Origin of the sequence: Micromonospora sp. NPDC023966, assembly GCF_040639095.1 — a bacterium.
Taxonomy (GTDB): domain Bacteria; phylum Actinomycetota; class Actinomycetes; order Mycobacteriales; family Micromonosporaceae; genus Micromonospora.
This window is the reverse complement of record NZ_JBEZZJ010000033.1, coordinates 1-56411: the sequence shown is the minus strand read 5'-3', so window position 1 is coordinate 56411 and position 56411 is coordinate 1. Positions and strand designations below refer to the sequence as shown.

55 protein-coding genes and 1 pseudogene (1 of these 56 running past the window's edge) are annotated in these 56411 nt (G+C 72.6%); 32 read left to right on the top strand and 24 right to left on the bottom strand.

Features of this window, described 5'->3' with window-relative positions:
* The 3 genes from AB0F68_RS28725 to tkt form a co-directional block, all read right to left on the bottom strand.
* On the bottom strand, window positions 1-1055 hold the 5' portion of the coding sequence (locus AB0F68_RS28725; protein ID WP_357343838.1) for a glucose-6-phosphate isomerase. The gene continues 586 nt to the left of window position 1, outside the view; only the first 1055 of its 1641 coding nucleotides appear in the window; the start codon lies at window positions 1053-1055; its stop codon lies beyond the left edge, outside the window.
* Between the two features lie 69 nt (window positions 1056-1124).
* Window positions 1125-2303 (bottom strand): transaldolase, encoded by a 1179-nt coding sequence (tal, locus tag AB0F68_RS28720; protein ID WP_357343835.1) that lies wholly within the window; start codon window positions 2301-2303, stop codon window positions 1125-1127.
* Between the two features lie 16 nt (window positions 2304-2319).
* Window positions 2320-4458, bottom strand: a complete 2139-nt coding sequence (gene tkt / locus AB0F68_RS28715) for a transketolase (RefSeq protein ID WP_357343834.1) — start codon at window positions 4456-4458, stop codon at window positions 2320-2322.
* Between the two features lie 265 nt (window positions 4459-4723).
* On the opposite strand from tkt, the gene AB0F68_RS28710 reads away from it, so the two are divergent.
* From AB0F68_RS28710 to AB0F68_RS28700, 3 genes are all read left to right on the top strand, one after another.
* Entirely contained in the window at window positions 4724-5683 is a 960-nt protein-coding gene (locus tag AB0F68_RS28710; RefSeq protein WP_357343832.1) for a heme o synthase, read from the top strand.
* Window positions 5684-5934: 251 nt separating this feature from the next.
* Window positions 5935-6267 carry a hypothetical protein gene (locus AB0F68_RS28705; protein WP_357343830.1) on the top strand — a complete coding sequence of 111 codons (333 nt, stop codon included), beginning with the start codon at window positions 5935-5937 and terminating at the stop codon, window positions 6265-6267.
* A gap of 6 nt (window positions 6268-6273) precedes the next feature.
* Complete coding sequence (locus AB0F68_RS28700; protein ID WP_357343828.1) at window positions 6274-7194, top strand: hypothetical protein; 921 nt, start codon at window positions 6274-6276, stop codon at window positions 7192-7194.
* Between the two features lie 37 nt (window positions 7195-7231).
* Here the strand turns inward: AB0F68_RS28700 and AB0F68_RS28695 are convergent, their stop codons facing one another.
* Both AB0F68_RS28695 and AB0F68_RS28690 read right to left on the bottom strand, forming a co-directional pair.
* Window positions 7232-8899: a right-handed parallel beta-helix repeat-containing protein gene (locus AB0F68_RS28695; RefSeq protein ID WP_357343826.1), complete on the bottom strand. Its 1668-nt coding sequence runs from the start codon at window positions 8897-8899 to the stop codon at window positions 7232-7234.
* Window positions 8900-8982: 83 nt separating this feature from the next.
* The gene (locus AB0F68_RS28690; protein WP_357343824.1) at window positions 8983-9954 is read right to left on the bottom strand and encodes a COX15/CtaA family protein; all 972 of its coding nucleotides are present in this window, start codon (window positions 9952-9954) and stop codon (window positions 8983-8985) included.
* Between the two features lie 200 nt (window positions 9955-10154).
* On the opposite strand from AB0F68_RS28690, the gene AB0F68_RS28685 reads away from it, so the two are divergent.
* The 10 genes from AB0F68_RS28685 to AB0F68_RS28640 all read left to right on the top strand — a co-directional run bounded on the left by AB0F68_RS28685 (window position 10155) and on the right by AB0F68_RS28640 (window position 18673).
* Window positions 10155-10805, top strand: a complete 651-nt coding sequence (locus AB0F68_RS28685) for a transcriptional regulator (RefSeq protein ID WP_357343865.1) — start codon at window positions 10155-10157, stop codon at window positions 10803-10805.
* Window positions 10802-12232 (top strand): Fe-S cluster assembly protein SufB, encoded by a 1431-nt coding sequence (gene sufB / locus AB0F68_RS28680; protein WP_357343823.1) that lies wholly within the window; start codon window positions 10802-10804, stop codon window positions 12230-12232. Before AB0F68_RS28685 ends, sufB begins: the two co-directional genes overlap by 4 nt.
* 93 nt (window positions 12233-12325) lie before the next feature.
* Window positions 12326-13468, top strand: a complete 1143-nt coding sequence (gene sufD / locus AB0F68_RS28675; RefSeq protein ID WP_357343821.1) for a Fe-S cluster assembly protein SufD — start codon at window positions 12326-12328, stop codon at window positions 13466-13468.
* On the top strand, window positions 13468-13794 hold the full coding sequence (locus AB0F68_RS28670; RefSeq protein WP_091320789.1) for a non-heme iron oxygenase ferredoxin subunit: 327 nt from the start codon (window positions 13468-13470) through the stop codon (window positions 13792-13794). Before sufD ends, AB0F68_RS28670 begins: the two co-directional genes overlap by 1 nt.
* Window positions 13794-14567, top strand: coding sequence for a Fe-S cluster assembly ATPase SufC (gene sufC, locus AB0F68_RS28665; protein WP_357343819.1), 774 nt, complete (start codon window positions 13794-13796; stop codon window positions 14565-14567). Before AB0F68_RS28670 ends, sufC begins: the two co-directional genes overlap by 1 nt.
* A gap of 5 nt (window positions 14568-14572) precedes the next feature.
* Window positions 14573-15877, top strand: coding sequence for a cysteine desulfurase (locus AB0F68_RS28660; RefSeq protein WP_357343817.1), 1305 nt, complete (start codon window positions 14573-14575; stop codon window positions 15875-15877).
* The gene (gene sufU, locus AB0F68_RS28655) at window positions 15877-16350 is read left to right on the top strand and encodes a Fe-S cluster assembly sulfur transfer protein SufU (protein ID WP_357343815.1); all 474 of its coding nucleotides are present in this window, start codon (window positions 15877-15879) and stop codon (window positions 16348-16350) included. Before AB0F68_RS28660 ends, sufU begins: the two co-directional genes overlap by 1 nt.
* Window positions 16347-16775: a metal-sulfur cluster assembly factor gene (locus AB0F68_RS28650; RefSeq protein WP_357343813.1), complete on the top strand. Its 429-nt coding sequence runs from the start codon at window positions 16347-16349 to the stop codon at window positions 16773-16775. Before sufU ends, AB0F68_RS28650 begins: the two co-directional genes overlap by 4 nt.
* A gap of 441 nt (window positions 16776-17216) precedes the next feature.
* Window positions 17217-17849, top strand: a complete 633-nt coding sequence (locus AB0F68_RS28645; protein ID WP_357343811.1) for a LysE family transporter — start codon at window positions 17217-17219, stop codon at window positions 17847-17849.
* 164 nt (window positions 17850-18013) lie between these two features.
* Window positions 18014-18673 (top strand): acVLRF1 family peptidyl-tRNA hydrolase, encoded by a 660-nt coding sequence (locus AB0F68_RS28640; protein WP_357343809.1) that lies wholly within the window; start codon window positions 18014-18016, stop codon window positions 18671-18673.
* 106 nt (window positions 18674-18779) lie between these two features.
* On the opposite strand, the gene AB0F68_RS28635 is transcribed toward AB0F68_RS28640, so the two are convergent.
* Complete coding sequence (locus AB0F68_RS28635; protein ID WP_357343863.1) at window positions 18780-19694, bottom strand: neutral zinc metallopeptidase; 915 nt, start codon at window positions 19692-19694, stop codon at window positions 18780-18782.
* Between the two features lie 249 nt (window positions 19695-19943).
* On the opposite strand from AB0F68_RS28635, the gene AB0F68_RS28630 reads away from it, so the two are divergent.
* Complete coding sequence (locus AB0F68_RS28630) at window positions 19944-21551, top strand: ABC-F family ATP-binding cassette domain-containing protein (protein ID WP_357343807.1); 1608 nt, start codon at window positions 19944-19946, stop codon at window positions 21549-21551.
* Window positions 21552-21660: 109 nt separating this feature from the next.
* On the opposite strand, the gene AB0F68_RS28625 is transcribed toward AB0F68_RS28630, so the two are convergent.
* Window positions 21661-22263 carry a cadmium resistance transporter gene (locus AB0F68_RS28625; protein WP_357343805.1) on the bottom strand — a complete coding sequence of 201 codons (603 nt, stop codon included), beginning with the start codon at window positions 22261-22263 and terminating at the stop codon, window positions 21661-21663.
* A gap of 213 nt (window positions 22264-22476) precedes the next feature.
* Here AB0F68_RS28625 and AB0F68_RS28620 point away from each other — a divergent pair, with 213 nt between their 5' ends.
* The 3 genes from AB0F68_RS28620 to AB0F68_RS28610 all read left to right on the top strand — a co-directional run bounded on the left by AB0F68_RS28620 (window position 22477) and on the right by AB0F68_RS28610 (window position 25615).
* Window positions 22477-22704 (top strand): helix-turn-helix domain-containing protein, encoded by a 228-nt coding sequence (locus tag AB0F68_RS28620; protein ID WP_007462679.1) that lies wholly within the window; start codon window positions 22477-22479, stop codon window positions 22702-22704.
* Between the two features lie 46 nt (window positions 22705-22750).
* The gene (locus tag AB0F68_RS28615; protein WP_357343803.1) at window positions 22751-23518 is read left to right on the top strand and encodes an enoyl-CoA hydratase/isomerase family protein; all 768 of its coding nucleotides are present in this window, start codon (window positions 22751-22753) and stop codon (window positions 23516-23518) included.
* A gap of 114 nt (window positions 23519-23632) precedes the next feature.
* Window positions 23633-25615: an ABC transporter ATP-binding protein gene (locus AB0F68_RS28610; RefSeq protein ID WP_357343862.1), complete on the top strand. Its 1983-nt coding sequence runs from the start codon at window positions 23633-23635 to the stop codon at window positions 25613-25615.
* Here the strand turns inward: AB0F68_RS28610 and mug are convergent.
* The 6 genes from mug to AB0F68_RS28580 form a co-directional block, all read right to left on the bottom strand.
* Entirely contained in the window at window positions 25612-26223 is a 612-nt protein-coding gene (gene mug, locus AB0F68_RS28605) for a G/U mismatch-specific DNA glycosylase (protein WP_357343801.1), read from the bottom strand. The two genes, AB0F68_RS28610 and mug, sit on opposite strands and share 4 nt — an antisense overlap.
* Window positions 26224-26233: 10 nt before the next feature.
* Complete coding sequence (locus tag AB0F68_RS28600) at window positions 26234-26995, bottom strand: SDR family oxidoreductase (RefSeq protein WP_357343799.1); 762 nt, start codon at window positions 26993-26995, stop codon at window positions 26234-26236.
* A 42-nt stretch (window positions 26996-27037) separates the two neighbouring features.
* Window positions 27038-27487, bottom strand: a complete 450-nt coding sequence (locus AB0F68_RS28595) for a hypothetical protein (RefSeq protein WP_357343797.1) — start codon at window positions 27485-27487, stop codon at window positions 27038-27040.
* Window positions 27484-28305, bottom strand: a complete 822-nt coding sequence (locus AB0F68_RS28590) for a DUF692 domain-containing protein (protein ID WP_357343795.1) — start codon at window positions 28303-28305, stop codon at window positions 27484-27486. The genes AB0F68_RS28595 and AB0F68_RS28590 overlap by 4 nt, the downstream gene beginning before the upstream one ends.
* A complete protein-coding gene (locus tag AB0F68_RS28585; protein WP_357343793.1) occupies window positions 28302-29204 on the bottom strand; it encodes a TIGR04222 domain-containing membrane protein in 903 nt (300 codons plus the stop codon). The genes AB0F68_RS28590 and AB0F68_RS28585 overlap by 4 nt, the downstream gene beginning before the upstream one ends.
* 101 nt (window positions 29205-29305) lie before the next feature.
* Complete coding sequence (locus AB0F68_RS28580; protein ID WP_357343791.1) at window positions 29306-29878, bottom strand: helix-turn-helix domain-containing protein; 573 nt, start codon at window positions 29876-29878, stop codon at window positions 29306-29308.
* Between the two features lie 105 nt (window positions 29879-29983).
* Here AB0F68_RS28580 and AB0F68_RS28575 point away from each other — a divergent pair, with 105 nt between their 5' ends.
* The 3 genes from AB0F68_RS28575 (at window position 29984) to AB0F68_RS28565 (ending at window position 32635) form a co-directional block, all read left to right on the top strand.
* A complete protein-coding gene (locus AB0F68_RS28575; protein WP_357343789.1) occupies window positions 29984-30838 on the top strand; it encodes a carbon-nitrogen hydrolase family protein in 855 nt (284 codons plus the stop codon).
* A gap of 60 nt (window positions 30839-30898) precedes the next feature.
* The gene (locus AB0F68_RS28570; protein ID WP_357343787.1) at window positions 30899-31543 is read left to right on the top strand and encodes an HAD family hydrolase; all 645 of its coding nucleotides are present in this window, start codon (window positions 30899-30901) and stop codon (window positions 31541-31543) included.
* 162 nt (window positions 31544-31705) lie between these two features.
* The gene (locus AB0F68_RS28565; RefSeq protein WP_357343785.1) at window positions 31706-32635 is read left to right on the top strand and encodes an RIO1 family regulatory kinase/ATPase; all 930 of its coding nucleotides are present in this window, start codon (window positions 31706-31708) and stop codon (window positions 32633-32635) included.
* 67 nt (window positions 32636-32702) lie between these two features.
* On the opposite strand, the gene AB0F68_RS28560 is transcribed toward AB0F68_RS28565, so the two are convergent.
* Window positions 32703-32951 carry a DUF2630 family protein gene (locus tag AB0F68_RS28560; protein ID WP_357343783.1) on the bottom strand — a complete coding sequence of 83 codons (249 nt, stop codon included), beginning with the start codon at window positions 32949-32951 and terminating at the stop codon, window positions 32703-32705.
* Window positions 32952-33311: 360 nt separating this feature from the next.
* On the opposite strand from AB0F68_RS28560, the gene AB0F68_RS28555 reads away from it, so the two are divergent.
* From AB0F68_RS28555 to AB0F68_RS28525, 7 genes are all read left to right on the top strand, one after another.
* Complete coding sequence (locus tag AB0F68_RS28555; RefSeq protein WP_357343781.1) at window positions 33312-34700, top strand: cytochrome P450; 1389 nt, start codon at window positions 33312-33314, stop codon at window positions 34698-34700.
* Window positions 34697-35572 carry a terpene synthase family protein gene (locus tag AB0F68_RS28550; RefSeq protein ID WP_357343779.1) on the top strand — a complete coding sequence of 292 codons (876 nt, stop codon included), beginning with the start codon at window positions 34697-34699 and terminating at the stop codon, window positions 35570-35572. The genes AB0F68_RS28555 and AB0F68_RS28550 overlap by 4 nt, the downstream gene beginning before the upstream one ends.
* Window positions 35569-37134 (top strand): prenyltransferase/squalene oxidase repeat-containing protein, encoded by a 1566-nt coding sequence (locus AB0F68_RS28545; protein ID WP_357343777.1) that lies wholly within the window; start codon window positions 35569-35571, stop codon window positions 37132-37134. Before AB0F68_RS28550 ends, AB0F68_RS28545 begins: the two co-directional genes overlap by 4 nt.
* 80 nt (window positions 37135-37214) lie before the next feature.
* The gene (locus AB0F68_RS28540; protein WP_357343775.1) at window positions 37215-39689 is read left to right on the top strand and encodes a nitrate- and nitrite sensing domain-containing protein; all 2475 of its coding nucleotides are present in this window, start codon (window positions 37215-37217) and stop codon (window positions 39687-39689) included.
* 63 nt (window positions 39690-39752) lie between these two features.
* The gene (locus AB0F68_RS28535; protein ID WP_107078620.1) at window positions 39753-40178 is read left to right on the top strand and encodes a roadblock/LC7 domain-containing protein; all 426 of its coding nucleotides are present in this window, start codon (window positions 39753-39755) and stop codon (window positions 40176-40178) included.
* Window positions 40175-40564: a DUF742 domain-containing protein gene (locus AB0F68_RS28530; RefSeq protein ID WP_357343773.1), complete on the top strand. Its 390-nt coding sequence runs from the start codon at window positions 40175-40177 to the stop codon at window positions 40562-40564. The genes AB0F68_RS28535 and AB0F68_RS28530 overlap by 4 nt, the downstream gene beginning before the upstream one ends.
* Entirely contained in the window at window positions 40545-41153 is a 609-nt protein-coding gene (locus AB0F68_RS28525; protein ID WP_357343771.1) for an ATP/GTP-binding protein, read from the top strand. Before AB0F68_RS28530 ends, AB0F68_RS28525 begins: the two co-directional genes overlap by 20 nt.
* A gap of 56 nt (window positions 41154-41209) precedes the next feature.
* Here AB0F68_RS28525 and AB0F68_RS28520 read toward each other — a convergent pair whose 3' ends face one another.
* The 5 genes from AB0F68_RS28520 to AB0F68_RS28500 form a co-directional block, all read right to left on the bottom strand.
* A complete protein-coding gene (locus AB0F68_RS28520; RefSeq protein WP_357343769.1) occupies window positions 41210-42001 on the bottom strand; it encodes an aminoglycoside phosphotransferase family protein in 792 nt (263 codons plus the stop codon).
* A gap of 194 nt (window positions 42002-42195) precedes the next feature.
* On the bottom strand, window positions 42196-43131 hold the full coding sequence (locus tag AB0F68_RS28515) for an Imm1 family immunity protein (protein ID WP_357343767.1): 936 nt from the start codon (window positions 43129-43131) through the stop codon (window positions 42196-42198).
* Window positions 43132-43161: 30 nt separating this feature from the next.
* Entirely contained in the window at window positions 43162-43674 is a 513-nt protein-coding gene (locus AB0F68_RS28510) for a putative immunity protein (protein WP_357343765.1), read from the bottom strand.
* 123 nt (window positions 43675-43797) lie between these two features.
* Complete coding sequence (locus AB0F68_RS28505) at window positions 43798-44310, bottom strand: tetratricopeptide repeat protein (protein ID WP_357343763.1); 513 nt, start codon at window positions 44308-44310, stop codon at window positions 43798-43800.
* Window positions 44311-44415: 105 nt separating this feature from the next.
* Window positions 44416-45393, bottom strand: a complete 978-nt coding sequence (locus AB0F68_RS28500) for a HEAT repeat domain-containing protein (RefSeq protein WP_357343761.1) — start codon at window positions 45391-45393, stop codon at window positions 44416-44418.
* Window positions 45394-45777: 384 nt separating this feature from the next.
* Between AB0F68_RS28500 and AB0F68_RS28495 the strand changes: the two genes are divergently transcribed.
* On the top strand, window positions 45778-46998 hold the full coding sequence (locus AB0F68_RS28495; protein WP_357343759.1) for an IS110 family transposase: 1221 nt from the start codon (window positions 45778-45780) through the stop codon (window positions 46996-46998).
* A 48-nt stretch (window positions 46999-47046) separates the two neighbouring features.
* On the opposite strand, the gene AB0F68_RS28490 is transcribed toward AB0F68_RS28495, so the two are convergent.
* A complete protein-coding gene (locus AB0F68_RS28490) occupies window positions 47047-48237 on the bottom strand; it encodes a serine hydrolase domain-containing protein (protein WP_357343757.1) in 1191 nt (396 codons plus the stop codon).
* 194 nt (window positions 48238-48431) lie between these two features.
* Between AB0F68_RS28490 and AB0F68_RS28485 the strand changes: the two genes are divergently transcribed.
* Window positions 48432-49313 carry a fructosamine kinase family protein gene (locus AB0F68_RS28485; RefSeq protein ID WP_357343860.1) on the top strand — a complete coding sequence of 294 codons (882 nt, stop codon included), beginning with the start codon at window positions 48432-48434 and terminating at the stop codon, window positions 49311-49313.
* A gap of 30 nt (window positions 49314-49343) precedes the next feature.
* On the opposite strand, the gene AB0F68_RS28480 is transcribed toward AB0F68_RS28485, so the two are convergent.
* On the bottom strand, window positions 49344-49640 hold the full coding sequence (locus AB0F68_RS28480; protein ID WP_357343754.1) for a GNAT family N-acetyltransferase: 297 nt from the start codon (window positions 49638-49640) through the stop codon (window positions 49344-49346).
* Between the two features lie 312 nt (window positions 49641-49952).
* Complete coding sequence (locus AB0F68_RS28475) at window positions 49953-50579, bottom strand: CGNR zinc finger domain-containing protein (RefSeq protein ID WP_357343752.1); 627 nt, start codon at window positions 50577-50579, stop codon at window positions 49953-49955.
* Between the two features lie 85 nt (window positions 50580-50664).
* Here AB0F68_RS28475 and AB0F68_RS28470 point away from each other — a divergent pair, with 85 nt between their 5' ends.
* Window positions 50665-52083 (top strand): MFS transporter, encoded by a 1419-nt coding sequence (locus AB0F68_RS28470; protein ID WP_357343750.1) that lies wholly within the window; start codon window positions 50665-50667, stop codon window positions 52081-52083.
* A 120-nt stretch (window positions 52084-52203) separates the two neighbouring features.
* Here AB0F68_RS28470 and AB0F68_RS28465 read toward each other — a convergent pair whose 3' ends face one another.
* Entirely contained in the window at window positions 52204-55056 is a 2853-nt protein-coding gene (locus AB0F68_RS28465) for an aconitate hydratase (RefSeq protein WP_357343748.1), read from the bottom strand.
* A 156-nt stretch (window positions 55057-55212) separates the two neighbouring features.
* Between AB0F68_RS28465 and AB0F68_RS28460 the strand changes: the two genes are divergently transcribed.
* Window positions 55213-55569, top strand: coding sequence for a VOC family protein (locus AB0F68_RS28460; RefSeq protein WP_357343746.1), 357 nt, complete (start codon window positions 55213-55215; stop codon window positions 55567-55569).
* Window positions 55570-55592: 23 nt separating this feature from the next.
* Complete coding sequence (locus tag AB0F68_RS28455; RefSeq protein ID WP_357343744.1) at window positions 55593-56249, top strand: DedA family protein; 657 nt, start codon at window positions 55593-55595, stop codon at window positions 56247-56249.
* A gap of 70 nt (window positions 56250-56319) precedes the next feature.
* Here AB0F68_RS28455 and AB0F68_RS28450 read toward each other — a convergent pair.
* Window positions 56320-56411 (bottom strand): annotated as a pseudogene (locus AB0F68_RS28450) (phytochelatin synthase); the annotation flags it as partial.

Below are 56411 nucleotides of genomic sequence, written 5' to 3'. Positions count from 1 at the left end.
GCGTACTCCCAGGTGAGGAACTGCGCGCCGAGCGGGCCGTTGACCGCCACGTCGGCGGGGCCGGGCGCGACACCCGGCCCGAGGGAGCCGCCGTAGCCCACGGTCAGCACGTCCGGGCCGGTGGCGCCGGGGGCGTCCGGAGACTCCACCACCACCGGCAGGATGCCCCGGCCGGCCTTGCCGGTGGACTCGGCGAGCAGGTGCTCGGCCCAGTCGCCCAGCCCGTCGAGCCCGGTGCCGTCGGACACCAGCGCGACCGTTGGCCGGCCGGTGGTGGCCGCCGCGCCGAGCGCCGCCCCGAGGGCCAGGCCCGGGTTGTCCCGGTCCCGGCCGAGCGCGCCGGCGAGGGCCTCGGCGTCGTCCAGCAGGTCGGCGACGGGCACCCCGGCCAGCGCCGCGGGGACCAGCCCGAACGCGGTGAGCGCCGAGTATCGCCCGCCCACCTCGGGGTCGGACTGGATGACCACCACGCCCAACTCGTCGGCGACCGCCTCGAGCGGGGAGCCGGGGTCGGTGACCACGACGAAGTGCCGGGCGGCCTCCGCCTCGGTCAGCCCGGCGTCCAGGAACGCCTGCCGGTACGCCCGCCGGACGCTGTCGGTCTCCACCGTGCCGTCGGACTTGCCGGCGACCACCACCACGGTGCGCTCCAGCCGGTCGGCCAGGGCCGCCCGGACCTGGCCCGGGTCGGTGGTGTCCAGCACGGTCAGCGGCCGGCCGAGGGTCCGGGCGAGCACCTCCGGGGCGAGCGCGGAGCCGCCCGTCCCGGCGAGCACCACGTGGTCCAGGTCGGCCAGCTCCTCGGTCAGCTCGGCGAGCTGGGGGAGGAGTTCCCGGCTGCGCGCGTGGGTGTCCAGCCAGCCCAGCCGGATCCGGGCCGTCGCCTCGGCGTCCGGCCCCCAGAGGGTCGGGTCCTTCGCGGCGAGCCGGGCGGGGAGGTCCGCGGCGACCAGCGCGGCCCGCACGGACGCGGGCGCGGACCCGTCGACCGCGTCCGCGCCGTGCACGGCCAGCCCGGCGGCGATGTCCGCCCGGCCGGCCAGCAGGTCGCTCACCTCACCACCCCGTCCTCGTGGCGTGACGCGTCCCGGGGTGGCCCCCCGGGACGCGTCCGGCGCCGTCCGTCACGCGTCGCCCCCGGCCTTTTCGGCGGCCTTCGCGTTGCCCTTGGCGGCCCGGCCCGGCTGACCGATGCCCTTGGCCGCCTCGGCCAGGGACTTCTTGACCCCGTCGATCAGCTCGAGCCAGCTCGTCTCGAACTTTTCCACGCCCTCCCGCTCGAGGGTGGCGATCACGTCGGTCATGTCCACGCCGGCCGCCTCGAGGTCGGTGAAGACCTTGCGGGCCTCGTCGTACGAGCCGGTGATGGTGTCGCCGCGGGTCTCGCCGTGGTCGGCGTAGGCGTGGATGACCGATTCCGGCATGGTGTTGACCGTGCCGGGAGCGATCAGCTCCTCCACGTAGATGACGTCCCGGTAGTCGGGATTCTTGGTCGACGTGGAGGCCCACAGCGGGCGCTGCGGGTGGGCGCCCGCGTCGGCCAGCTTCTTCCACCGGTCGGAGCCGAAGACCTTGCCGTAGCGCTCGTACGCCAGCTGGGCGTTGGCGATGGCCGCCTTCCCGCGCAGCGCCTTGGCATCGTCGGAGCCGATCTTCTCCAGCCGCTTGTCCACCTCGGTGTCGACCCGGGAGACGAAGAACGAGGCCACCGAGCCGATCTTCGACAGGTCGTGACCGTTAGCCTTCGCCTGCTCGAGACCGGCCAGGAACGCCTCCATGACCTCCGAGTACCGGTCCAGGCCGAAGATCAGCGTGACGTTCACGCTGACCCCCTCGGCCAGGGTCGCGGTGATCGCCGGCAGGCCCGCCTCGGTGGCCGGGATCTTGATGAACAGGTTCGGCCGGTCGACCAGCCACCAGAGCGCCTTGGCCTCGGCGACGGTCCGGTCGGAGTCGTGGGCCAGCCGCGGGTCGACCTCGATCGACACCCGGCCGTCCACCCCGGCGCTCTTGTCGTAGGACGGGCGCATCACGTCGCAGGCCCACCGCACGTCGTACGTGGTGAGCATGCGGACCGCCTCCTCGACCTCGATGCCGCGGGTGGCGAGGTCGTGCAGCTGCCAGTTGTACTCGTCGGCGTCGCTGAGCGCCTTGGCGAAGATGGTCGGATTGGTGGTGACCCCGGCCACGTGCGACTCGCGGCGGAGCTTGTCCAGCCCGCCGGAGCTGAGTCGTACCCGGGAAAGATCGTCGAGCCAGATCGCCACACCAGCGGCCTGGAGCTCACTCAGCCTGTCCGTCATGCCGTCCACGCTCCCCTCAGTTGCCGGTCGTGAAACCGGTGATGTCGCCCACCCGGGTCAGCGCCGCGTGCGCGGCGGCCACGATCCGGTCGGGGGTGAACCCGAACTGCTCGAAGAGCACGGTGTGCGGCGCGCTCGCCCCGTAGTGCTCCAGGCTCACGCTCTCGCCGCTGTCCCCGACGATCCCCCGCCAGGACATGGCGATGCCCGCCTCCACGCTCACCCGTGCCTTTACCCCGCGCGGCAGCACCGACTCCCGGTAGGCCTCATCCTGCGCGAAGAACCACTCCTGGCAGGGCATCGAGACCACCCGGGTGGGGGTGCCGTCGGCCTCCAGCCGCTCCCGGGCGGTGAGGCAGAGCTGCACCTCGGAGCCGGTGCCCACGATGATCACCTGCGGCTTGCCGGTGGACGCCTCGGCCAGCACGTAGCCGCCCTTGGCGACGCCCTCGGCGCCGGCCAGCTCGGTGCGGTCCAGCGTCGGCAGCGCCTGCCGGCTGAGCGCCAGCGCGGTGGGCCGGTCGGTGTGCTCCAGGGCCTGCCGCCAGGCCCAGACGGTCTCGTTGGCGTCGGCCGGACGAACCACGTCCAGGCCGGGGATGGCGCGCAGCGCGGTCAGGTGCTCCACCGGCTGGTGGGTCGGGCCGTCCTCGCCGAGGCCGATCGAGTCGTGTGTCCAGACGTAGGTCACCGGCAGCTTCATCAGCGCGGCGAGCCGCACGGAGGGGCGCATGTAGTCGCTGAACACCAGGAAGGTGCCGCCGTACGGGCGGGTGCCCCCGTGCAGAGCGATGCCGTTGAGGATCGCGCCCATGGCGTGCTCACGGATGCCGAAGTGCAGGGTGCGGCCGTACTCGTCGCCCGGGAAGTCCTTGGTCGCGTGCTCGGCGGGGATGAAGGAGGGCTCGCCCTTCATGGTGGTGTTGTTGCTCTCCGCCAAGTCCGCGGAGCCGCCCCACAGCTCGGGCAGCACCGGGGCGAGGGCCTCCAGGACCTTGCCGGAGGCGGCCCGGGTGGCGATGCCCTTGGCGTCGGCCGGGAAGGTGGGCAGCGCGTCGGCCCAGCCCTGCGGGAGCGTCCGGGTGGACATCCGCTCCCGGAGCGCCTTGCGCTCCGGGTTGGCCTTCGCCCAGGCGTCGAACCGGGTGGTCCACGCCGCCTGCGCCTCGGCGCCCCGCTCCAGCACCTGGCGGGCGTGCTTGAGCACCTCGTCGTCGACCTCGAAGGTGCGCTGCGGGTCGAAGCCGAGGATCTCCTTCGTGGCCTTCACCTCGTCGGCGCCGAGCGCCGAGCCGTGGATCTTGCCGGTGTTCTGCTTGTTGGGGGCGGGCCAGCCGATGATGGTGCGCAACGCGATGAAGGAGGGACGGCCGGTCTCGGCCTTCGCGGCGAGCAGCGCCTGGTGGAGCGCCTCGACGTCCTCGTGGTAGTCGCCCTGATCGGCGTCGCCGCGCCGCCAGTCGACCGTCTGCACGTGCCAGCCGTACGCCGCGTAGCGGGCGGCCACGTCCTCGCTCTTGGCGATCCGGGTGTCGTCCTCGATCGAGATCTCGTTGTCGTCGTAGATCACGCAGAGGTTGCCGAGCTGCTGGTGGCCGGCGAGGGCGCTCACCTCGTGGCTGATGCCCTCCTCGATGTCACCGTCCGAGGCGATGCACCAGATGTCGTGGTCGAAGGGGGAGTCGCCGCGGTCGGACTCCGGGTCGAACAGGCCGCGCTCGCGGCGCGCCGCCATCGCCATGCCGACCGCGTTGCCGAGGCCCTGGCCGAGCGGGCCGGTGGTGGTCTCCACGCCCGGAGTGTGGCCGTGCTCCGGGTGGCCCGGGGTGAGCGAGGCCCACTGGCGCAGCGCCTTGAGGTCGTCGAGGGCCAGCGGGTAGCCGGAGAGGAAGAGCTGGATGTAGAGGGTCAGGCTGGAGTGCCCGGCGGACAGCACGAACCGGTCCCGGCCGGGCCAGTTCGGGTCGGCCGGGTTGTGGCGCATGACCCGGTTGAAGAGCAGGTACGCCGCGGGGGCGAGGCTCATGGCCGTGCCCGGGTGGCCGTTGCCGGATTTCTCCACGGCGTCCATGGCCAGCACGCGGACCGTGTCGACGGCCCTGCGGTCGAGGTCGGACCAGTTGAGAGCGGGAAGCTCGGGTCGGTTGGCAGCCACGATGGTTGTGCTCCTCGGCAGATGGGCGGAACCCTCACTGATGACCCTATCGAGCGGCCCTAAACGTCCGCCCGGGGATCTCTGCATGCTGGTCTGTACGTCTCCGACCGGATCCACCGTTCAACTCGGAATGTGACGGCCCGCACCGTTGCCGGGTCTCCGGGGCAGCCAAAACGACGCCGCGTAGTGTGTGGGGCGGTGTGTGGGCCCGGAGGGGTCCGAGCCGACCCCGACCTCCCCCGCCAAAGCCGGAAGGTGGCAATCCGTGAGCATGATCACCGAGCGCCCCGTCAGCGACTCTGCCGGGCAGCCGCCGGTGCGCACGGTGGCGGAGGTGGCGGCGACCGGGCGGCGGGACGTGCGGGCCGTGGTGGCCGCGTACGTGGCGCTCACCAAGCCGCGGATCGTCGAGCTGCTGCTGGTCACCACCGTGCCGGCGATGATGCTGGCCGACGGGGGCATGCCGGCGCTCTGGCTGGTCGCCGTGGTGCTGGTCGGCGGCTCGCTCGCCGCGGGGGCGGCCAGCGTGCTCAACTGCTACATCGACCGGGACATCGACCAGTTGATGCGGCGCACCAAGCGCCGGCCGCTGCCGGCGCACACAGTGTCGCCGCGCAACGCGCTGATCTTCGGCCTGGTGCTGGCGGTGGTCTCGGTGGCGCTGATGGCCGCCGCCACCAACTGGCTGGCCGCCGGGCTGACGCTGGCCGCGATCGCCTACTACGACCTGGTCTACACGCTCTGGCTGAAGCGCACCACGGCCGCCAACACCTTCTGGGGTGGCGCCTGCGGGGCCGCGCCGGTGCTGATCGGCTGGGCGGCGGTCACCGGTTCGCTGTCCCCGGCCGCCTGGGGCCTGTTCGCGGTGGTCTTCTTCTGGCAGATGCCGCACTTCTACGCGCTGGCCATCAAGTACAAGGCCGACTACGCCCGGGCCGGCATCCCGATGCTGCCGGTGGTGGCCTCGGTCCGCCGGGTCAACGCGGAGATCATCCTCTTCTCCTGGCTGACCCTGCTCTCCTCGCTGGCCGTCTGGCCGCTCGGGATGAGCCCGATCTACGGCGTCACCGCGCTGGTGGTCGGCGGGATCTTCGTGGTCGAGGCGCACAAGCTGTGCCGGCGGGCGGCCCGCGGCGAGGCGGTCAAGCCCATGCGGCTGTTCCACTGGTCCACCACCTACCTCACGATTCTGTTCGCGGCCGTCGCCCTCGACGCCCTGCTCTGATCTGTCGCCCGCGCTGACCGGGGTGGATGCTTTCCCCTTGGTGGCGGAATTCATCAGAATTTTTTTCGACCTGAGTTGGACGGGGTTAACCCGGACAGACTGTGACGATCCAGGCCGCCCGATTCGCCCAGGCATAGGCGACATGTACGGGCGAATTACCTGTGGTCTTCCTTAAACCAGTAGGTAATTGGCATCACATTCAGTTCATCGTTCTCGCACATCCGGGTGCATGTCTGCTTAGGCTTCGCGTCATGGCAGATGGTTCCGATACGACGCTGACGGCTGACAAGATCGCCGAGCAGGCCCCCAACGGCCTGGTCGCGGGAATCAAGTCGTTCGCCGCCGGACACGGCGGGGCGAAGGCGGTCATCGAGTACGTCGGCAAGCGCGGCGCACGGATCGTCCTCGTGGGTGAGGACGGGGTGTGGGCCGACCAGTTCGCCGACGGCACCGACATCGCGCGGCAGGCCTGCGCCAAGGCAGGGGTCACCGTCGAGAACGCCTGGGAGCGTGAGCTGATGGACCAGATGCGTCCGAGCAACGACCTCTGGCGGTCGATGGCCCGGCGCACGATGGCCCGTTGACATAAATTGACCAACCACTACCAGCCGACCCGGGGGAAACCCCGGGTCGCTCTCGTCACCTGCACCGCCCTGCCCGACCTCGACCCGGACGACCGGCTCGTGCTCGCCCCGCTCGCCGCCCGCGGCGTCGCCGCCGAGGCGGTGGTCTGGGACGACCCGGCCGTGGACTGGTCCGGCTACGACCTGGTCGTGCTCCGCTCGCCCTGGGACTACGCGCTGCGCCGCGACGAGTTCGTCGCCTGGGCGCGCACGGTGCCGGCCCTGGTCAACCCGGCCGACGTGGTCGCCTGGAACACCGACAAGCGCTATCTGGCCGAGCTGTCGGCGGCCGGGGTGCCCACCGTGCCGACCGCCTGGGTCGAGCCGGGCGAGGAGTGGGTCCCGTCGGCCGGCACCGGGGAGTACGTGATCAAGCCGGCGGTCAGCGCCGGCAGCCAGGACACCGGCCGGTACGACCTGGCCGACCCGGAGCACCGGGAGCTGGCCGTGGCTCACGTACGGCGGCTCTCCGCCGCCGGCCGGGTGACCATGGTCCAGCCGTACCTGGCGGCGGTGGACACCGCCGGGGAGACCGCGCTGCTCTTCCTGGCCGGGCCGGACGGCCTGGCGTTCAGCCACGCGATCCGCAAGGGGCCGATGCTGACCGGCCCCGACCGCGGCGTGGCCGAGCTCTACAAGGAGGAGCGGATCGACGCCCGCACGGCCACCCCGGAGCAGCTCGACACGGCCGAGAAGACCCTGGCCGTCGTGCCCGGCGGCACCGACCGGCTGCTCTACGCCCGAGTGGACCTGATCCCCGGCCCGGACGGGGCGCCCGTCCTGGTCGAGCTGGAGCTGACCGAGCCGAGCCTGTTCATCGGCCACGCCGACGGCGCCTCGGACCGGCTCGCCGCGGCGATCGCCACCCACCTGGCCCGGCGGCCCTGACCCGCGCTCCGGCCCGCTCCGGTGGGCCGGAGCCGCCTCACTCCCCGTCGGAGTGGTTGCGGTCCCAGCGCCCGCCGATCGGCGGGGTGTCCAGCCGGACGGCGGCCTCGTGCCCGGCGAAGTCGTTGTCCTCCACCCGGCACGAGACGCAACTGCCCGCCCCGGTGATCCAGAACCCGTAGGTGTGGCTGTGCTCATCCCGGTGCCAGATCCGGTTGTCCCGCACGGTGGCCGAATCGAACGGGGCGTTGACCGCGATCCCGGCACGCTCCGGCGGGCCGGCGGGCAGCTCGTACGGCGTGCCGGGCGCCGGGGTGGTCTCGTTCCAGCCGGTGGCCCCGTCGGGCCGCACCTCGGCCAGGGACAGCTCCGTGCCGGTGTTGTCGGCCACCACCGCGGTCCGCGAGTCGACCCGGACGATCTTGCCCCGGTGCCCGCCGGCCGGCCAGTCCGCCGACCCGTCGGTGACCCGGCGCGGGGCGTACCGCACGCTGTCGCCCGAGCCGCGGCACGCCGGCGCGGACCGGCGCCCGTTGTCCCGGATCCGGTTGCCGACCACCGCGGCGTCGACCATCGGCCGGTCGATCCGGATCCCGTCCAGCGCGTTGTCCCAGATCTCGTTGCCCTCGATCACCACGTCCGCCGCGGCGCCCCGGTACCCGTGGCCCAGGTCGTGCTCGTGGTAGCCGTAGCCGCCGTTGCGGCTGATCCGGTTGCCCCGGACCGCGTACGGGCCGGGGGTGTTGCCCATGCTGATCCCGTCGCCGACGTTGCGGTCGATCACGCAGTCGGTGAGCAGTCCGCCCCGGCCGGCGATCCCGGCCGTGCCGTTGGCCGAGACGTCGAAGCCCGCCTCCAGGTTGTTCGTCAGCGTGCAGGCCGAGACGATCAGCCCGTCGGCGCCCCAGTCCGAGATGCCGAACCGGTTCGCCTGGCTGTGGCACCCGACGATGCGGAAGCCGCGCGGCGGCGGCCAGTAGTCCTTCTGCAGCTCGAGGAAGATCCCGTTGGTCCCGTTGCCGAGGGTGGTGCAGTTGGCGATGGTGAGCCGCTCCACGTCGCCCCAGCCGCCGATGCCGACGCCGATGCCCGCGCCGCCCATCTGCTCGCCGCTGTCCAGCCGGCCGCAGCCCACCACGACCACCCCGTCGATCAGGCTGTCCTGGAGGAAGTCGCAGCCCAGACCGGTCGCCCCGGTGTGGTGGATGTAGAGGTTGCGGAACACTCCGCGCACCACGTACTGGAGGCCCAGGCCCTTGGCGAGGTAGTTGTACTGGGTCATGCCGACCCCGGAGCCGTCGATCTCGAAGTCGGCGAACGTGCAGTCGGCGATGTGCCGGTCCCGGTCCGCGCCGTGCTGGACGGTGGTCCAGAAGGCCAGCGGGACGGGATCGCTCCGGTTGCCCTCGTTGCTGAGCAGGAACCGGGTGGCCGCCGACCCGGCGCCGACCAGCGACACCCCGCTGCGCCAGACGGTGCCGGCGTTCCGGATCGAGTAGATGCCCGGCGGGCAGTAGATCACCCGGGCCCGTCCGTCGGCGTCGTACCCCTCGCCCAGCCGGTCCACCAGGGCGGCCAGCGCCGGCTGGTCGTTGGTCACGCCGTCGCCGGTGAGCCCGAAGTCGTGGGCGTCGCACCACAGCGGCGCCCCGGCCACCGGCGTCAGGCGCTGCGGGACGGTCGTGGACAGGCCCTTGCGCGACACCGGCGGCTCCCCTCGGGCGGACGGTCCGTGACGCGGACCGCATTCCCGCTGCCGCCGGGCGGTAACGCCGGGGAAGGCGTGTCTCAGGCGGCGGCGGTGACCGGCTGGTCGGCCGGGGTGGCCGGCACGGCCGGGGCCGGCGGGGCGGCCGGACGCCGCTCCCGGGTGGCCCAGAGCACGCCCAGGGTGGCCAGCAGCACTAGGCAGGAGCCGAGCATGTGGGCGGCGACCAGCACCGCCGGCAGGTGGGTGAAGTACTGCACGAAGCCGATCAGGCCCTGGCCCAGCTCGACCGCGACCAGCACCCCGGCGGCCCGGGCGGCCCGGTCGGCGCCCACCGCGCGCAACGCGAAGAGCAGCGCCACCGAGAGGCCGATCAGCAGGAACACCCCGTCGGCGTGCACCTGGGAGATCGCCTCCGGGTCCAGGCCGTTTCGGGCCGCGCCCTGGTCGCCCGCGTGCGGGCCGCTGCCGGTCACCCAGGTGCCGATCACCAGCACTGCCGCGCTCACCACCGTGGTGAGCCCGGCGAGGGTACGCAGCGGCGCCGGCACGGTCGGGCTGACCGGCCCGTCCGGCTCGACGGTGCGCCGCCAGAGCGCGTACGCGGCGGCGATCACCACCATCGAGGCGAGGAAGTGCAGGCCCACCACCCACGGGTTGAGGTTGGTGAGCACGGTGATGCCGCCGATCACCGCCTGGGCGGGGATGCCGAATAGCACGCCGATGGCCAGCGCCAGCAGCCCGCGCGGGCGGGTCCGCTGGGCCAGCACGGCGAGCACCACGGCCAGCGCGATGACGCCCACCGCGAAGGTGAGCAGCCGGTTGCCGAACTCGATCGCCCCGTTCACGCCCATCTCCGGGGTGGCGATGTACGACTCGTCGGTGCAGCGGGGCCACGTGGGGCAGCCGAGCCCGGAGCGGGTGAGCCGGACACCCCCGCCGGTGACCACGATCGCCACGTTCGCGATGATCGAGGTGTACGCGAGGCGGCGCAGCAGCGTGGGGGAGACCGGGAACCGGACGGAAGCCTTCACGGAGCGAATCCTACGCACCGTAGTTGATCCCGATCGGGTGACTCCGCCGCACCGGTGGTCGGGATCACCGGACCCCGGGTTTGCGGGCCCTCGGCGAATTACGTAACGTTGGCGTTGTGAAAAACGCGGCGGCGCTCTCCGGGCACCTCCAGGCGACCGCTCCGGTCGCCAGCACTGCCGCGTCCACCGATCTTTCCACCCGCGACCGGGTCACCCAGCTGCTGCTGGAGCAGGGCGCGACCACCGCGGCCCAGCTCGGCTCGGCGCTCGGGCTCAGCCCGGCCGCGATCCGCCGGCACCTCGACGCGATGCTCGCCGACGGCGACGTGGAGGCCCGCGAGCAGGTCGTGCGGGGCAGCCGGGGCCGGGGCCGACCGGCCAAGGTCTTCGTGCTGACCGAGGCGGCCCGGGTGCGCTGCGGCACCCACCACTACGACAACATCGCCACCGCCGCGCTGCGCTGGATCGCCCGCACGGGCGGCTCGCACGCGGTCGAGGCGTTCGCCGCCGAGCAGGTGACCGCGCTCGAGGAGCGCTGCCGCGCCGCCATGGAGGACGCCGGCGACGAGCCGCTGGCCCGGGCGGAGGCGCTCGCCGGGGCGCTGACCGCCGAGGGTTACGCTGCCAACGCGTCCACGATCGCCTCCGGCGGCCAGCTGTGCCAGCACCACTGTCCGGTGGCGCACGTGGCCGCCGAGTTCCCCCAGCTGTGCGAGGCCGAGACCGCGGTGATCTCCCGTCTGGTCGGCACCCACGTGCAGCGCCTGGCCACCATCGCGCACGGCGACGGGGTGTGCACCACGCACATTCCCACCCAGCCGCGCGCCCAGTCCGGTAACACCGTCACCACTGTGAGGACAGATAGATGACCGAGCAGATCGTTCAGCCCCTGACCCAGGAGGAGCAGCTCGCCGCCCTCGGTCGCTACGAGTACGGCTGGGCCGACCCCGACGTCGCCGGGGCGGCCGCCCAGCGCGGCCTCAACGAGGCGGTGGTGCGGGACATCTCGGCCAAGAAGAACGAGCCGGCCTGGATGCTCGACCTGCGCCTGAAGGGCCTGCGGCTGTTCGGCCGCAAGCCGATGCCGGCCTGGGGCGCGGATCTCACCGGGATCGACTTCGACAACATCAAGTACTTCGTGCGGTCCACTGAGAAGCAGGCCACCAGCTGGGAGGACCTGCCCGAGGACATCAAGAACACCTACGACCGGCTGGGCATCCCCGAGGCGGAGAAGCAGCGGCTGGTCGCCGGTGTCGCGGCGCAGTACGAGTCCGAGGTCGTCTACCACAAGATCCGTGAGGACCTCGAGGAGCAGGGTGTCATCTTCCTGGACACCGACACCGCGCTGCGCGAGCACGAGGACATCTTCAAGGAGTACTTCGGCACGGTGATCCCGGTCGGCGACAACAAGTTCGCCGCCCTGAACACCTCCGTCTGGTCCGGTGGCTCGTTCATCTACGTGCCGAAGGGCGTGCACGTGGAGATCCCGCTGCAGGCCTACTTCCGGATCAACACGGAGAACATGGGCCAGTTCGAGCGGACGCTGATCATCGTCGACGAGGGTGCGTACGTGCACTACGTCGAGGGCTGCACCGCGCCGCTCTACTCCTCCGACTCGCTGCACAGCGCGGTCGTGGAGATCATCGTCAAGAAGAACGGCCGGTGCCGTTACACGACCATCCAGAACTGGTCGAACAACGTCTACAACCTGGTCACCAAGCGCGCCGTCTGCCACGAGGGCGCGACCATGGAGTGGGTCGACGGCAACATCGGCTCCAAGGTCACCATGAAGTACCCGGCGGTCTACATGACCGGCGAGCACGCCAAGGGCGAGGTGCTCTCGGTGGCCATGGCCGGCGAGGGCCAGCACCAGGACGCGGGCGCCAAGATGGTGCACGCCGCGCCGCACACCTCCTCGACCATCGTGTCGAAGTCGATCGCCCGGGGCGGCGGCCGCACCTCCTACCGCGGCCTGGTCCAGGTGCTGGAGGGCTCGCACAGCAGCCGGAGCACGGTCAAGTGCGACGCCCTGCTGGTCGACACCATCTCCCGCTCCGACACCTACCCCTACGTCGACATCCGCGAGGACGACGTGTCGATGGGGCACGAGGCGACCGTCTCCAAGATCAGCGATGACCAGCTCTTCTACCTGATGAGCCGGGGCCTGAGCGAGGACGAGGCGATGGCGATGATCGTGCGCGGCTTCATCGAGCCGATCGCGAAGGAGCTTCCGATGGAGTACGCCCTGGAGCTCAACCGCCTGATCGAGCTCCAGATGGAGGGCGCGGTCGGCTGACTCCCGCGGCCCGGCCCGTCGGGCCGGGCCGTGCGGGCCCCGACCCACCCTCCGATCAATGACACCGTCGTCGCAGAACAGACCAAGGAAGAGATGACTACCCAGGCTTCCGCGCCGCCCGCGACCAAGTCGCAGGCGCTCCGCTCGTACGACGTCGCCGACTTCCCGGCCCTCACCGGCCTGGAGGAGGAGTGGCGCTTCACCCCGCTCAAGCGCCTGCGCGGCCTGGCCGGTGAGGCGCAGGCCGCCACCGGCACGGTCCGCCACGAGCACGGCGACCTGCCCGAGGGCGTCACCGTCGGCCGCATCGGCAGGGACGACCCGCGGGTGGGCAGCGTGCTCACCCCGTTCGACCGGGTCAGCGCGCTGGCGTACGGCGGGGCCGACGGGGCGCTGCTGGTGCAGGTCGCCCGGGACGCCGTGGTCGAGGCGCCGGTGAGCCTGCGGGTGGTCGGCGGGGGCGCCGACGCGCTCGCCCTCGGCCACACCTTCGTCGAGGTGGGCCGGTTCGCCGAGGTGACCCTGGTGCTGGAGCACGTCGGGTCCGCCACCCTGGCCGACAACGTCGAGGTGGCCGTGGCCGACGGCGCCAAGCTCACCCTGGTCACCGTCGCCGACTGGGCCGACGACGCGGTGCACGCGCAGCACCTCAGGGTGAAGCTGGGCCGCGACGCCAAGGTCGTGCACGTCCAGGTGAGCCTCGGCGGCGACCTGGTCCGGCAGTACACCTCGGTGGACTACACCCAGCGCGGCGGCGAGGCCGAACTCTACGGCGTCTACTTCGCCGACTCCGGCCAGCACCTGGAGCACCGGCAGCTGGTCGACCACACCGTGCCGGACTGCCGCAGCTACGTCGGCTACCGGGGCGCCCTGCAGGGCGAGAGCGCGCACACCGTCTGGGTCGGTGACGTGCTGATCCGGGCCGAGGCGACCGGCACCGACACCTACGAGATCAACCGGAACCTGCTGCTCACCGACGGCGCCCGGGCGGACTCGGTGCCCAACCTGGAGATCGAGACCGGCGAGATCGCCGGCGCCGGGCACGCCAGCGCGACCGGCCGCTTCGACGACGAGCAGCTCTTCTACCTGATGGCCCGCGGCATCCCCGAGGGCGAGGCCCGCCGCCTGGTGGTCCGCGGCTTCTTCGCCGAGCTGATCAACAAGATCCCGGTCGAGGAGCTGCGCGAGCGGCTCGGCGACGCGATCGAGGCCCGCCTCGCCAAGGCCGGCGCCTGATGATCAAGATCTGCTCGACCGAGGACGTGCCCAAGGGCACCGCGATCAGCGCCGACGTTGACGGCACGCAGATCGCCGTCGTGCACGGCGAGGACGACAACTTCTACGCCGTGTACGACGAGTGCTCGCACGCCGCCGTGGCCCTCTCCGAGGGCGAGGTCGACGGGTGCACGCTGGAATGTTGGCTGCACGGATCCCGTTTCGACCTACGGACCGGCGAGCCCACCGGGCTGCCCGCGACCGAACCCGTTCCCGTCTATCCCGTCGAAGTCCGCGACGGCGACATCTACGTCAGCCTGACGCCGAGCAATGGAGTGACCCGATAATGAGCACCCTGGAGATCCGCGACCTGAAGGTGTCGGTCAAGCTGCCCGAGGGTGAGCTCAAGCCGATCCTGCATGGGGTAGACCTGGCGGTCAGTTCGGGTCAGACCCACGCGATCATGGGCCCGAACGGCTCCGGCAAGTCGACCCTGGCGTACTCGATCGCCGGCCACCCGAAGTACGAGATCACCGGCGGCTCGGTGACCCTCGACGGCGAGGACGTGCTGGCCATGTCCGTCGACGAGCGGGCCCGCGCCGGCCTCTTCCTGGCCATGCAGTACCCGGTCGAGGTCCCCGGCGTCTCGGTGGCCAACTTCCTGCGTACCGCCAAGACCGCGATCGACGGCGAGGCGCCGAAGCTGCGCACCTGGGCCGGCGAGCTGCGCGGCGCCATGGAGAAGCTCCAGATGGACCCGGCGTTCGCCCAGCGCAACGTCAACGAGGGCTTCTCCGGCGGTGAGAAGAAGCGGCACGAGATCATGCAGCTGGAGCTGCTCAAGCCGCGGATCGCCATCCTCGACGAGACCGACTCCGGCCTCGACGTGGACGCGCTGCGCGTGGTTAGCGAGGGCGTCAACCGGGTGCGCGACACCGGCGACACCGGCCTGCTGCTGATCACCCACTACACGCGGATCCTGCGCTACATCAAGCCCGACTTCGTGCACGTCTTCGTGGCCGGCCGGATCGTCGAGCAGGGCGGCCCGGAGCTGGCCGACAAGCTCGAGGAAGAGGGCTACGAGCGGTACGTCGCCGGGGCCGGTTCGGCGCGGGCCTGAGCACGATGACCTCCATCGCGATCCCGTCGGGCATGCCGCAGTACGACGACGTGCCCCGCTTCGACGTGGCGCGGGTGCGGGCCGACTTCCCGATCCTGGACCGGGAGGTCAACGGGCACCCGCTGGTCTACCTCGACAGCGCCAACACCTCGCACAAGCCGCGGCAGGTGCTCGACGTGCTCGCCGAGCACTACGCGCGGCACAACGCCAACGTCTCGCGCTCGGTGCACACGCTGGGCACCGAGGCGACCGAGGCGTACGAGGAGGCCCGGGCGAAGATCGCCGCGTTCATCAACGCGCCCAGCGCGGACGAGGTGGTCTTCACCAAGAACTCCACCGAGGCCATCAACCTGGTGGCGTACGCCTTCTCCAACGCCTCGCTGCGGCCGGACGCCGACCCGAGGTTCCGGATCGGGCCCGGTGACGAGATCGTCATCTCCGAGATGGAGCACCACTCGAACATCGTCCCGTGGCAGCTCCTCGCGGAGCGGACCGGCGCGACCCTGCGCTGGTTCCCGGTCACCGACCACGGGCGGCTCGACGAGTCCGGGCTGGACGACCTGGTCACCGAGCGGACGAAGATCGTCTCGCTGGTGCACATGTCCAACATCCTCGGCACGGTCAACGCCACCTCGCGGATCACCCAGCGGGTCCGCGAGGTGGGCGCGCTGCTGCTGCTCGACTGCTCGCAGTCGGTGCCGCACCTGCCGATGGACGTGGTCGACTACGACGCCGACTTCATCGTCTTCACCGGACACAAGATGTGCGGCCCGACCGGCATCGGCGTGCTCTGGGGCCGGGGCGAACTGCTCGCCGCGATGCCGCCGGTGTTCGGCGGCGGCTCGATGATCGAGACCGTGACGATGGCGCGCTCCACGTTCGCCGCGCCGCCGGCCCGGTTCGAGGCCGGCACCCCGCCGATCGCCGAGGCGGTCGCGCTCGGCGCGGCGGTCGACTACCTCACCGGGATCGGGATGCGGGCCATCCAGTGGCACGAGAAGGAGCTGACGGCGTACGCGCTGGACGCCCTCGCCACCGTGCCGGGGCTGCGCGTCTTCGGCCCGAACGTGCCGGTCGGCCGGGGCGGGACGATCTCCTTCGCGCTCGGCGACGTGCACCCGCACGACGTCGGGCAGGTGCTCGACTCGCTCGGCGTGCAGGTCCGGGTGGGGCATCACTGCGCCAAGCCGGTGTGCACCCGGTTCGGCGTGCCGGCCATGACCCGGGCGTCGTTCTACCTGTACACCACGACCGAGGAGATCGACGCGCTGGTGGCCGGTCTCGAGCAGGTGCGGAAGGTGTTCGACTGATGCAGCTCGACCAGCTCTACCAGGAGATCATCCTGGACCACTACAAGCACCCGCACGGCCGCGGCCTGCGGGACGCGACGGACCGGGCCGCCGCGGTCGGCGAGGCGCACCACGTCAACCCGACCTGCGGCGACGAGATCACCGTGCGGGTGGCGACCGACGGCAAGGTGTTCACCGACATCTCGTACGACGGGATGGGCTGCTCGATCAGCCAGGCGTCGGCCAGCGTGCTGCACGAGCTGCTGCGCGGCCGGGCCGCCGACGACGCCGCCGTGGTGCACGAGGCGTTCGTCGAGTTGATGTCCGGACGTGGCCAGGTCACGCCGGACGAGGAGGTACTCGGAGACGGGGTGGCGTTCGCGGGTGTCGCGCGCTACCCGGCCCGGGTGAAGTGTGCGCTGCTGTCGTGGATGGCGTTCAAGGACGCCGCGGCACGCGCCGGGGTGGGCGTGAGCCCGGAGGTGAAGGCATGAGCAGCGAAGAGACCGCCTCGACGCCGGAGACCGGCGCGGTGGCGACCGACGGCGCGGCCCCGGCCGGTGCGGCTCCGGCCAACGGCGCCGCGGCGGCCGGCAAGCCGGCCATCGACGACATCGAGGAGGCGATGAAGGACGTCGTCGACCCCGAGCTGGGCATCAACGTGGTCGACCTCGGCCTCGTGTACGGCATCCACGTCGACGATCAGAACGTGGCCACCCTGGACATGACGCTGACCTCGGCGGCCTGCCCGCTCACCGACGTCATCGAGGACCAGGCCCGGCAGGCGCTGACCACCGGCCCGGGCGGCGGCCTGGTGAACGACATCCGGATCAACTGGGTCTGGCTGCCGCCGTGGGGCCCCGACAAGATCACCGACGAGGGCCGGGACCAGCTCCGCTCCCTCGGCTTCAACGTCTGACCGTTCCCGGTCCCCGTCGAGGGGGGGGCCCCCCCCCCCGGGGGGGCGGCCGCCCCGCCCGCCCCCCCCCCCCCCGGCCCCCCCCCCCCCCCCCCGTCCCGGCCCCCCGCCACCTCCCCGCCACACCCCCGAACACCCAGCAGATCTTGGTAGGAATCGGCCCCTGTAGGGGCCGTTTCCGTCCAAGATCTCCGACGGGCTACCGCTCCACCCGGCTGATCGACTCCAGCGCGCCGGTGTGGCGGTGTCGACGGGCACCGGATACCGCCAGCTCGGCGAGGTGGCGCGTCGGGTGCGGAATTGGGTGGCGGGGTGGGGGAGGGGCGGGCACGATGGGCCGGTGATCGAGGCGTACCCGAAGCAGGTTCCTGTCCGTGCGGCCACCGCCGCGCGTCGACAGCGCACCGTGCCGCTGGCCGCCTCGACCCGCCGCCCACCGTCGTGACCGGGGCGTTCCTTGCCGGTCTGGTGGCCGGCTACGGCGTCGCCGTTCCCGTCGGCGCGATCGCGATCCTCATACTCGGGCTCAGCGCCCGTACCGGCTTCCGGGTCGGCGCGGCCGCGGCGCTCGCCGTGGCCACCGCCGACGGGCTCTACGCGGCGGTCGCCGCGCTGGGCGGTGCCGGCCTGGCCGGGCTGATCGCGCCGGTCGCCGGTCCGTTGCGGGTGGTCGCCGCGCTGGTCCTGCTCGGACTCGCCGGTCACGGGCTGTGGCGGACCTGGTCCGCCCGACGGACCCGGGAGGTGGCGGAGGCGCCGGTGGGGCGCGGTCTGAACACGCCCGGCCGGGCGTACGCGGCGCTGCTCGGCCTGACCCTGTTGAACCCGGCGACGGTGCTCTACTTCGCCGCGTTGGTGCTCGGCCGCCAGGACACCGCCGATCCGGACGGCGCCACGGCCGCGCTCTTCGTGGCCGGCGCGTTCCTGGCCTCGGCGAGCTGGCAACTGGTCGTCGCCGGTGGCGGCACCATGGTCGGCCGCGCCCTCGCCGGGCCGCGCGGCCGCCTGGTCACCGGCCTGGTCTCCAGCGCCCTGATCGCCACCCTGGCGATCGCCACCCTTCTGCCCGACTGATCGTCGCCCATCCGGCCCGACGGTAGTCGACCGCCGCCCGACCGCCGCCCGACCGTCGCCCGGCGGCCTCCCGACCGCTGCCTGACCGTCGCCCGGCGGCCCCGACGGCCGCTCGACCGTCGCCCGGCGGGCCGGCCGGCCCCGCCATGTCGTACGGTCGGGCGGTGACCAGCCGACCCGCAGCCGGGGGCGGCCGGTGGGTCGAGGTCGACCCGGCCCGCGTCGCTCGCTGGGTCGAGGGCTTCGCCGACCGGCACGGCCCGCCCACCGCCATCGTCGAGGGGTACGGCCTGCTGCTCACCGCCCCGGACGGCGCCACCGCCGAGCTGCACACCCCGCCCGGCGCCCCGGCCTCCGCCGACGTGCCCGGGTTCGTGGCCGCGGCCGGCGCGCCCCGACGGCTCGGCCTGCTGCTGGCCCGCAAGGGCGCGGTGGCGGTCGGTGTCGCCGACGGCTCCGACCTGGTCGTCTCCAAGGTGGACACCCGGTACGTGCAGGGGCGCACCGCCGCCGGCGGCTGGTCCCAGCAGCGGTTCGCCCGGCGGCGGGACAACCAGGCGAAGGCGGCCCTGGGCGACGCGGCCGAGCTGGCCGTACGCCTGCTGTTGCCGGAGGCGGCGACCCTCGCGGCGCTGGTCTGCGGTGGCGACCGGAGGGCCGTGGACACGGTGCTGGCCGACCGGCGGCTGGCCCCGCTCGCCGCCCTGCGCGCGGAGCGGCTGCTCGACGTGCCCGAGCCCCGACACACGGTGCTGGTCGGCGCGGTGGCCGCCGCCCGCGCGGTGCGGATTCTGATCCGCGACCCGGCGCCCGACGGCGCCTGACGTCATTCGGTGAGGTGAAGCCGCCGGGGCCGCCCCGCGTGCCGTTCGGACACGACGGGACCCCGGCGCCGGGGTGGTCGCCGGGGTCCGGGTTTGCGGTCGGGCGTTACAGGCTGCCGCCGAAGGTGTCGCAGGCCTTCGGGTCGCCGGTGGAGAAGCCCTTGGTGAACCACTGCTTGCGCTGCTCGGAGGTGCCGTGGGTGAACTCGTCCGGGTTCACCGGCCGGCCGGAGCGCTGCTGGATCGCGTCGTCGCCGATCTTCTCGGCGGTGTCGATCGCCTGCTGGATGTCCTGGTCGGTGATGCTCTTGAAGATCTTCTGACCCTGCTCGTCGGCGGTGCCGGTGGCGTTTTTGGCCCAGGCGCCGGCGTAGCAGTCGGCCTGGAGCTCCAGCTTCACCGAGAGCGTGTTGGCGTTCTGCGGGTCGCGCTGCTGCTGGCGGCGCATCTGCGCCTCGGTGCCGAGCAGGTCCTGCACGTGGTGCCCGTACTCGTGGGCCAGCACGTACGGCTGGGCGAACTCGCCCTGCGCGCCGAGCTGGTCGGCGAGCAGGCGGTAGAAGGTCAGATCGATGTAGACCAGGTCGTCGGCGGGGCAGTAGAACGGGCCGACCCCGGAGTCGGCCGCGCCGCAGCCGGTGCTGACGTTCTGGCTGAAGAACACGGTCTTCGACGGGCGGTACTGCTCGCCGAAGACCTCCGGCATGGCGGTACGCCAGTAGGCCTGGATCGAGTTGACGTAGAGGGTGTTGCGGCAGTCGAGCTGCTGCAGCGCGTCCTGCGCCGAGCACTTCTGCTCCAGCGAGGTGTTGTCGCCCTGCTCGGAGCCGCCGCCGTTGGTGGCCGCGTTCAGCCCGAAGCCGCCGCCCACCAGGGCGACCAGGACGGCGATGATGATGCCCACGATCCCGCCCCGACCGCCGCCGATCGGGATCGGAATGCCCATCCCGCCGCCTCCGCCGGACCCTCGCCGATCCTCCACCTGGCTGGTGTCGACCCGCGCGTTCTCGTTCAGCTCCATGTTGACCCCGATCACCGATTAGTCCGTATGTGGTGGTTGCGGTACCGGACCGGGTCCGGACGGAGTTTTCGGTACCCGATGATCTTGCGCGGTAATCCGGCGGGCCCGCCGGGGGCGGCCCGGTACACTTGGCTCGTGCTGCGCTGCGAAGGCTGAACGGCCCCGCGCCGACGGGAACTGATGACCCGCCGGCGCTTTCGCGTGCCTTGAATCAGCCCTTCGCCGAACCCCGAGAGCGAGTACCCCGAGATGATCACTGCCACCGGCCTGGAACTGCGCGCCGGTTCCCGGATCCTGCTGTCCGACACCACGCTGCGGGTGCAGCCGGGTGACCGGATCGGCCTGGTCGGCCGCAACGGCGCCGGCAAGACCACCACCCTCAAGGTGCTGGCCGGGGAGGGGCAGCCGTACGCCGGGCAGATCGACCGGCGCAGCGCGATCGGCTACCTGCCGCAGGACCCGCGGACCGGCGACCTGGAGGTCACCGGGCGGGACCGGGTGCTCTCCGCCCGCGGGCTGGACGTGCTCATGGCGCAGATGAAGGAGCTGGAGGAGAAGCTCGCCGAGGGCGCCGACGACGAGAGGCTGGTCCGCCGCTACGGCGCGCTGGAGGACCAGTTCGCCTCCCTCGGCGGCTACGCGGCCGAGGCCGAGGCGGCCCGGATCTGCGCTAACCTCGGCCTGCCCGACCGGGCCCTGGCGCAGACCATCGGCACCCTTTCCGGTGGCCAGCGCCGCCGCATCGAGCTGGCCCGGATCCTGTTCCGTGACGCCGGCGAGAACGGCGGCGGCATCCTGCTGCTCGACGAGCCGACCAACCACCTCGACGCCGACTCGATCACCTGGCTGCGCGCCTTCCTCGCCAACCACAAGGGCGGCCTGATCGTGATCTCCCACGACGCGTCCCTGCTGGAGGCGGTGGTCAACAAGGTCTGGTTCCTGGACGCCACCCGCTCGGTGGTCGACGTCTACAACCTGGGCTGGAAGGCGTACCTGGAGGCGCGGGAGACCGACGAGCGGCGTCGCCGCCGGGAGCGGGCCAACGCCGAGAAGAAGGCCGGCGCGCTGATGGCCCAGGCGGACAAGATGCGGGCCAAGGCCACCAAGACCGTCGCCGCGCAGAACATGGCCCGCCGGGCGGAGAAGCTGCTCTCCGGCCTGGAGGACGTCCGGGTCGCCGACAAGGTGGCGAAGGTGCGTTTCCCCACCCCGGCGCCGTGCGGAAAGACCCCGCTCACCGCCTCCGGCCTGTCCAAGTCGTACGGGTCGTTGGAGATCTTCACGGACGTCGACGTGGCGGTGGACCGCGGCTCGCGGGTGGCCATCCTGGGCCTCAACGGCGCCGGCAAGACCACCCTGCTGCGGATGCTCGGCGGCCTGCTCGAACCGGACACCGGCGAGGTGCGCCCCGGGCACGGGCTGCGGCTCGGCTACTACGCCCAGGAGCACGAGACGCTGGACGTGGAGCGGACCATCCTGGAGCACATGCGCAGCGCGGCGGCGGACCAGACCGACACCGACCTGCGCAAGATCCTCGGCGCGTTCCTCTTCTCCGGCGAGGACGTGGACAAGCCGGCCGGGGTGCTCTCCGGCGGTGAGAAGACCCGGCTGGCCCTGGCCACCCTGGTCTGTTCCGGCGCCAACGTGCTGCTGCTGGACGAGCCGACGAACAACCTCGACCCGGTCAGCCGCGAGCAGGTGCTCGACGCGATCGCCCGTTACCCCGGCGCCATCGTGCTGGTCACCCACGACCCGGGCGCCGTCCTGGCCCTCAAGCCCGACCGCGCCATCCTCCTCCCCGACGGAGACGAGGACGCCTGGTCCGACGACCTCCTGGAACTCGTCGAACTGGCCTGACCACCCGGGTCCGCGCCACTCGCGCCCGGCCCCGCGTCGATCATGAGGTTGGCGGCACTTCCGGAGATCCACGTCGCCGTCAACCTCATGATCGACGGTGGGCGGGTCGTCAGCGCAGGGCGGTGGTCAGGTGGGGGAGGACGCCGGAGGTGGTCAGGATGACCACGCCGAGCACGATGAACACGGCCGGGACCAGCCAGTGGCCGGTGCGGCCGACCAGGGAGACCACCCGGGGGTGGCTGCCGAGCAGGGCGGCGACCGCGCACCAGACGGCCACCAGGGCGGCGAAGACCAGCAGCCAGACCAGGCCGGTGGCCGGGTCGAGCGAACGGAACACCGGCACGTAGACGGCGATGTTGTCGGCGCCGTTGGCCACGGTCACCCCGGCCACGCCGAGCAGGCTGCCGACCACGGCCGGCGGCTCGTCGTCGTCGCCGCGGGCCAGCAGGGCGCGGACGCCCAGCGCGATCGGCAGCAACCCGAGCAGGCCGGTCCACGGGTCGGGCACCACCAGCAGCCCGGCGGCGACCACCACGGCGACCGCGACCAGCCCGCCGATGCCCGCGTACTGACCGGCGACGATCTGCCAGGGGCGGGGCCGGCCGGTGCCGCGGGCCGCCACGAAGAACACGGTCAGCACGACGATGTCGTCGAGGTTGGTCGCGGCGAACACCCCGGCTGCGGCGGCCACCGCGGCGAGCAGATCGATCACCCGAGGCAGCGTACGGGTCGGCCGGCCGGGCGGCCCTTCATGATCCAGCCGGCCGGTGCGGAGTGACCGGTCAGAAGGATCACTCTATCGGGAAGCTGACATTGCATAGCGTGTCGGTTGGCGAATAGTTGATATCTGGCGCATGATCGTCCGAGGCGGTCTAATAGGTGGGACCGTATCCGAACCGCACAGTCTGGGACGTGAGGAATCAGCATGGCAGCCACCGGCACAGCCACCAGCACTGAGAAGGGTCGCCGGATCGTCGGGGCCGAGCGCCAGACGCTCGCCAAGGACCTGGTAAAGCGGTACACCTCGGGTGAGAGCATCCGTGCGCTCGCGGCCTCGACCGGCCGGTCCTACGGATTCATCCACCGGGTGCTCACCGAGTCCGGGGTGCAGCTGCGGCAGCGTGGCGGCGCCCGGCGCCGCAAGAAGGCGTGACCCGCCCCCCAGCGTCGTCCATCAGCGCTGTGCTCCGGGTGGTCCGGTGACCGCCGAGACGGCCGGAGTACGACTCGACTGCGACGGGCCGGTCGCGACGGTGACGTTGTGCCGGCCCGACGTGCTCAACGCCCAGACCCCGGCCATGTGGCGCGCGATGAGCGACTTCTCCCGGGATCTGCCCGGCGACGTCCGCGTCGTCGTGGTGCGCGGCGAGGGGCGGGCCTTCTCCGCCGGCCTCGACCTCTCGGTCGCCGGCTCGTCCGGCCCGGGGTCCTTCGCCGAGCTCTCCACCCTGCCCGAGCAGGAGTGCGCCGACCGGATCGCCGAATACCAGGGTGGCTTCACCTGGCTGCACCGGCCGGACGTCATCTCGATCGCCGCCGTGCAGGGCCACGCGATCGGCGCCGGCTTCCAACTCGCCCTCGCCTGCGACCTGCGGGTGCTCGCCGAGGACGCCAAGCTCTCCATGGCCGAGGTGACCCTCGGCCTGGTTCCCGACCTGGCCGGCACCAAGCGCCTCGCCGAGCTGGTCGGCTACTCCCGCGCGCTGGAGATCTGCGCCACGGGCCGCCGGATGGACACCGCCGAGGCGGACCGGATCGGCCTGGCCACCCTCGTCGTGCCGCCCGCGGAGCTGGACGGCGCCGTGCGCGACCTGACCGCGGGCCTGCTGGCCAACAACCGCGACGCGATCGTGGAGATCAAGGCGCTGCTCGCCGGCGCGGGCGGGCGCACCCACGCCGAGCAGCAGCGGGCCGAGCGGGAGGCGCAGACCCGGCGGATCCGCGACCTGGCCGGGCGGGGCGAATAGTAAGGACCGTTCGGGAAGATCCGGGTTACTCGCGAGGTTGTCGTAGTCGTCGGGAGAATTGATCCCGACGGTCCACGGCTGCCGACGACCCGGAGGTGACGAGTGTCCAACCCGATGGCCGGTGGCGGCATGGGCGGCTGGAGCATGCTCCGGTCGATGCGCAGCCGCGACGAGATCTCCACCCACCAGCTCAAGCGCGGCACCGCCAAGCGGATCGTCGCGTTCGCCCAGCCCTACCGGCGCGACATCATCGTCTTCCTGATCACCGTCGTGATCGCCGCGGTGATCGGGGTGGCCACCCCGCTGCTCGCGGGTGACGTCATCGACGCGATCGCCGGTGGTGGCTCCGACGCGGGCACCACCGTGGTCCGGCTCGCCCTGATCATCGCCGTGCTGGCCGTCGCCGACGCGCTCTTCTCGCTGGCCCAGCGGTGGTATTCGGCCCGGATCGGCGAGGGCATCATCCTCGACCTGCGCACCCGGGTCTACGACCACGTCCAGCGGATGCCGCTGCAGTTCTTCACCCGGACCCAGACCGGCGCGCTGGTCAGCCGGCTCAACAACGACGTGCTGGGCGCCCAGCGGGCGTTCACCTCGACGCTGTCCGGGGTGGTCAGCAACGTCATCCAGCTCGTGCTCACCGCCGGGGCGATGCTCGTCCTGTCCTGGCAGATCACCGCATTGGCGCTCGTGCTGCTGCCGATCTTCATCATCCCGGCCCGCCGGGTCGGCCGGCGGCTCGCCGAGATCACCCGCGAGTCCTACAACCTCGACGCCAAGATGAACGCGACGATGACCGAGCGGTTCGGCGTCGCGGGCGCCCTGCTGGTCAAGCTCTTCGGCTCGCCCGAGGTGGAGGCGGCCCGGTTCGCCGGCCGGGCCGAGCGGGTCCGCGACATCGGCATCCAGTCGGCCATGTACTCGCGCACCTTCTTCGTGGCGATGCTGCTAGTCGCCTCCCTCGCCCAGGCGCTCACCTACGGGCTCGGCGGCTGGCTGGCCGTCGCCGGCGCGGTCAGCGCCGGCACCGTGGTCAAGCTGGCGCTGCTGCTCACCCGCCTCTACGGCCCGCTCACCGCGCTCTCCAACGTCCGGGTCGACGTGATGAGCGCGCTGGTCTCCTTCGACCGGGTCTTCGAGGTGCTCGACCTGCGCCCCGGCATCGAGGAGAAGCCCGACGCCGTGCCGGTGCCCCGGGGCAACGGCCGGGTGGAGTTCCGCGACGTGCGGTTCCGCTACCCCAGCGCCGCCGACGTCTCGCTGGCCTCCCTGGAGGAGGTCGCCGCCCTCGACCGGACGGTCAACGAGCCGGTGCTCAAGGGCGTCTCGTTCGCCGTCGAGCCGGGGCAGATGGTGGCCCTTGTCGGCCCCTCCGGCGCCGGCAAGTCCACCCTCTCGATGCTGATCTCCCGGATCTACGACGTGACCGACGGCCAGGTGCTGGTCGGCGGGGTCGACGTCCGGGACGCCACGCTCGCCTCGCTGCGCGACGAGATCGGCGTGGTCACCCAGGATTCGCACCTGTTCCACGAGACCGTCCGCGAGAACCTGCGCTACGCCAAGCCGGACGCCACCGACGACGAGATCTGGGCCGCGCTGGCCGGCGCACAGGTCGCCGACCTGGTCCGCGCCCTGCCCGACGGGCTCGACACCACGGTCGGCGAGCGCGGCTACCGCTTCTCCGGCGGTGAGAAGCAGCGCATCGCCATCGCCCGACTGCTGCTCAAGGCCCCGTCGATCGTGATCCTCGACGAGGCCACCGCACACCTCGACTCGGAGAGCGAGGCGGCGGTGCAGCGGGCGCTGTCGGTGGCGCTGACCGGGCGTACCGCGCTGGTGATCGCGCACCGGCTCTCCACCGTCCGCGACGCCGACCAGATCCTCGTCCTCGACGAGGGGCGGATCGTCGAGCGCGGCCGGCACGACGAGCTGGTCGCCGTCGGCGGCCTCTACGCCGAGCTCTACCGCACGCAGTTCGCGGTCACCGACTCGCCGGCGGCGTACGCCCAGCCGGAGCAGCCGGAGCCGGTGGTCACCACGGTGCCGGTCGGCACCTACGTGGCACAGGAGGCGCTGCCGCCGGCCGCCGCCAACTAGCCGGCGACCGCGGCGCGCAGCTCGCCGAAGGCCGCGCCGAGCGTCTCCGGGGTGAAGTGCGCGTTGAGCCCGCTCGGGTTGGGCAGCACCCAGAGCCGGGCCGCCGCGAGCGGTTCCGGCTGCGGCCCGAAGCCGGCCTTCGGCCGGGCGAACCCGATCCGGTACGCGGTGACCCCGACCACCGCCACCCAGCGCGGCCGGTACCGCGCCACCTTGGCGGTCAGCTCCCGCGCGCCTTCGACCAGTTCCTCGGCGGTCAGCTCGTCGGCGCGGGCGCTGGCCCGGGCGACCATGTTGGTGATGCCCAGCCCGAGGCCGGGCAGCTCGTCCTGCTCGCTGGGGTGCAACTGGCGCGGGGTGAAGCCGCCCCGGTGCAGCGCCGGCCAGAACCGGTTGCCCGGGCGGGCGAAGTGCCAGCCGGTGGCCGCCGACCACAGGCCCGGGTTGATCCCGACGAAGAGCACGTCCAGCCCGGGCGCGATCACGTCCGGGAGGAGGCGGTCGGCGGCCGCCGCGAGCTGCTCCCGGCTGGGGCGCGGGTAGCGCCGGGCCGGCGACCCGGGCGCGGGGTCGGGCCGGCCGCCGGAGGGGCGGCGTCGGTCGCTCATCGGGGCGCCGTCACAGGCCGCGCAGCGCGCCGCCGTCGACCGGCACGGTCACCCCGGTGACGTAGCCGGCGGCGGGGGAGAGCAGGAAGGCGGCCACCCGGCCGAACTCGGCGGGGTCGCCGATCCGGCCCAGCGGGATCGACGCCTCCGCCTCGGCGCGGGCGCGTTCGGCGTCGCCGCTCGCGGCCAGGAGCTCGCGGTTGCGGTCGGTCATGATCCGCCCCGGCAGCAGGCTGACCACCCGTACGCCGCGCGGACCGTATTCGTCGGCCAGGTCCTTGGCCACCCCGGCCAGGCCGGGGCGCAGGCCGTTGGAGATGCCGAGACCGGGCAGCGGGCCACGCACCGAGGTGGACAGCACCAGCCCGATGGCGCCCCCGTCGGTGAGCGCGGCGGCCACCGTGCGGGCGGCCCGGACGCTGCCCAGGAAGACCGTCTCGAACGACTCCCGCCACTGCTCGTCGGTGATCTGGGCGGCGGTGCCCCGGGGCGGGCCGCCCACCGAGATCAGCGCCCCGTCGAGCCGGCCGAACTCCTCGCGCGCCGTTGCGACGAGCCGTTCCGGGGTGCCCGGGTCGGTGAGGTCGGCGGTCAGCCCGATCGCCCGCTCCGGCCCGCCGAGGGCCTCGACGGCGGCGGCCACCCGCTCCGGGACGCGGGACGAGATCACCACGCGGGCGCCGTCGGCGACGAGCTGCTCGGCGGTGGCGAAGCCGAGGCCGCCCGAGGCGCCGGTCAGCACGTACACCCGATCGGCGAGTCCGAGATCCATGGGGCCGATCCTGCCGTACCCGGAGGGCGCCTGCCACCCGCCTCAGCGCGGTGCCGGCCGGAGCAGGCGTACCCGGCCGGCGAGCTGGACCGCGACGGCGCCGCCGGCCCGGGCGACGGCCGGCAGCCGACGCGGCCGGGGAGCCGAGCGGCCGTCGTAGCGGGTGGCCGCCTCGCGGGCGGCCAGCTCCTCCGCGCCGAGCGGCGGCAGCGTGCCCCGGTCGCGCAGCTCCCGGGCCAGGTCCCAGCCGTCGCGCAGCGAGCCGTTGGTGGGGCGGCCGGCCGCCCAGCCGGCGAAGGTCGATGGCCAGGCGTCGCCGAGGCCGGCGGCGAGCAGCGGCCAGTGCCGGGCCACGTCGCCGGCCCGCTTGCGCAGCAGCGCCCGCCGCGCCGCCTCCACCGGGGTGGGGGCGAAACCGGGCGGCAGCGGCCCGCCGGCCACCAGCGCCGCGACCAGCGCGGCCTGCCGTGCGGCCAGGTCCCCGCCGGTCACGTGACCACCGGATGCCCGGAGGCGGCGGCGAGGGCGTCCAGCTCGCCGCGCAGCTCGGCCGCGGGTGGGTAGTGACCGTCGCGTTCCAGCAGCAGCGCCGGGGGACGGCGCCGCGCGCACAGCTCGCGGACCAGGCCGAGCACCTCGGCGGGGACCGGGTCGGTGTGCGTGTCGTGGTAGAAGCCGCCCTGCTCGGCGCCACCGGCCACGTGCACGTAGGCGATCCGGTCCAGCGGCAGGCGGTCCAGCAGGGCGGCCGGGTCGCCGCCCCGGTTGCGGGCGTTGGCGTGCACGTTGGCGACGTCGAGCAGCAGCAGCGCCCCGGTGGCGTCGAGGATCTCGGTGAGGAAGTCGGCCTCGTCCAGCTCGTCGTCCGGCCAGTCGAAGAGCGCGGCGATCGGCTCCAATGCCAGCGGCACGGGCAGCTCCGCCTGCGCCCGCCGCACGTTGGCCACCACCGCGGCCACCGCGTCCCGGCTGCGCGGCAGCGGCAGCAGGTGACCGGCCTCCAGGCCGCCGGCCCGGACGAACGCGATGTGCTCGCTGACCAGCGGCGCGTCCAGCGCCGCGGCCACCCCGGCCAGGTGCGCCACCCGGGCCGGGTCGACCGGCTCCGCGCCGCCGAGGGAGAGCTTCACCCCGTGGGGTACGACGGTGACGCCCCGCCCGCGCAGCTCGGCCAGCCCGTCGGGGAGCGGCCCGGCCGGAGCGACCGTCTCCGCGACCACCTCGACGAAGCGCAGCCCGGGCAGGCCGGCCACGAAGCCGGCGATCTCCGGCCGCCATCCGATGCCCACTCCGGACGGTCCGGCGGTCATCCGCCGCACCCGCCTCCGCCGCCGCAGCCGCCGCCACCCCCGCAGGAGCTGCCCCCGCCGCACGAGCTGCCGCCCCCGCAGGAGCTGCCCGAGCCGCCGCTCGTCCCCATCGCGTGGCGCTGGATCTCGGCCTGCTCGGCGAAGCCCGGGTCCATGGTCCAGAGGGTGGCGGTGCCGAACAGCGCCACGCCCATCGCCGTGTCGGACGGACCGTAGGTGGCGTACGCCGGTGCGGCGGAGGGGTGCAGCCAGGTGTGCTGGCGGCGCAGCTCGCGCAGCGCCCGGGTGGCCGCCCGGGTGCGCCACGGCACCCGGTTGAGCAGCAGGAACGCGATGAAGAGCGGCACCAGGGTGAGCATCAGCCAGCCGGCGGGGCGGCCGTTCGAGATGCCGACGAAGGCCCGGACGAAGCCGAGCGCCAGCAGGGCGCCGATCAGCATCGCGCTGCGGCGCAGTGCCGCCCGCCGCTCCTTGTCCAGCGCCAGGCCCCGCCGGACGAGGCCGTCGCGCAGCTCGTCGAGGGCGCGCCGGACCCACTCGTCCTGGCCCAGCTCCCGGGAGCGCAGGCGCCGGCTCGCGGCGTGGTGGATCGCCTGGTCGAGGGGGGTGACGCCGGCCGGGAGCGGGGCGCCGGTGGTGAGCCGCCGGTCGGGGCGCACGCCGACCGCGCCGGCACGGCGCAGCCCGCCGAGCGCGGTCCAGACGGCGAGCTGGTCGCCTCCGTTGAGGTACGCCGCCTGCTGCGGCCCGAGCGGTCCATCGTCGTGCACCGGAGTGCCGGCCAGCGCGCGCCACCGGTGGGCCAGGGTCGCGACGACCAGCACGACGGCCGCCACGAGGTACCAGCGGAGGAAGACGGGGCCGGGGATGCCCCAGGTGTCGCCCGCGAGGACTGTCATGCTCCGCTCCTGTCGCGAGGGGGTCGCGGCTCATTGTGGAGCAGGTCCGCCAGCGAGGATCTTCCCGGAAGGCCGAGTTACCGGACCGAGACCGGGGCCGGTCAGTGCCGGCGGACGGCTTCCTCGACCAGGTCGAGCACCCGGCCCAGGTCACCGGCGGGACGGCCCATCGCCAGGTGCAGCACGAGCCCGTCGTACGCCAGCTCCAGGAACTGGGCCAGCACGTCGATCGGCACGTCGTCGCGGAGCACCCCGGCCTCGCGCTGGCGGACCAGGCGCTCCCGGGTGGCCTCGGCGATCGCCGCCGAGCGTTCCGCCCAGCGCTTGGCGAACGCCGGATCGGTGCGCAGCCGCCGGGAGACCTCGAGCTGGCTGCCGAGCCAGCCGGTGGTGTCCGGGGAGACCGCCCGGGACAGCAGGTCCCGCATCACCTGGACCAGGCCGTTGCGGGCCACGGTCTCCACCATGACCGCGGCGTCATCCTCGGCCACCGCGAGGAAGAGGGAGTCCTTGTCCCGGAAGTGGTGGAAGATCGCGCCCCGGGAGAGCCCGGTGGCCTCCTCCAGCCGGCGGACGGTGGCACCCTCGTAGCCGTGCCGGGCGAAACACGCCCGTGCGGCGCCGAGGATCTCCTGTCGGCGCGCGTCGAGCTGGTCCTGACTTACTCTGGGCACGGAACGATCGTTCCAGGCGGACCCGGCTGATGCAAACCGTACGTACGGCTTGAGATGCGGTCTCGCAAGATCGGCACAGTGGGCCGCGCCGGTTAGGATCCTCCGGTGACCCAGGTCGTGTCCCTCCCCACCCGTCCGCTGACCGTGGCCGCCGTGCAGGCCGAGCCGGTTCCCGGTGACGTCGCCGGCAACGCCGCCACCGCCGCCCGCCTCGTCGCCCGGGCCGCCGGCGCCCGGGTGGTGGTGCTGCCCGAGCTGTTCCTGCCCGCGTACCACCCGCCGACCCTGGGCGCCGACCCGACCGGCACCGACGTGGCCGCCGATCCCGAGGGGCGGGTCGACGACCCGCGGCTGGACCCGCTGCGCGCGGCTGCCCGCGAGGGCGGGGCGAGCGTGGTGATCGGCGCCGCCGTCCGGCACCCCGACCGGCGGCGCACCATCACCTCGCTGGTGGTCGACCCGACCGGCGCGGTCACCGCCGCGTACGACAAGCAGCAGCTCTGGAGCGGCGAGCGGGAGCTGTTCGACGCCGGCCGGCGGGGCGCCACGCTGCTGGTCGACGACTGGCGGTTCGGCCTCGGCATCTGCTACGACGGCTGCTTCCCAGAGCACGGCCGGGCGGCCGCCGCGGACGGCGCGCACGGCTACCTCTGCCCGAGCGGCTACCTGGCCGGCTCGGAGCACCGTCGCGACCTCTACTACGCCGCGCGCGCCCTGGACAACACCATGTACGTGGTGTTCGCCAATGCGGTCGGCGGCGCGGACCCGTGGCGGTTCAACGGCGGGGCCGCGGTCTACGAGCCGGAGGGCCGGCCGCTGGCCCGGGGCGCGGACACCGGCGAGGACGTACTGGTGGCGACCCTCGACCCGGCCGCCCTGGGCGCCACCCGCGCGGCCCACAGCATGCTCGCCGACCGCCTGCCCGACCAGGGGCTCGCCCGAACGACGCTCGTCGGCTGACGGACGACCGGGTGCGCTCGGGCCTGTCGGTGGCGCACCCCGGTCCCGTAAGGTGCGCGAGTGCCGTTGCTCCTGCTCGATCTGGACAACACCCTGCTCGACCGCGAGGGGCCGTTCCGTGCCTGGGGTGAGCGGTTCCTGGACAGCATCGGCGCGCCGCCCACCGACATCGACTGGTTGCTCTCCGTGGACGCCGACGGCCTGACCGACCGGTGGGACGTCGCGGACGCCATCCGGGACCGGTACGGGCTGCGCATGCCCTCCATCGACCTGGTCGAGGAGCTGCACGACGGCGTGGTGGCGTTCACCAGGCTGGACCCGCTGGTGGCCTGCGCGCTGCGGATCGCCGACGACGCCGGCTGGGTGCCGGTGGTGGTCACCAACGGCACGTCACGGCAGCAGGACGCCAAGATCCGCCGGACCGGGCTGGACCGGTACGTCGCCGACTGGGTGATCTCCGAGGAGGCCGGGGTCAGCAAGCCGAACCCGCGGATCTTCGCGCTGGCCGCCCAGCGGGCCCGGATGCCGCTGCGCGGCGCCTGGGTGATCGGTGACAGCCCGGAGGCGGACATCGGCGGGGCGACGGCGGTCGGGCTGCCGAGCGTCTGGCTGCACCGCGGGCGCCGCTGGCCGGACACCCGGTTCGCGCCCACCCGGACGGCGGACGGGCTGATCGCGGCGGTGGCCGCGGTGCTGGCCGGCTGAGGCGGAAATTCGGTTGACCCGTTTCGGGCCGCCCGTGACCATGGTGCGGCGCGAGGGCGTAACCGGGCGGTGCCCGGTCGAGGAGAGGAGGTCGGTCATGGCCGTCTTTGCAGGGTCGTATCGCCTGCCTCCACCAGCCTCGATCGAAGGACCGATCCACCCGTGCGCGATCACGAGTTCCCGGCGCCGCAGCGCCGTGGCCGCGGCAAGAGCCGCTTTGACGACGACGAACCCAACTACCTGAAGCGGGGCCGGCACGCCGAGCCGACCCTCGCCGACCCCGATGCCGAGCCGGACGCGGAGGACCGCTGGTCCTCCTGGGACCAGGCCGTGCACGGGCCCGAACCCCACCCGGACTGGCTGGTCACCGAGCTGGCCGCGAAGGACACCGAGCTGGGGGTGCTGAAGACCGGCAAGGAGGCGGACGTTCACCTGGTCCGCCGGGCCGTGCCGGACACCGGCCGCGGCTGCCTGCTGGCGGCCAAGCGGTACCGGGACACCCAGCACCGCCTCTTCCACCGCGACGCCGGCTACCTGGAGGGGCGCCGGGTGCGCCGGTCCCGGGAGATGCGGGCGATGGCCGGCCGGACCTCGTTCGGCCGCCAGATGATCGCCGGGCAGTGGGCGGCGGCCGAGTTCGCCGCGCTCGCCCGGCTCTGGGAGATCGGCGCCGCCTCCGGGCGGATCGCCGTGCCCTATCCGGTGCAGCTGCTCGGCACCGAGCTGATGCTGGAGTTCGTTGGGGACGCCGAGTCGGGCCAGGCCGCGCCTCGGCTGGCCCAGCTCCGGCCCGAGGGCGCCGAGCTGCGCGACCTGTGGGAGCAGCTGGTCGACGCCCTGGTCGTGCTGGCCCGCGCCGGGTACGCACACGGCGACCTGTCCCCGTACAACCTGCTGGTGCACGCCGGGCGGCTGGTCATGATCGACCTGCCGCAGGTGGTCGACGTGGTGGCCAACCCGCAGGGGGCGGAGTTCCTGCACCGGGACGTCCGGGTGGTCGGCACCTGGTTCGCGGCCCGCGGCCTGCCGGCCACGGACACCGACCCGGAGGCGCTGACCGAGGTGCTGCTGCGGGAGGCGGGCATCCGCTGAGCGCGCCGCGTCCCGGGCGGGAGCAGTCCCGCCCGGGACGCCGGCACGTGGCGGTTTTGCCGGCCCGTCACTGGAGGTAGCGCTCGACCTCCGTCACGGGGCGCTGGCCCTGGGCCTCCGGGTCACCGTGCGCCTGGCGGGCGGCGCGGCGGCGGCGGAGCAGGTCCCAGCACTGGTCGAGGGATTCCTCCAGCGCCCGCAGCCGCTCCCGGGCATCGTCGTCGGTGCCGGCCTCGTGCTCCTGCGCGGCGGCGCGCAGCCGGTGCTCCTCGTCGACGAGTTCGGAGATCCGGCTCAGGATGGTCTTGTCGTCCATGCCCGAAGCTTGGCACAGGGGGCGGGCACGCGCCCGCATTCTGGCCATGGAGCCGCCGGCGGCCGGCTCGGCGGGGCGGGGCCGGTCCGGGGACCGGCACGCCTGGCGTGCCACCCGCCGCGCGGCGCGGACCTGCGCCGGGAGCCGGGTGCGGCGTCCACCATGGAGGAAGGGCCCGCGCCGGAAGCCTTCCGGCGTGACGCAAATCCCACCGGCTCCATTGTCGACAGCGGGATTGCTGCGCAGTGAGATATTTTCCTGTCCGTCTTTTGATCCGTCGTTCAGGATGGCATGCTCGCGGGCAGCGTCACGGGTCATGACGACGTCGCGACCCTGAGTACAACTGAGGGAGCCATTCACGTGGACGAGTCGCCGGCCGAGCCCCGGCCCACCGGGCGGCCCCACCCCGTTCCCCTGCGGCAGATCCTGCCCGGCCTGCTCCGCGACCCGGCCCGCGCGCTGATCGACGTGGGCAACCGCACCGGCGGCGCGCTCGTCCGGCTGAACCTGGGATCGTTCCGCCCGTACCTGGCCACCCACCCCCGGCACGTCCAGCACGTGCTGCGCGACCGCGCGGACAACTACGAGCGGGCCGGCGACGGGCTGTTCTGGCGCCCGGTCAAGCGCCTGTTCGGCGAGGGCATCCTCGGCGAGGGGCAGATCTGGTCGGCCAGCCGCCGGATGCTCCAGCCGATGTTCACCGCCAAGCGGGTGGAGGCGCTGATCGACGGCATGGCCGACGCGATCCGCGACGCCGTCGACGAGCTGGACGAGCCGTTCCGCAGCGGGCGCCCCGTCGACATCGGCGCCGAGCAGGCCCGGATCGTCAGCCGGGCGATCATGCGGGTGCTCTTCGCCGACAAGATCTCCGTGCCGGACGCGCTGCGGGTGATCGACGCGCAGGACGTCATCGCCACCGCCGTGATCCCCCGGATCGTCGTGCCGTTCGCCCCGCTCTCCCTGCCCATGCCGGGGGACCGCTCGTTCCGCCGCGCGGTCCGCGTCGTCGACGAGGTGCTGGTGCCGATCGTCCGGGAGACCCGGGCCGTGGCCGACCAGGGCGACGACATCATCTCCACGCTCTGGCGGGCCCGCACCGACGACGGCCGGCAGCTCGACGAGCGGCAGGTCCGCAACGACACCGTGGCCATGTTCGCGGCCACCACCGAGACCACCATCAACGTGCTCACCTGGGCCTGGCCCCACTTGGAGCAGCGGCCCGACGTCGCCGACCGGCTCTACACTGAGATCGACCGGGTGGTCGGCGACGAACCGGTCCGCCGCGAGCACCTCGCCGACCTCACCTACACCCGGATGGTCCTGGACGAGCTGCTCCGGCTCTACCCGATCGGCTGGATCATCCCGCGCCGCGCGGTGGCCGCCGACGTCATCGACGGCGTGCCCATCGAGGCCGGGGCGACCATGGTGGCCAGCCCGCTGATCACCCAGCGGATGCGGCAGTTCTGGGACCGGCCCGACGAGTTCGACCCGGAACGCTTCCGGCCCGAACGGGTCCGCGCCCGGCACCGGTACGCCCACTTCCCGTTCGGCGGCGGCCCCCACCAGTGCCTCGGGATGTACCTGTTCTACCTGGAGGCGCAGCTCATCCTCGCCACGATGCTCAGCCGCTACCGCTTCCGGCTGCGCCGCCCCGGCGTACCCGGGTTGCGGCTGGCCGCGGCGCTGCGGCCCCGGGAGCGGGTCGAGCTGACCCTGCTCGCCGCCGACCGCCGGGCGGAGCCGGCATGACCGGCGGGGAGGTGTCGGACCCGGTCGCCGCCGCGGCGGAGCAGGGGCGGATCTGCGCGCTCGCCGCCAAGGGCCAGCGCGACCTGCAACGGTGCGCAGCCCGCCACACCGAGCTGTTCCCCGGCCGGCCTTTCGACGCGGCGCTGTTCAGCAGCATCTCGCTGGCCATGACGTTCAGCGCGCCCTGGTGCACCGCCGAGGAACTGGCGGTGACCAACCGCGCCGTGCTCTGGGGCTTCGCGGTCGACTGGCAGGTGGACCACCTGGCGGCCTCGCGGTCGGAGGTCGACCGGATCGTCAAGTCCTGCCTCGCGGTGGTCGACGGCGCCGCGCCCGACGACCCGCTCGGCCGGTTCCTCGCCGAGCTGCGCGACGACCTCGCCGCCACCCCGGCCTACGCCGAGCTGCGCGGGGCGTGGCGGGACGCCATGGAACGCACCCTGGACGCGATGGCCTGCGAGTGGGAATGGAAGCAGGCCGACCACCCCACCCTCGCCGACTACCTGGCGAACGCCGACAACCTCGCCGCCACGGTCGTGAACGTGGCGCACTGGATCCACACCGGAGACCCCGGCACGCACCGCGCGCTGCCCCGGCTGATCGCGGTGAGCGACGAGGTGCAGCGGGCCCTGCGGCTGGTCAACGACCTCGGCACCCACCAGCGCGACCGGGAGTGGGGCGACCTCAACGCGCTCATGCTGGTGGACGACCCGGCGGAGATCGAGCGACGCCTTGCGGAGCAGGTCGACCACTGCCGGCGGCTGCTGGCCGACCTCGCCCCCGACTGCCCCCGGCAAGCCGACTTCCTCGCCCGGCAGCTCGGCTTCACCAGTGGGTTCTACCGGCTCACCGACTTCTGGGGCGCCCGGTGAGCCTCACCGCCGGTCGCGCGCCGGTCACCCACCCCGACGACCGGCGCGCCGGGCCGGTCCGGGACCTGGTCGCGGCCATGGTGGCCAACCCTGCGGGGGAGACCTCCGCGTCGGTCTACGAGACCGGCCGGCTGGTCGGCCTGGCGCCCTGGCTGCCCGGCCACGACGTCCGCGTCTCCTGGCTGCTCGACCGGCAGCGCGCCGACGGCGGCTGGGGCGGCCCCGGCGGGTACGCCCTGGTGCCCACGCTGAGCGCCACCGAGGCCCTGCTGACCGTGCTCCGCCGCGGCGACCACGGTCCGGCCGCGGCACTGGCCGGCGCGGCGCACCGGGGCCTGGCCTTCCTGGCCGGCGCCCTCGACGCCGGCACCCCGCCCGACCTGCCCGCGACCGACCTGATCCTGCCGGCGCTACGGGAGGCCGTCGAACGGCACCTCGCGCAGCCTCCGGCCGGGCTGGCCGAGTGGGCCGGGGCGCGCCTGCCGCTGCCGGCCGGTCTCGACCCGGGCCGGCTGAACCGGGTACGCGGCCTGCTGGCCGCCGGCCGGCCCGTCCCGGAGAAGCTGGCGCACGCCCTGGAGGTGGGCGGCGAGCAGGCCCGCCGGGCGGCCGGGGTACGGCCCGCCGAGGCGGGTGCGGTCGGCGCCTCGCCCGCCGCGACGGCCGCCTGGCTCGGTCGCCCCGATCCCGGCCCCGCCCTGGACTACCTGCACGCCGTCGGCGGGCGCGGACCGGTGCCCTGCGCCAGTCCGATCACCGTCTTCGAGCGCGCCTGGGTGCTCGGCATCCTGGCCCGGGCCGGCGTGCCGCTGACCGTCCCCGAGTCGCTCGTGGCCGAACTGCGGGCGGCCGTCGGCGTGGCGGGCGCGGCCACCGGGCCCGGGCTGCCCGCCGACGCCGACACCACCTCGGTGACCCTCTACGCGCTCGCCCGGCTGGGCCGGCCGCTCGACGTGTCCCGGCTCGACCCATATGACACCGGCCGGCACTTCTGCACCTGGCCGGGGGAGGACGGGGCGTCGGTGACCACGAACGCGCACGTGCTCGACGCCCTCGGCCAGCACCCCGCCCACCTCGGCGTCGCGGCCACCGTGGACCGGGTCGCCGGCTGGCTGGTCGAGCGGCAGGAGCCCGACGGGCGGTGGGGCGACCGCTGGCACGCGTCGGCGTACTACGCGACCTACTGCGTGCTGTTGGCGCTCGCCGACCACGCTCCGGGCGCCGCGGCGCGGGCCGCCGTCGACCGGGCCGTGGGCTGGCTGCTGGAGACCCAGCGTGCGGACGGCTCCTGGGGGCGGTGGGGCGGCACCGCCGAGGAGACCGCGTACGCGGTGCTGGCGCTGGCCGGCGCCGGGCGGCCGGAGGACACCCGGGTCGCCGCGGCTATCGTGCGGGGACGGCATCGACTGTCCGAGTGGGACGGACGCGCCGACGGGCCGGCGTTGTGGCACGACAAGGACCTTTACCGTCCGACACTGATCGTGCACGCGGCCGTGCTGGCCGCGTCCTGGTCAGACGGCGAATCCGCCGGCGCCGGCAACACCATGATCAGGATCGCTTGAATGGAGTTCACGACGGCTGCTAGCGTGCGCCGGAGTCGATCGGATTTCGGACTGATCGAATACCGGGCCAGGACGGTGTGATGGGTTCCCGCAGTACGAATCTCCGTACGAAGATCATCGCCCTGCTGGCGTCCCTGATCGCCCTCTGGGCCTTCGCGGCGTGGGTGACCGTCCGGGACGGCTTCAACCTGCTGGGTGTGCAGGCGCTCAACGCGCGGGTCTTCGAGCCGAGCGACCCGCTGCTGCTCCAGCTCCAGAACGAGCGGCGGCTGTCGCTGCTGTACCTGGGACAGTCCGACCCGGACCAGCTCCAGGAACTCGTCGCGCAGCGGCAGCGCACCGACGAGAGCGCCGCGGCGCTGTGGCGCTCCGCGCAGGACTGGCGCACCGAGGTCCCGGCCAGCGACGAGCTGGAGCAGCGCATCGCCGACCTGAAGACCGAGGTCGAGCAGCTCGGCGAGGTACGCGCCGAGGTGGGCCGCAAGACCATCGACCGGACCGCGACGCTGGCCGCGTACAACGAGGCGGTCGACGCCATCTTCGGGGTCTTCGACGCGCTGGGCGGTCTGGACGACGACGAGATCGCCCGGGACACCGCCGCGCTGATCGACCTGAACCGGACCCGGGAGCTGCTGTCCCAGCAGGACGCGCTGCTCACCGGAGCGGTGGCTGCCAACCGGATGACCCTGTCCGAGCAGACCGCCTTCGCCCGGCTGGTCGGCGCCCAGTGGTTCCTCGCCGACCGGACCGCCCGCGACCTCGCCCCGACCGACCGGGCGCGCTACCAGCAGATGACCGAGGGAGAGGCGTTCCGGCAGCTGCGCACCCTCCAGGACCGGGTGCTCGCGGCCAAGGGCAGCGACGTGCGCCCGCCGGTCACCGCCGCGGCCTGGCAGGCCGCCGCCAGCCGGTCGATGGAGGACCTGCGGGGCGTGATCATCGCCGGTGGCGACGACATCGTCGCCCGGGCCACCCCGGTCGCCGTCGGCGTCATCCTCCGGCTGGTGCTCGCCGCCGGCCTCGGCCTGATCGCCGTGGTCGCGTCCGTCGTCGTGTCCATCACCACCGCCCGGGCGCTGGTCCGGCAGCTCGAACGGCTGCGCGAGGCGGCGTTCCGGCTGGCGAACGAGCGGCTGCCCAGCGTGGTGGAGCGGTTGGGCCACGGCGAGGAGGTGGACGTCGCCCGCGAGGCGCCGCCGCTGCAGACCGGCGACGACGAGATCGGGCAGGTCGGCAAGGCGTTCAACGCCGTGCAGGAGACCGCCATCCGGACCGCCGTCGAGCAGGCCGAGCTGCGCCGCAACGTCCGCGAGGTGTTCCTCAGCCTGGCCCGGCGCACCCAGGCGCTGGTGCACCGCCAGCTCACCCTGCTCGACTCCATGGAACGCCGGGAGCACGACGCCGAGGAACTGGAGGACCTGTTCCGCGTCGACCACCTGGCCACCCGGATGCGGCGCAACGCGGAAAACCTGATCGTCCTCTCCGGCTCGACGCCGGGCCGGGCGTGGCGGCGTAACGTGCCGATGGTCGACGTGGTCCGCGGCGCCGTCGCCGAGGTCGAGGACTACACCCGCGTGACGGTGCGGCCGCTCGGCGCGGTGTCGCTGACCGGCCGGGCCGTCGGCGACGTCATCCACCTGCTGGCCGAGCTGATCGAGAACGGCCTCTCCTTCTCGCCGCCGCACACCACGGTCGAGGTACGCGGCCAGCTGGTGGCCAACGGCTTCGCCATCGAGATCGAGGACCGCGGCCTCGGCATGGGCGCGGAGGAACTGGCCGCCGCGAACCGGCGCATCGTGGACCGGTCCGAGCTGAACCTCGCCAACGCCGCCCGGCTCGGCCTCTTCGTGGTCAGCCGGCTCACCGAGCGGCACGGCGTGAAGGTACAGCTCAAGGAGTCGGCGTACGGCGGCACGACGGCGGTGGTGCTGATCCCCATCGAGCTGGTCACCCAGGACGGGCCGGACCCGAGCACCTCCGGCGGCTTCCCGGTCGGCACCGGGCAGCCCGCCCCGGCCGCGCCCGCCCTCACCGCGGCGCACGGCCCGACGGCCGAGCCCGTCGGCGACCGGCCCGCCGCCGGGGTGGCGGTGGCCGAGAACACCGGCGTCGCGGAGGCCGTCGAGGAGGGCACGGAGCAGACCGACCCGGCGCCCGAGGCGGATGCGGACGAGCCCCGGCTCACCCCGTCCGGGCTGCCGGCGCGTACCCGGAAACGACAGCCCGCGCTGACCGAGCCCACCGCGGCGCTGACCCCGGTGGACGCCCGGCCCACCGACCCACCCTCGGCCGGGGCGGCGGACGCCGCGTCCCGGACCGACGGCGGTCTCCCGGTCCGGGTCCGCCAGGCCAACCTGGCGCCGGAGCTGCGGCACGACGCGTCCACTCCGGACGACGACGAGGACGACGACACGGTGCGCCCGCCGGAGCAGGTGCGCCGAATGATGAGCTCCTACCAGAGCGGCACCCGACGCGGCCGGACCGACGCGGCCCGGCTGCTCGGCGGGGCGCACGAGGCCGGCGCGCCGGACACCGGCGACGGTCAGGCGAGCTAGGGACGCCGATCCGGCGATCCCGCACGAGCACGGCACACCAGCCGGGGGAGAAGAGGACGACGAGTGGCGCAGAAGACGGCTTCGAGCGCGGACCTGACGTGGTTGCTGGATGACCTGGTCGGCCGGGTCAAGCAGGCGGAACACGCCGTGGCGCTCTCCACCGACGGACTGCTGATGGCCTCGTCGCGCGGGTTGAGCCGGGACGACGGCGAGCACCTGGCGGCGATGGCGGCAGGCATCCAGAGCCTGGCGCGGGGCGCGGGCAAGCGGTTCGGCGGTGGCCAGGTACAGCAGACGATCATCGAGATGCAGTCGTCGTTCCTGTTCGTCACCGCGGCCGGGCGCAACGCCTGCCTGGCCGTGCTGGCGTCCGAGGACGCCGACGTGGGCCTGATCGCGTACGAGATGGCCATGCTGGTCACCCGGGTCGGCCGGTTCGTCGCCTCACCCACCCGGGAACAGCCCCTCGGCGAGAATCCGACGCGATGAACGGCCAGGGGGAGACCGCGGAGCACGAGTGGGTGGACGACCACGCCGGTCCGGTGGTGCGCCCGTACGCGGTGACCGGTGGCCGGGCCCGCCCGGTGACCGGCACGTTCGACCTGATCTCCCTGGTCACGGCGACCCGGGCGGACGTGGCCTCGGAATCCGGGCTCGGCCCGGAGCACGTGGCGATCGTCGGCCTCTGCCAGCGGATCCAGTCCGTGGCCGAGATCGCCGCCCATCTCGACCTGCCGGTGGGCACCGTCCGGGTTCTCCTGGGCGACCTGGCAGCCCGCAGCCTGGTGCAGGTCCGTGAGCCGCGCGCGACCCCCGCCGGCCTTCCCGACGACAGTGTTTTCGAGGCGGTAATCAATGGACTACGGGCGCTCTGAGCGGCCGGCGGGCGCGACGCCGCTGCCCACCGCGATCAAGATCCTGATCGCCGGCGGTTTCGGCGTCGGCAAGACCACCCTGGTCGGCGCGGTCAGCGAGACCCGGCCGCTGCGGACGGAGGAGGTGCTGACCGAGACCGGGATCGGCATCGACGACCTGTCCGGCGTGGAGACGAAGACCACCACCACCGTGGCGATGGACTTCGGCCGGATCACCCTCAGCGACGACCTGGTGCTCTACCTGTTCGGCACCCCCGGGCAGGACCGGTTCTGGTTCGTCTGGGACGAGCTGGCGCTGGGTGCGATCGGGGCGGTGGTGCTCGCCGATACCCGGCGGCTGGCCGACTGCTTCCCCTCGATCGACTACTTCGAGGGGCGGGGCACGCCCTTCGTGGTGGCGGTGAACTGCTTCGAGGGCGCCAAGCGTTACCGGCTCGACGAGGTGCAGGGTGCGCTCGACCTGGACCCGGAGGTGCCCGTGGTGCTCTGCGACGCGCGGAATCGGGAGTCGGTCAAGGAGGTGCTGATCACGCTGCTGGAGTACGCCATGAAGCTGCGCGAGGAGCGCCGCCGCGCCGCCGCCGACTGACCAGGCGGACCGGGGGACAGGCTAGTACCGCGTTTCCGGTCGGCTGGCAGTGGCACTCACGTCAGTTCGGCGATCACTGCGCGGACCATTCGGCGGCCGTGCTCGGCCATGCGCGGGAAGGTGTGCCGGTAGTAGTCGATGCCGGTCAGCGACGGCGCGAGGGCCCAGCCGCAGGCGCGGCGCCACGTGGCGCCGTCGTACGCGATCGCCTCTCGGTAGGCTTCCCGGGCCGCGCCGGTGAAGGTCCACAGCGCCGGAGCCACGTCCGGCGCCGGATCGCCGACACCGAGTGCGCCGAAGTCGATGACCGCGGCCAGTCGGCCGCCGTCGGTGACCAGGTTGCCCGGCTGCAGATCACCGTGGATCCATACGGGGTCCCGGTCCCACTCCGGGGTGGCCAGGCAGGCGTCCCAGGCCGCCTCGGCCGCGGTCACGTCGAAGCCGTCGTCATGCTCTGCGAGCCGGGGCAGCACACGGCGGACGGCTGCATCGGCGTGGCGCAGGGCGGACCCGCGAGAGCCCGGTGGCTTGAGTGGACCCCCAGCCGAATCCACCCGGTGGAGGGCGCGAACGAAGGCCGCCACATCGCGGGCCAGGGGTACGTCGTCGCAGCCGAGCCTGGGAGGCGTGCTCCCCACGACCCACGGCACCACGGTCCACCGCCACGGGTATCCCGCGCCCGGCTCGCCCAGGTGAAGCGGAACGGAAATCCGCACCGGCAGGTGGGAGGCCAGCAAGGGCAGCCATCGCGCATCGGAATCGGCCTGGTCGACCGCCCCGGCGATCTTGGGCATTCGGGCGACGAGTTCGTTGCCGATCCGGAAGAGCACGTGGTCGGTGCCCTCCAACTCGTCCGCCAGGGGTGTCACGGGAAGGGCGGCCCACTGCGTGCACTGGGCCGCCAGCAGGCGGCGGACCTGCCCGACGGTGGCTCGGACCTCGTCGTCATGGATGGGCACGGCTGGCACGCTAATGCGGTCAGGCGGTGTGGTGCCAACCGATTAGGTCGGTGTGGATGTCGGCTTGCCACACCCGGCCTGACCTATGGCTGGTCGACCCACTGGACGTTGGTGGGTCGACGGCCGGTGCGGAGGAATTCGTGGGCTGCCCGGCGGGCCTGTCCTTCGGTGATTTCGAAGGGTTCGGCGCCTTCGACGGTGAACCACGGGTCGGAGAACGCGTCTTCGGCGTCGCCGGCTGTCATGCCGGGTGGGGCACCGGGCGGTACCGGTCCCCAGCTGAGCATCATCTCGTCCTCGGCCTCCCACACCAGCCCGGATCGGCCCCCAGCAAGGGTGACGTGCAAGGACCGGACGCCGTCCTCGCTGATCAGCGACAGGCCGCTGGACGGCATCCGGTCGAGGATGACGTCGAGGTCGGCGGCGCCGGTCACGGTCGTGCGGGTGCCGTCGATCCACGCTTGCGCAGCTGCCTTCACGGGTTGCTCGCGAGCCATGGGGTCGCGCAGCCATTCCGGCACCACGGTCAGCCGGTTGCCGGTCAGATCGAGCCGAGCGAGTGCGGCTAGGGTGCCCAGTGACTCGGGCAGCACGGTGAGCCGGTTGTCGGTCAGATCCAACCGGGTCAACGCCGTCAGGTTGCCGAGCCATTCCGGCAGCACCGCCAGATCGTTGTCGGTCAGGTCCAGCCAGGTGAGCGCCGCCAGGTTGCCCAGCGACTCAGGCAGCACCGACAGCCGGTTGCCGGAAAGGCCCAGCCAGGTCAGGGCGGTCAGGTTGCCCAGCGACTCCGGCAGAGCGGTGAGCCGGTTGTTGCCCAGGCCCAGCTCGGTGAGGGCGGTCAGGTCACCCAGCCATTCCGGTAGCGATGACAGCTGATTGCCGGCCAGGATCAGCCTGGTGAGGGCGGTCAGGCTGCCCAATGACTCCGGCAGGCTTCCCAACGAGCGCCCAGACAGATCCAGCGACGAGGCACCACTGCGCCGTGCCGCCTCGATCTGATCCTCGAGCCAGTCCATCTCGCTCCTACATCCTGGCGTCATCGACAGTCAGTCGAACACCGACCAGCAGATGTCATTCCGCAACCGCTGGTCGTCGAGCACGAGCTCGCGAATCGCCTCCGGGAGCTGGTCACGCTGCCATCGGCACTCAAGTCGCCCTGCGGCCTCGCTCTCGCCTTTCGGCGCGGCGGCACGTGCGGCCTTGATCGCATAGGCGGCCGCACCGAGTTCGTGCGCGGCGACGTGGGCGACAACCCCTGCCTGGCCGGCGGCGTACGCGGCATGCCGTGCTGCCCCACGGAGGTCTCTGGCCGCGCCCATGGCATGGCCGCCCGCCGCGCGAGCCTGCATCATCGTGACCTCACCACGCACCCAGGCACGGGCGTGCTCGATCGCTTCACGTGGTCGTGGGTCCTCAGGCTGAACCGACTCGAACAGGTGAAGGACGTGCTCGGCGCACGACGCCGCCCAGAGAGCGAGGAGGTGATGATTCGAATCAGTGAGGGTTCCACCGCGACGAAGCGTGATGAAGCGAGGGTCCCGAACCTTCGGGAGGATCATGCTGTGCCCTCCTTCTCCAAGGGACGGACATCTTCAACTGTCTCGTCGTTCGAGCTGGAGCAGGCCGTCGGGCGTCGTGCGCTCCGACCCGGGGTCGCCGGCCGTGTGCAGGGTAGCTGCTTCCTACTCGGGGCGGCCGTCGGCGAGCCACTGGGCGAGGCCGCGCAGCCCGACCGCCCACCGCCCGAGGTCGGTGACCTCCGCGTGCTCGGTGACGACGGTGAGCAACTCGGCCACCGCCTCGTCCGGCCGCTGGGCGTCGTTGAGGGTCAGGGCGCGGAAGACGCGTACGGAGTCGGAGTCGGGGAACTCCCTGCGGGCCCGGTCGAGCACCGCCAGCGACTCGTCCAGCTCGCCGAGCCACCGCAGGGTGCTGGCGTACTGGCACAGGCACCGGCGCAGGACGTCGCCGTCGAGGCCGAGGGCGAGCGCCCGCTCGTAGTAGCCGCGGGCGGTCTCCTCCTGGCCCGCGGTGTCGTAGGCGCCACCCACCTCGTACACGAGGACGGGGTGGTCAGGGTGTTCGGCGAGCAGCGCCTGGAAGTAGGCGATCGTCGGCGCCATGTTCGCCCGGTCGCGCTGGTCGTAGCCGCGCTGGATCGCTTCGGCCAGCTCGGGCGTCACGTCGGTCGTCACGCGGCAGCCCCCATGCGTACCAGTTGAAGATCAACTCACCCTATCGCAGGCCCAACGAGCACGCGCCGGGTCGCCCGCTGTGGACGTCACCAGTTCCGGCCGGTGTCATTCTGAGGCGCGGAGTGCCGCCGTTGCGGTCTCCCGCACCGTCGGATTTGTGTCGTCGGTCAGTTGGGCCAGCAGCGGACGTGCGGGCGGCCAGCGTCGCAGATTGGCGGCGAGGACATTCGCGACCGCAGCGCGGACCCACCAGTCCGGGTCGTCCGTCCTGGACTGCAGCGCGTCGAGCGACACGCCCAGCAGGCCGAGGCCGCGGGCCGCCCCGGCCCGCACCGACGCCTCGGAGTCGGCGAGCAGCTTCCGCAGGGCGGCGGCTGCGGCCGGGACGCGATCGGAGTTCGCGGCCCGGCGGCCGATCGCCTCGCCCAGCGCCGAACGGACGTACCAGACGGGATCGGAGGTCAGCGGAACCAGATGATCGACGACCGCCGGCGGGGCGGACCAGGCCAGCAGGAGCACGGCGTCGTGCCGGATCCAGGCGTCCGGATCCTGCAGGGCCGTGACGACGAGCTCATATGCCTGCGGGTTCTCGTCCACCCTCGGCAGTGAGTTGAGGGCGGTCCGCCGGATCGCCGGATCGGTGTCGCCCAGCGCCTCGCGCAGCGTCCCCATGTCGGGCGACTCGAACACATCGCGGAGCGCCCACAGCGCGGCTCTGCGCAAGTCGGGATCATCGGCGGCGAGCATCGGGAGGATGACGGCCCGGCAGCCGACCCGATCGGCTCGCATGGCAGCGCCCAACGCCATGCCCAGTCGTTCCCCGTCATCGTCGTCCTCGCCGCGCAGCGCGTCAGCGAAGACCCGCAGGAACAGCGGGAACACCTCGGCCCCGGACAGTCCGGCCAGGACGTGCGCCATCAGGTCCCGGCCGTACCAGTTGCGCTCGCGGGCGTAGCGTTCCAGCGCGGCCTGCACGGACGGTGCCGCCGCGCGATCACCGCTCGCAGCCAGCTCCCGCACGAGCGGCCACGGATCATCATCCAGCGTGCCGTCGGCGTACCGGAACAGGTCGGCCAGTGTCACCGGGACCTCCTACCCAAGGTGAGGCGTAGACCGGGGCCTGTCTCCCGACGGTCCAACGCCCGCATGGCGGGGGCAGCGTATCCCCGTCGTCACCGGTCACTGGTCCGGTCTCCGGGCGGCGCGTGCGGACACCGCCGCCTAATGGGTCGTACCGGGTTGTCGTAGGACACTCGGTTCCGGTAGCCGCCGGCCGGTGAGCACTCAGGCCGCCTGGACTGTCGAGTCCTAAGGTCAGACCGTGCCCCGGCCGGTGGTGAGGAGGGTTGAATCGCTGATGGGATGACGTGCCCCGGCCCTGGTGAGACCGGTGAGCACTTGACCATTAGGCCGCGAGTGATCCTCCTTGAGCTGCCGTGGTGACCGGATTGGCGGGGAGGAGCGCGGGTGCTGTTCGTCGGTGATGACTGGGCTGAGGATCACCACGATGTGGAGGTCCAGGACGAGACGGGCCGGCGGCTGGCACGGGCACGGTTGCCCGAGGGTGTGACCGGGATGGCTCGGCTGCACGCGTTGCTGGCCGAACACCTGCCCGGTGACGCGGAGCCGTCGCAGGTGGTGGTCGGGATCGAGACCGACCGCGGCCCGTGGGTGGGCGCTCTGGTCGCCGCCGGGTATCAGGTGTTCGCAGTCAATCCGATGCAGGTAGCCCGGTATCGGGAACGGCACTCGACCTCGGGGGCCAAGAGCGACACCGGTGACGCGCGAACCCTGGCGGATCTGGTCCGTACTGACCGGCACCGGCACCGCCCGGTGGCCGGTGACAGTGACACCGCCGAGGCGGTCAAGATCCTCGCTCGGGTGCATCAGACGTTGATCTGGGATCGGCAGCGGCAGGTGCTGCGGCTGCGGGCGGCGTTGCGGGAGTTCTTCCCCGCCGCGATCGCCGCCTTCGACGACCTGCACGCCGGCGAGGCCCTGGAGCTGCTGGGCCGGGCACCGGATCCGGCCCGCGCGGCGCGGCTGTCCCGGTCGCAGATCGCCGCCGCGCTGCGGCGAGCCGGCCGCCGCAACATCGACCAGCGCGCCGAGGCCATCCAGCAGGTGCTGCGCGCCGAGCAGCTGCCGCAACCGGCGGCGGTGCAGGCCGCCTACGCCGCCACCGTCCAAGCTGCGGTGGCGCTGATCGCCGCTCTCAACAGCCAGATCCGCGCCCTCGAGGGCGAGGTGAGCGAGTCTTTTCACCAGCACCCGGACGCTGAGATCTACCTGTCCCAGCCCGGCCTGGGCACCGTCCTGGCGGCCCGGGTGCTCGCCGAGTTCGGAGACGACTCCGACCGCTACCGAGATGCCCGCAGCCGCAAGAACTACGCCGGCAACAGCCCCATCACCCGCCAGTCCGGCAAGAAACTCGTCGTCCTGGCGCGTTACGCCCGCAACGACCGCCTCGCCGACGCCCTGCACCGGCAAGCCTTCTGCGCCCTGCGAGCCTCAGCCGGGGCCCGCGCCTACTACGACGAACTCCGCTCCCGCGGCACCGGCCACCACGCCGCACTGCGCCAACTCGCCAACCGCCTCACCGGCATCCTCCACGGCTGCATCAAGACCGGCACCCGCTACGACGAAACCACCGCCTGGGCCCACCGAACCCAACCCGCCGCCGCTTGACACCAAACGACATGGGATGTCTGACCTGGCGGTCTCCGGAGCCCGCGGTCAATCGTCGATCGCCTGGTAGACAGCAGTCCAGAAGTCCTGTGACCTCGGCAGCCTCTGGTCGCCCGCGTGCGCCCGCTGCATGATCAGGATCGTCGCCATGTCCTCGGCGGGATCGTTGTACCAGGCGGTGCCGTAGAAGCCGGGCCAACCGTAGCTCCCGACCGAGGGGCCCAGGTGCGTGCGGCGGGTGCGGACCGACATCCCGAAACCCCAGCCCATGGCGTCGAAGTACCCCGGCCAGAACCCGGAGACCGCCTTCTGCGCCGGGGTCAGGTGGTCGCTGGTCATCAGCAGCACCGAGGGCCGCGAGAGCACCCGCTCGCCCTGGTGGATACCGCCCGCGAGCAGAGCCGAGGCGAAGGCGAGATAGTCGTGGGCGGTCGACACGAGCCCACTACCACCTGATTCGAACGCCGGCCGGCGGCTCCACCGCCCGTCGGGGGCGTCTTCGACGACCGGCTCACCGGTGGCGGCATTGTCACGCTCGTACGCCGTCGCCAGCCGGCCGAGGCTCTCGCCGCCCACGCTGAAGCCGGTGTCCTTCATCCCGAGCGGATCGCAGATCCGCTCGCGCAGGGCATCCCCGAAGGACATGCCAGTGGCCCGGGCGATGAGCACACCCGTCACGTCGGCGGCGGTGTCGTACATCCAGCGCTCACCCGGCTGGTGGACGAGCGGAAGCGCGCCCAGCCGGTGCATCCACTCGTCCGGCGCCGACCTGCCGAGTGCGTTCAGCGCGTCGGAGATCGGGACCGTGCCCGGCTCGGCAAGGACCATGCCGGTGCCGAGGGTGAAGGTCAGCAGGTCCCGCAGCGTGATCGGGCGTCTCGCCGCAACGGCGTCGTCCAGTGGCCCGTCGGGATCGGCGAGCACGGTCATGTCCGCCAGCTCCGGGAGGAGGTCGTCGACCGGGTCATCCAGGCGGAGGGTGAGGTCCTCGACGAGCGTCATCGCACACGCGGCGACGATCGGCTTCGTCATCGAGCCCATACGACAGATCGTGTCGCCTGCCATCGGCGTCGCCGACCCCGCGCCCTCGAACGCGAGATTCCCCGCTGCTTCGACCCGCACGTCGCCGTGGCGGGCGAGAACGGCCACCACACCAGGGACGAAGCCGGAGTCGACGTGACGCTCGAGCAGCTCTCGCAACCGAGCCAGCCGTTTCGACGAGAAGCCGCCCGCAGCCACCTGTCTCCTCCTCGTCTCGTCCGTTCGCAAGTTACACGTTGCGCGACCACCACACGTCCCCGAAAAAAGTCTCCGTCCGAGCAGTACCGCTCATCGGCACGAGGGTGCGCTCGGCCCGGAGGTCGATCCTGCGGAGGCTGGTGTTCACATAAGATCTTGCGAACAAGCGCCCCGGACAGGAGGAGCCCGTCGTGATGCGGTCAACGGCGTTCCTGCTGGAGTGTCTGCACCGGGCCGGGATGCGCGATGTCGTCACGGTGGAGCCGGCGACGGGTGGGGTCGCGGCGCTCGCGGGCATAGCCACTCGTCAGGACGCGCCGTCGGTGTTCGTCAAGGCCTTCGCCGACCCGCCGGCCGACGACGTCTTCCTCGCGGAGGCCGAAGGGCTGGCCGCCCTGCGCGAGCTCGGCGGCGTGGCGACTCCCGAGGTGATCCTGGCGGACCGGGAACTGATGGTGTTGTCGGTGCTGCGGCCCAGGCCGCGCAGCGAGACCTTCTGGGAGCAGTTCGCGCACGCGCTCGCCCGCCTGCACCTGAGCACGACTCATCCCCGCTTCGGGTGGCACCGCGACAACTGGCTGGGCCGCCGCCGGCAGGTCAACACCTGGAATGACGACGGCTTTGCCTTCTTCGCACAGCACCGGCTGCTGCGGTGGCTCGGGCAGCCCCGCGTCGAGGCGGCACTCGACCGCGGAGACCGGGCGGCGCTGGAGCGGCTGTGTCACCGGCTGCCCGACCTGCTGCCCGACCGGCCGGCATGCCTGACGCATGGCGACCTGTGGGCACAGAACGTCCTGGCCACCCCGGACGGGCAGCCCGCGCTGATCGACCCGGCCGTGTCCTACATGTGGGCCGAGGTCGACCTCGCCCACGTGTGGTCCACCTCGCCCCCGCCCGAGGCGCAACGGTTCTTCGAGGTCTATGCGGAGCTGACCGTTCTCGATGACGACTGGCGGGCCCGGATGCCGATCGTCCAGCTGCGGCAACACCTCGCCGTGCTGGCCCAGTTCGACGACGACTGGGGCGCGGGCGAACAGGTTCGCGCCACCCTTGCCCCGTTCCGGACGCGAACCTGACGAAGCCCGACGGTTGACCGCCGTCAGCGGTCAGCGTTGCCCTCCGTCGCTGAGTGAGCGTCGGACGGTGGGGCGTCCCCGTCGCCGGCCGACTTCAGTGAAGCCGGCTCGTAGGAACAGGTTGAGGGTGCCGGGGAACATGTCGGCGGCGGGCTGATTGTTCGTCGCCGCGATGGGATACGCCTCCAGGTGCCGCGCCCCGGCCGCCTTGGCGGCTGCGATGGCGGCGTCGAGCAGGACGCTCGCCAGGCCTTGACCGCGTCTGTCCGGGCGGACGTAGAAGCAGGTGATCGCCCAGTCGCCGGGCCTGCTCTGATGGCGCACCACGATGGGGGAACGGTCGAGTCGGGTGAACTCGGTGTGGGGGCGGCAGCGACCCAGCCGACCGGCTCGTCGTTGTCGTAGGCGAGTAGTCCCGCTGCCGGGTGCTCGCTGGCGCGTTGCGCCATGAGCCGGCGGCGGGCATCGGGCGTTGCCGCGGTGAAGTCCCGGGCGGACAGCCGCCACCACATGCACCAGCAGCCCGCCTGGGCGCCACGCGGTCCGAAGAGCCGCTCCAGGTCGGGCCACCGGTCCGCGTCGAGTGGGCGGACGATGACATCGTTCGCGGTGGCGGGCTGGCGCGGTCGAGGCGGCATGTCAGTCCTGGCCCGTCAGGGGCTCGTCGCTTCGGGACTGCCGGCGGCGTTCCCGGTGGCGGGTCACCTTCTGCCGGTTGCCGCAGACACCCATGGCACACCAGGTGGCGGAGTGGTTGCGTGACGTGTCGTAGAAGACCCAGGCGCAGGCATCCGCCCGGCAGATCTTCAACCGTTCCCACGTTCCGGCTCCCTGGGCCTGCTGGATCGATGTCATCAGCTGGCCGATGAACCAGTCGCAGTCCGTGCCGGCGGGCACGACCTGGAGCCGTCCATCCGGGTCCACGCGTAGCGCGACGGGGACGGACTGCGCAGTCTCTGACAGCGTGCGGGCGGCTTCGGCACGCTCGGTTTCGCCGGTTCCGACGCGGATCAGGGCGCGCAGCGCCGCGCGTACTCCCAGGAGCCGGTCAACGTCGCTTTTGGAGATCACCCAGCCGTCATCGAGCCGCCGACGGGTGTCCGGACCCATTTCGCCGGCGAGGAACCGCGTTGCCGCGGCAGGGTCGGCCAGTTCGTCGGTGCCTCGCTCGACGTGCACCGAGTTGAGGAAATCCTGCACCCGAGCCAGCGGCTCCGGCGCCCGCGCAGGTGCCGCGCGCGTCTGACCTGCGGTCAACTCGATCATCCTCCGCTTGACACCGGCTAATCCCGATGACAGGTTACACCTCGACGCGCGTAACCTGCGTCTGACTTACGCTAGTTACAGTAGGGTGCTCGTGGAGAATCGATCAGCATTGACCTCGGCCGCCGACCAGGCGCCCCCATCCGCTTCGGCGCCGGTTCGTCGCGACCCGGGTGAGACCGCGGCCACCAGCAGGCGTGGTACGCCGTCCACCCTGTTGCGGGATCGCGACTTCCGCCGGTTCTGGTCCGGGCAGACCATCTCGGTCGTCGGCGCCCAGATCACGGCTTTCACCATCCCGCTCTTCGCCGTTACCCAGCTGGGCGCCGACGCCTCCGACGTTGCGCTGCTGCGGGTGTTGGAAACGATCCCCTTCGTTGTCCTGGCCCTGCCGGTGGGCGTCTGGCTGGACCGGCACGCCCCGCGTCCGGCGATGATGGTGGCCAACCTTGGTCGCGCCGGCCTGGTCGTCGTGACGGCGGTAGCCGGTCTGTTGGGCCTGCTGCAGGTCGGCACCCTCGCCGTCGCCCTCCTCCTCGTGGGCGCCGCGACGGTCGTCTTCGACATCGCCTACCTGTCCTATCTGCCCCGGCTGGTACCACCCGGGCAACTCGTCGACGGCAACAGCAAACTGTCGCTGAGCGACTCGGCGGCCCAGGTCGGCGGACCGGGGCTGTCCGGCCTGCTGGTCCAGACCATCACTGCGCCGGCCGCGTTGCTGGTCACCGGGCTCACCTATGCGATGTCCGCGCTCTCCCTGCATCGGCTTCGGCACCGCGACGTTCCGTCGAACACTCGACTCGGCGGCGACAGCCCTACCGCCGAGCCGATCGACGCGCCCGGCGGACGCAGGGGGCTGGCCTTCGCCGGACGCCAGATCCGCGAAGGTCTACGGCTCGTAACCACCGAACGCTATCTTCGGGTGATCTGCCTGGAAGCCTTCACCTTCAACCTGTTCGTGCAGTTCGGGGAAACCCTCGTCGTCGTCTACGCCCTCAACGATTTGCACCTGTCCGCCGCCGCGCTCGGCCTCTTCATCAGCCTCGGCAGCGTCGGCGCCGTCCTCGGCGCGGCGCTGGCACCCCATGCGGTGCGTGCCGTCGGTTTCGGGCCGGCCTTCACCGCCGGAACGGCGGTCGGCTGTGCCGCCCCACTCCTCGTACCACTTGCCGGTACCGCGCCCCAGTTCGCCGGCCCGCTGATCGCCATGTCGCACTTCCTCGCCGGAGCCGGCGTCGCGATATCCGTCATCGGGTCCGTCACGCTGCGTCAGTCGGTCACCCCGCCACGCCTGCTTGCCCGCGTCAACGCCGTCATGCGGCTGGCCAGCTACAGCGCCCTGCCAATAGGCTCTGCCGCCGCCGGCGTGCTCTCCGAAGCCACAACCGTCCGAACAGGACTCTTCATCGGCGCCGCCGGCCTTGCACTCCCCGTGCTCATCCTCCTGCTCTCACCCATACCCCGACTACGCGACTCCTTCGATGCCGGCTCCACCCCACACACGTGAGACGCCGACGGCGTTCGCGTGATCCGTGAGATTCCCGATCGGCGCCCGCCCGCGGGGCCGGAAACGCCGAAGGGCCCCTCCCCCCGCTCGCGGGAAGGGGCCCTTCGTTCGGGTACGGCGTCAGCCGGCGATCATGCGACGCAGCACGTACTGCAGGATGCCGCCGTGCCGGTAGTAGTCGGCCTCACCGGGGGTGTCGATCCGGACCACGGCGTCGAACTCCACGCCGGTGTCCGTGGTGACCTTGACGGTGCGCGGGGTGTCGCCCTCGTTGATCGCGGTGACGCCGCTGATCGAGAAGGTCTCCGTGCCGGTCAGGCCCAGCGACTCGGCGGTGGTGTCGACCGGGAACTGCAGCGGCAGGACGCCCATGCCGATCAGGTTCGAGCGGTGGATCCGCTCGTACGACTCGGCGATGACCGCCCGCACCCCGAGGAGCATGGTGCCCTTGGCCGCCCAGTCGCGGGACGAGCCGGAGCCGTACTCCTTGCCGGCCAGGATGACCAGCGGGACGCCCGCCTCCTGGTACGCCATCGAGGCGTCGTAGATCGAGGTCTGCTCGCCGGTCAGGTGGTTGACCGTGAAGCCGCCCTCGACGCCCGGGACCAGCTGGTTGCGCAGCCGGATGTTGGCGAAGGTGCCCCGGATCATCACCTCGTGGTTGCCCCGGCGGGAGCCGTACGAGTTGAACTCGTGCCGCGCCACGCCGTGCTCGGCGAGGTACTTGCCGGCGGGGGAGTCCGCCTTGATCGAGCCGGCCGGGGAGATGTGGTCGGTGGTCACCGAGTCGCCCAGCTTGGCCAGCACCCGGGCGCCGGCGATGTCCTGCACCGGCTTCGGGTCGCGCTCCATGCCCTCGAAGTACGGGGGCTTGCGCACGTAGGTGGAGTCGCCCGCCCAGGCGAAGGTGTCACCGGTCGGGGTCGGCAGCGACTGCCAGCGCTCGTCACCGGCGAAGACGTCGGCGTACGCGGCGCTGAAGCCGGTGGCGCCGATCGCCGAGGCGATGACGTCCTGGATCTCGGCGCTGTTCGGCCAGATGTCCCGCAGGAACACCGGGTTGCCCTGGGCGTCCTCACCGAGCGGCTCGTTGGCCAGGTCGATGTCCATGGTGCCGGCGAGCGCGTACGCGACCACCAGCGGCGGGGACGCCAGGTAGTTCATCTTGACGTCCGGGTTGATCCGGCCCTCGAAGTTGCGGTTGCCGGAGAGCACCGAGACGACGGCCAGGTCGCCCTCGTTGACCGCGGCGGAGACCTCCTCCGGCAGCGGGCCGGAGTTGCCGATGCAGGTGGTGCAGCCGTAGCCGACCAGGTTGAAGCCGAGCTTGTCCAGGTAGGGGGTGAGGCCGGCGCGGTCGTAGTAGTCCATGACGACCTTGGAGCCCGGGGCCAGGGTGGTCTTCACCCACGGCTTGCGGGCCAGGCCCTTGTCCACGGCGTTCCGGGCCAGCAGCGCGGCGCCGATCATGACCTGCGGGTTCGAGGTGTTGGTGCAGGAGGTGATCGCGGCGATGACCACGGCGCCGTGGTCCAGCTCGTACTCGACGCCGTCGGGGCTGGTCACCCGGACCGGGTTGGTGGCGCGGCCGCCGGCGCCCGCCGCGGCGGTCTCCAGGTCGCGCGGCTCGTCGGCCGGGTCGCTGAACTCGTTGGCCGGCGGGTCGCTGGCCGGGAAGGACTCGGCGCTGGCCTCGTCGGCCGGGCCGTTGGCGCCGCGCGGCAGCTGCTCGCGGGCGACGCCCGGCTTGAGCTCGCGCTCGCCGGCGGAGTCGGCGGCGACGTAGTCGGTGAGCGCCGAGCGGAACAGCGTCTTGGCGGAGCCCAGCGGCACCCGGTCCTGCGGGCGCTTCGGGCCGGCCAGGGACGGCTCGATGGTGCTGAGGTCCAGCTCCAGCCGCTCCGAGTACTGCGGCTCGCGGTCCGGGTCGTGCCAGAGGCCCTGCTCCTTGGCGTACGCCTCGACCAGCGCGACCTGCTGCGGGTCGCGGCCGGTCAGCTCCAGGTAGCGGACGGTCTCGGCGTCGATCGGGAAGATCGCGACGGTGGAGCCGTACTCCGGGGACATGTTGCCGATGGTGGCCCGGTTGGCCAGCGGAACCGCGCTCACGCCGGGGCCGTAGAACTCGACGAACTTGCCGACCACGCCGTGCTTGCGCAGCATCTCGGTGATGGTGAGCACCAGGTCGGTGGCGGTGGTGCCGGCCGGCATCTCGCCGGAGAGCTTGAAGCCGACGACCCGCGGGATCAGCATGCTGACCGGCTGGCCGAGCATCGCGGCCTCGGCCTCGATGCCGCCCACGCCCCAGCCGAGCACGCCCAGGCCGTTGACCATCGTGGTGTGCGAGTCGGTGCCGACCACGGTGTCCGGGTACGCCTGGCCGTTGCGCTCCATGACCGTGCGGGCCAGGTACTCGATGTTGACCTGGTGCACGATGCCGGTGCCCGGCGGGACGACTTTGAACTCGTTGAACGCGGTCTGGCCCCAGCGCAGGAACTGGTAGCGCTCCTTGTTGCGCTCGTACTCCAGCTCGACGTTGCGCTGGAAGGCGTCCTCGCGGCCGAACAGGTCGGCGATGACCGAGTGGTCGATGACCAGCTCGGCGGGGGCGAGCGGGTTCACCTTGGTGGCGTCGCCGCCGAGGTCGCGGACGGCCTCACGCATGGTGGCCAGGTCGACGACGCAGGGCACGCCGGTGAAGTCCTGCATCAGCACCCGGGCCGGGGTGAACTGGATCTCCACGCTCGGGTCGGCGGTGGGGTCCCAGCCGCCGAGCTGCTGGATGTGGTCGGCGGTGATGTTCGCGCCGTCCTCGGTCCGCAGCAGGTTCTCCAGCAGGATCTTCAGGCTGTAGGGCAGTCGGTCGTGGCCCTCCACCTTGTCGATCCTGAAAATCTCGTAGCTCGCGTCACCGACGCGTAGCTGGGTCTTCGCACCGAAGGTGTCGAGGCTCGCCACGTCGTACTCCTTCACACCAGCGACCGTGAGTAGTCCTGAGCAGTTTGTCGCACCGGCCGGGGTGCTGCCGTGGTTAGGCAACACTTACCCGCGTCGGTCTCAACAAAACCGTACGTCCGTCTTGCTATTCGCGCAACCTCGTGCCAGGGTTCGGGACGAGGAGGTACCTCCATGATCCATCACGTCCTGCTCGCCTGCCCACGTGGCTCCGAGGACACGTCGCGGGCGTTCTACGGCGGCCTGCTCGGCCTGGTCGAGAAGCCCAAACCGCCGGCCCTCGCCGCCCGCGGTGGTTGCTGGTTCACGGGGTACGGCGTCGAGCTGCACCTCGGAGTCGAGGACGACTTCCGGCCCGCCCGCAAGGCGCACCCCGCGCTGCTCCGCCCCGACCTGGACGAGCTGGCCGCCCGGCTCGACGCCGACGGCCACCCCGTGACCTGGGGCGACGACGAGATTCCCGGCATGAGGCGGTTCCACACGTACGACCCGCACGGCAACCGCCTGGAGTTCCTCGCACCCGTCGACTGAGCTTCCGCGGGTAGGGTTCGGGCGTGGTCGACGTACAGCACTGGCTCTCCGCGCTGCCCCCCGGCGTGGTCTACCTGATCGTCGCCGGGGTGATCGGCGTGGAGAGCATGGGCATCCCGCTTCCCGGCGAGATCGTGCTGGTCAGCTCCGCCCTGCTCGCCGCCACCGGGGTGGTCGAACCCGAGTGGGTGGCCACCGCCGCCGCGGCCGGAGCCATCATCGGCGACTCCATCGGGTACGCCGTCGGCCGGCGCGGCGGCCGGCCACTGCTCGAACGGCTGGGCCGGCGCTTCCCGAAGCACCTCGGCGAGGCGCAGCTCGCCCGCGCCGAACAGAGCTTCGCCCGGCACGGTGTCTGGGCGGTCTTCTTCGGGCGGTTCGTCGCCCTGCTCCGCATCCTCGCCGGCCCGTTGGCCGGAGCGCTGCACGTGCCGTACCGCCGGTTCCTGCTGGCCAACGCGGCAGGCGGCCTGGTCTGGGCGTTCGGCACCACGTACCTGCTCTTCTCCGTGGGCCGGGCGGCCGAGCACTGGCTCAAGGACATCTCCTGGGCCGGGCTGGTCCTCGCGGTCCTCGCCGGCCTGGCCAGCACCTGGTGGCTGCGCCGCCGCGCCCGGCGACTGGAGCCGGTCGAGGCGGCCGCCGAGGCCGACGAGCCGGTGCACGCCGGCGACCGCTGACGCCAGACGCCGAAAGGGCCCAACCCCTGGTGGGGTCGGGCCCTTTCGTGTTGCTTGCTGTGCTGGATCGTCAGGAGGTGCTGTAGCCGCGGGTGGCGATCCAGTCGGCGAGGTTGTCCACGCTCATCCGGTAGGAGGCCATGTTCGGGTCGGCGGAGTCGG

Bases quoted from the DNA above. Each gene is read 5' to 3' on its own strand.
- mug (WP_357343801.1), bottom strand. From the start codon at position 26,223: ATGAGCGACCGACGCCGCCCCTCCGGCGGCCGGCCCGACCCCGCGCCC.
- AB0F68_RS28560 (WP_357343783.1), bottom strand. From the start codon at position 32,951: ATGGACGACAAGACCATCCTGAGCCGGATCTCCGAACTCGTCGACGAG.
- sufC (WP_357343819.1), top strand. From the start codon at position 13,794: ATGAGCACCCTGGAGATCCGCGACCTGAAGGTGTCGGTCAAGCTGCCC.
- AB0F68_RS28600 (WP_357343799.1), bottom strand. From the start codon at position 26,995: ATGGATCTCGGACTCGCCGATCGGGTGTACGTGCTGACCGGCGCCTCG.
- AB0F68_RS28590 (WP_357343795.1), bottom strand. From the start codon at position 28,305: ATGACCGCCGGACCGTCCGGAGTGGGCATCGGATGGCGGCCGGAGATC.
- AB0F68_RS28530 (WP_357343773.1), top strand. From the start codon at position 40,175: ATGAACGGCCAGGGGGAGACCGCGGAGCACGAGTGGGTGGACGACCAC.
- AB0F68_RS28475 (WP_357343752.1), bottom strand. From the start codon at position 50,579: ATGATCGAGTTGACCGCAGGTCAGACGCGCGCGGCACCTGCGCGGGCG.
- AB0F68_RS28620 (WP_007462679.1), top strand. From the start codon at position 22,477: ATGGCAGCCACCGGCACAGCCACCAGCACTGAGAAGGGTCGCCGGATC.
- sufU (WP_357343815.1), top strand. From the start codon at position 15,877: ATGCAGCTCGACCAGCTCTACCAGGAGATCATCCTGGACCACTACAAG.
- AB0F68_RS28510 (WP_357343765.1), bottom strand. From the start codon at position 43,674: ATGATCCTCCCGAAGGTTCGGGACCCTCGCTTCATCACGCTTCGTCGC.
- AB0F68_RS28515 (WP_357343767.1), bottom strand. From the start codon at position 43,131: ATGGACTGGCTCGAGGATCAGATCGAGGCGGCACGGCGCAGTGGTGCC.
- AB0F68_RS28550 (WP_357343779.1), top strand. From the start codon at position 34,697: ATGACCGGCGGGGAGGTGTCGGACCCGGTCGCCGCCGCGGCGGAGCAG.
- AB0F68_RS28630 (WP_357343807.1), top strand. From the start codon at position 19,944: ATGATCACTGCCACCGGCCTGGAACTGCGCGCCGGTTCCCGGATCCTG.
- sufD (WP_357343821.1), top strand. From the start codon at position 12,326: ATGACTACCCAGGCTTCCGCGCCGCCCGCGACCAAGTCGCAGGCGCTC.
- AB0F68_RS28650 (WP_357343813.1), top strand. From the start codon at position 16,347: ATGAGCAGCGAAGAGACCGCCTCGACGCCGGAGACCGGCGCGGTGGCG.
- AB0F68_RS28525 (WP_357343771.1), top strand. From the start codon at position 40,545: ATGGACTACGGGCGCTCTGAGCGGCCGGCGGGCGCGACGCCGCTGCCC.
- AB0F68_RS28540 (WP_357343775.1), top strand. From the start codon at position 37,215: ATGGGTTCCCGCAGTACGAATCTCCGTACGAAGATCATCGCCCTGCTG.
- AB0F68_RS28705 (WP_357343830.1), top strand. From the start codon at position 5,935: ATGGCAGATGGTTCCGATACGACGCTGACGGCTGACAAGATCGCCGAG.
- AB0F68_RS28460 (WP_357343746.1), top strand. From the start codon at position 55,213: ATGATCCATCACGTCCTGCTCGCCTGCCCACGTGGCTCCGAGGACACG.
- AB0F68_RS28670 (WP_091320789.1), top strand. From the start codon at position 13,468: ATGATCAAGATCTGCTCGACCGAGGACGTGCCCAAGGGCACCGCGATC.
- AB0F68_RS28635 (WP_357343863.1), bottom strand. From the start codon at position 19,694: ATGGAGCTGAACGAGAACGCGCGGGTCGACACCAGCCAGGTGGAGGAT.
- AB0F68_RS28610 (WP_357343862.1), top strand. From the start codon at position 23,633: ATGGCCGGTGGCGGCATGGGCGGCTGGAGCATGCTCCGGTCGATGCGC.
- AB0F68_RS28585 (WP_357343793.1), bottom strand. From the start codon at position 29,204: ATGACAGTCCTCGCGGGCGACACCTGGGGCATCCCCGGCCCCGTCTTC.
- AB0F68_RS28660 (WP_357343817.1), top strand. From the start codon at position 14,573: ATGACCTCCATCGCGATCCCGTCGGGCATGCCGCAGTACGACGACGTG.
- sufB (WP_357343823.1), top strand. From the start codon at position 10,802: ATGACCGAGCAGATCGTTCAGCCCCTGACCCAGGAGGAGCAGCTCGCC.
- tal (WP_357343835.1), bottom strand. From the start codon at position 2,303: ATGACGGACAGGCTGAGTGAGCTCCAGGCCGCTGGTGTGGCGATCTGG.
- AB0F68_RS28485 (WP_357343860.1), top strand. From the start codon at position 48,432: ATGCGGTCAACGGCGTTCCTGCTGGAGTGTCTGCACCGGGCCGGGATG.